Origin of the sequence: Shewanella japonica (genome assembly GCF_002075795.1) — a bacterium.
Lineage (GTDB): Bacteria > Pseudomonadota > Gammaproteobacteria > Enterobacterales > Shewanellaceae > Shewanella > Shewanella japonica.
Map to the genome: position 1 here is coordinate 4654558 of NZ_CP020472.1, position 57671 is coordinate 4712228.

52 protein-coding genes, 1 other RNA gene and 1 pseudogene (2 of these 54 only partly in view) are annotated in these 57671 nt (G+C 41.2%); 15 read left to right on the forward strand and 39 right to left on the reverse strand.

From position 1 onward, the window contains the following. A protein-coding gene (locus tag SJ2017_RS19770; protein ID WP_167692947.1) for an Lcl domain-containing protein crosses the window boundary here: on the forward strand, positions 1-1800 show its 3' portion. 1179 nt of this gene lie to the left of the window's left edge; the window shows 1800 of its 2979 coding nt (coding positions 1180-2979); its start codon lies off the left edge, out of view; the stop codon is at positions 1798-1800. 161 nt (positions 1801-1961) lie between these two features. Here SJ2017_RS19770 and SJ2017_RS19775 read toward each other — a convergent pair whose 3' ends face one another. The 5 genes from SJ2017_RS19775 to SJ2017_RS19795 all read right to left on the reverse strand — a co-directional run bounded on the left by SJ2017_RS19775 (position 1962) and on the right by SJ2017_RS19795 (position 7287). Beyond that, entirely contained in the window at positions 1962-3155 is a 1194-nt protein-coding gene (locus tag SJ2017_RS19775) for an OmpP1/FadL family transporter (protein WP_080917102.1), read from the reverse strand. Positions 3156-3226: 71 nt separating this feature from the next. After that, on the reverse strand, positions 3227-4216 hold the full coding sequence (locus tag SJ2017_RS19780) for an efflux RND transporter periplasmic adaptor subunit (protein WP_080917103.1): 990 nt from the start codon (positions 4214-4216) through the stop codon (positions 3227-3229). A 4-nt stretch (positions 4217-4220) separates the two neighbouring features. After that, positions 4221-4727, reverse strand: coding sequence for a magnesium transporter (locus SJ2017_RS19785; RefSeq protein WP_080917105.1), 507 nt, complete (start codon positions 4725-4727; stop codon positions 4221-4223). Between the two features lie 27 nt (positions 4728-4754). Beyond that, entirely contained in the window at positions 4755-5252 is a 498-nt protein-coding gene (locus SJ2017_RS19790; protein ID WP_080917107.1) for a hypothetical protein, read from the reverse strand. Between the two features lie 64 nt (positions 5253-5316). Beyond that, the gene (locus SJ2017_RS19795; RefSeq protein ID WP_080917108.1) at positions 5317-7287 is read right to left on the reverse strand and encodes an alkyl sulfatase dimerization domain-containing protein; all 1971 of its coding nucleotides are present in this window, start codon (positions 7285-7287) and stop codon (positions 5317-5319) included. A gap of 164 nt (positions 7288-7451) precedes the next feature. Here SJ2017_RS19795 and SJ2017_RS19800 point away from each other — a divergent pair, with 164 nt between their 5' ends. Further along, on the forward strand, positions 7452-8384 hold the full coding sequence (locus SJ2017_RS19800) for a LysR family transcriptional regulator (protein ID WP_055025574.1): 933 nt from the start codon (positions 7452-7454) through the stop codon (positions 8382-8384). A 148-nt stretch (positions 8385-8532) separates the two neighbouring features. Here SJ2017_RS19800 and SJ2017_RS19805 read toward each other — a convergent pair whose 3' ends face one another. The 12 genes from SJ2017_RS19805 to SJ2017_RS19860 all read right to left on the reverse strand — a co-directional run bounded on the left by SJ2017_RS19805 (position 8533) and on the right by SJ2017_RS19860 (position 20783). Then, the gene (locus SJ2017_RS19805) at positions 8533-10032 is read right to left on the reverse strand and encodes a hypothetical protein (RefSeq protein WP_080917109.1); all 1500 of its coding nucleotides are present in this window, start codon (positions 10030-10032) and stop codon (positions 8533-8535) included. Next, a complete protein-coding gene (locus SJ2017_RS19810) occupies positions 10029-10346 on the reverse strand; it encodes a hypothetical protein (RefSeq protein WP_167692948.1) in 318 nt (105 codons plus the stop codon). The genes SJ2017_RS19805 and SJ2017_RS19810 overlap by 4 nt, the downstream gene beginning before the upstream one ends. A gap of 247 nt (positions 10347-10593) precedes the next feature. After that, entirely contained in the window at positions 10594-12075 is a 1482-nt protein-coding gene (locus SJ2017_RS19815; RefSeq protein ID WP_080917112.1) for a hypothetical protein, read from the reverse strand. Then, on the reverse strand, positions 12072-12392 hold the full coding sequence (locus SJ2017_RS19820; protein WP_167692949.1) for a hypothetical protein: 321 nt from the start codon (positions 12390-12392) through the stop codon (positions 12072-12074). Before SJ2017_RS19820 ends, SJ2017_RS19815 begins: the two co-directional genes overlap by 4 nt. Positions 12393-12586: 194 nt before the next feature. Next, a complete protein-coding gene (locus SJ2017_RS19825) occupies positions 12587-13327 on the reverse strand; it encodes a GDYXXLXY domain-containing protein (protein WP_218919240.1) in 741 nt (246 codons plus the stop codon). Continuing rightward, positions 13320-14450, reverse strand: a complete 1131-nt coding sequence (locus tag SJ2017_RS19830; RefSeq protein WP_080917115.1) for a DUF4401 domain-containing protein — start codon at positions 14448-14450, stop codon at positions 13320-13322. Before SJ2017_RS19830 ends, SJ2017_RS19825 begins: the two co-directional genes overlap by 8 nt. Next, positions 14447-15532 carry a DUF2157 domain-containing protein gene (locus SJ2017_RS19835; protein ID WP_080917117.1) on the reverse strand — a complete coding sequence of 362 codons (1086 nt, stop codon included), beginning with the start codon at positions 15530-15532 and terminating at the stop codon, positions 14447-14449. The genes SJ2017_RS19830 and SJ2017_RS19835 overlap by 4 nt, the downstream gene beginning before the upstream one ends. Positions 15533-15570: 38 nt before the next feature. Continuing rightward, entirely contained in the window at positions 15571-16509 is a 939-nt protein-coding gene (locus SJ2017_RS19840) for a hypothetical protein (protein ID WP_080917118.1), read from the reverse strand. 164 nt (positions 16510-16673) lie between these two features. Further along, positions 16674-17591: a ribokinase gene (gene rbsK / locus SJ2017_RS19845; protein ID WP_080917120.1), complete on the reverse strand. Its 918-nt coding sequence runs from the start codon at positions 17589-17591 to the stop codon at positions 16674-16676. Between the two features lie 70 nt (positions 17592-17661). Then, positions 17662-18603, reverse strand: a complete 942-nt coding sequence (rihA, locus tag SJ2017_RS19850) for a pyrimidine-specific ribonucleoside hydrolase RihA (RefSeq protein ID WP_080917121.1) — start codon at positions 18601-18603, stop codon at positions 17662-17664. Positions 18604-18977: 374 nt separating this feature from the next. Continuing rightward, entirely contained in the window at positions 18978-20051 is a 1074-nt protein-coding gene (locus tag SJ2017_RS19855; RefSeq protein ID WP_080917123.1) for a hypothetical protein, read from the reverse strand. 165 nt (positions 20052-20216) lie between these two features. Then, positions 20217-20783, reverse strand: coding sequence for a recombinase family protein (locus tag SJ2017_RS19860; RefSeq protein WP_080917539.1), 567 nt, complete (start codon positions 20781-20783; stop codon positions 20217-20219). Positions 20784-21358: 575 nt separating this feature from the next. Between SJ2017_RS19860 and SJ2017_RS19865 the strand changes: the two genes are divergently transcribed. Both SJ2017_RS19865 and SJ2017_RS19870 read left to right on the forward strand, forming a co-directional pair. Continuing rightward, complete coding sequence (locus SJ2017_RS19865; RefSeq protein ID WP_080917124.1) at positions 21359-22522, forward strand: nucleoid-associated protein; 1164 nt, start codon at positions 21359-21361, stop codon at positions 22520-22522. 1 nt (position 22523) lies between these two features. Beyond that, on the forward strand, positions 22524-23879 hold the full coding sequence (locus SJ2017_RS19870) for a hypothetical protein (RefSeq protein ID WP_080917126.1): 1356 nt from the start codon (positions 22524-22526) through the stop codon (positions 23877-23879). Here the strand turns inward: SJ2017_RS19870 and SJ2017_RS19875 are convergent. From SJ2017_RS19875 to rsmI, 4 genes and pseudogenes are all read right to left on the reverse strand, one after another. After that, a complete protein-coding gene (locus tag SJ2017_RS19875; protein ID WP_167692950.1) occupies positions 23844-25178 on the reverse strand; it encodes a tyrosine-type recombinase/integrase in 1335 nt (444 codons plus the stop codon). The two genes, SJ2017_RS19870 and SJ2017_RS19875, sit on opposite strands and share 36 nt — an antisense overlap. Positions 25179-25214: 36 nt before the next feature. Then, positions 25215-25349, reverse strand: a pseudogene (locus SJ2017_RS21980) (DUF6538 domain-containing protein); the annotation flags it as partial. A 94-nt stretch (positions 25350-25443) separates the two neighbouring features. Next, positions 25444-25787, reverse strand: an RNA gene (gene rnpB, locus SJ2017_RS19880) — RNase P RNA component class A. 108 nt (positions 25788-25895) lie between these two features. Next, positions 25896-26738 carry a 16S rRNA (cytidine(1402)-2'-O)-methyltransferase gene (gene rsmI / locus SJ2017_RS19885; protein WP_055026213.1) on the reverse strand — a complete coding sequence of 281 codons (843 nt, stop codon included), beginning with the start codon at positions 26736-26738 and terminating at the stop codon, positions 25896-25898. 89 nt (positions 26739-26827) lie between these two features. On the opposite strand from rsmI, the gene SJ2017_RS19890 reads away from it, so the two are divergent. The 4 genes from SJ2017_RS19890 to SJ2017_RS19905 all read left to right on the forward strand — a co-directional run bounded on the left by SJ2017_RS19890 (position 26828) and on the right by SJ2017_RS19905 (position 30241). Beyond that, complete coding sequence (locus tag SJ2017_RS19890; protein ID WP_080917129.1) at positions 26828-28651, forward strand: penicillin-binding protein activator; 1824 nt, start codon at positions 26828-26830, stop codon at positions 28649-28651. A 25-nt stretch (positions 28652-28676) separates the two neighbouring features. Next, positions 28677-29003, forward strand: a complete 327-nt coding sequence (locus SJ2017_RS19895; RefSeq protein ID WP_144430229.1) for a YraN family protein — start codon at positions 28677-28679, stop codon at positions 29001-29003. Between the two features lie 78 nt (positions 29004-29081). Beyond that, positions 29082-29675: a phosphoheptose isomerase gene (locus tag SJ2017_RS19900; protein ID WP_055026216.1), complete on the forward strand. Its 594-nt coding sequence runs from the start codon at positions 29082-29084 to the stop codon at positions 29673-29675. Then, positions 29672-30241 carry a BON domain-containing protein gene (locus SJ2017_RS19905; protein ID WP_055026217.1) on the forward strand — a complete coding sequence of 190 codons (570 nt, stop codon included), beginning with the start codon at positions 29672-29674 and terminating at the stop codon, positions 30239-30241. Before SJ2017_RS19900 ends, SJ2017_RS19905 begins: the two co-directional genes overlap by 4 nt. Before the next feature lie 101 nt (positions 30242-30342). Here the strand turns inward: SJ2017_RS19905 and SJ2017_RS19910 are convergent, their stop codons facing one another. Beyond that, positions 30343-31221 (reverse strand): DMT family transporter, encoded by an 879-nt coding sequence (locus SJ2017_RS19910; RefSeq protein ID WP_080917130.1) that lies wholly within the window; start codon positions 31219-31221, stop codon positions 30343-30345. 120 nt (positions 31222-31341) lie between these two features. Here SJ2017_RS19910 and SJ2017_RS19915 point away from each other — a divergent pair, with 120 nt between their 5' ends. Continuing rightward, a complete protein-coding gene (locus SJ2017_RS19915) occupies positions 31342-32250 on the forward strand; it encodes a LysR substrate-binding domain-containing protein (RefSeq protein ID WP_080917132.1) in 909 nt (302 codons plus the stop codon). A 50-nt stretch (positions 32251-32300) separates the two neighbouring features. Here SJ2017_RS19915 and trpS read toward each other — a convergent pair whose 3' ends face one another. The 3 genes from trpS to rpe are packed head-to-tail and all read right to left on the reverse strand — an operon-like array spanning position 32301 to position 34700. Next, the gene (trpS, locus tag SJ2017_RS19920; protein WP_065110433.1) at positions 32301-33302 is read right to left on the reverse strand and encodes a tryptophan--tRNA ligase; all 1002 of its coding nucleotides are present in this window, start codon (positions 33300-33302) and stop codon (positions 32301-32303) included. Positions 33303-33307: 5 nt separating this feature from the next. Continuing rightward, entirely contained in the window at positions 33308-34024 is a 717-nt protein-coding gene (locus SJ2017_RS19925) for a phosphoglycolate phosphatase (protein ID WP_080917133.1), read from the reverse strand. Between the two features lies 1 nt (position 34025). Then, positions 34026-34700 carry a ribulose-phosphate 3-epimerase gene (rpe, locus tag SJ2017_RS19930; protein ID WP_055026222.1) on the reverse strand — a complete coding sequence of 225 codons (675 nt, stop codon included), beginning with the start codon at positions 34698-34700 and terminating at the stop codon, positions 34026-34028. Between the two features lie 319 nt (positions 34701-35019). Between rpe and SJ2017_RS19935 the strand changes: the two genes are divergently transcribed. Beyond that, a complete protein-coding gene (locus tag SJ2017_RS19935) occupies positions 35020-35388 on the forward strand; it encodes a hypothetical protein (protein ID WP_055026223.1) in 369 nt (122 codons plus the stop codon). Further along, positions 35388-35570: a DUF2970 domain-containing protein gene (locus SJ2017_RS19940; RefSeq protein WP_055026224.1), complete on the forward strand. Its 183-nt coding sequence runs from the start codon at positions 35388-35390 to the stop codon at positions 35568-35570. The genes SJ2017_RS19935 and SJ2017_RS19940 overlap by 1 nt, the downstream gene beginning before the upstream one ends. An 89-nt stretch (positions 35571-35659) precedes the next feature. On the opposite strand, the gene SJ2017_RS19945 is transcribed toward SJ2017_RS19940, so the two are convergent. From SJ2017_RS19945 to SJ2017_RS19985, 9 genes are all read right to left on the reverse strand, one after another. Further along, positions 35660-36499 carry a Dam family site-specific DNA-(adenine-N6)-methyltransferase gene (locus SJ2017_RS19945; protein ID WP_055026225.1) on the reverse strand — a complete coding sequence of 280 codons (840 nt, stop codon included), beginning with the start codon at positions 36497-36499 and terminating at the stop codon, positions 35660-35662. Between the two features lie 98 nt (positions 36500-36597). Further along, positions 36598-38118: an AAA family ATPase gene (locus tag SJ2017_RS19950; RefSeq protein WP_080917134.1), complete on the reverse strand. Its 1521-nt coding sequence runs from the start codon at positions 38116-38118 to the stop codon at positions 36598-36600. 27 nt (positions 38119-38145) lie between these two features. Further along, positions 38146-39222, reverse strand: coding sequence for a 3-dehydroquinate synthase (gene aroB / locus SJ2017_RS19955; RefSeq protein ID WP_080917136.1), 1077 nt, complete (start codon positions 39220-39222; stop codon positions 38146-38148). Positions 39223-39230: 8 nt separating this feature from the next. Next, positions 39231-39746, reverse strand: coding sequence for a shikimate kinase AroK (gene aroK / locus SJ2017_RS19960; protein WP_055026228.1), 516 nt, complete (start codon positions 39744-39746; stop codon positions 39231-39233). Positions 39747-40068: 322 nt separating this feature from the next. Next, positions 40069-42117, reverse strand: coding sequence for a type IV pilus secretin PilQ (locus tag SJ2017_RS19965; protein ID WP_080917137.1), 2049 nt, complete (start codon positions 42115-42117; stop codon positions 40069-40071). Positions 42118-42138: 21 nt separating this feature from the next. Beyond that, positions 42139-42654: a pilus assembly protein PilP gene (locus SJ2017_RS19970; protein WP_080917138.1), complete on the reverse strand. Its 516-nt coding sequence runs from the start codon at positions 42652-42654 to the stop codon at positions 42139-42141. Then, positions 42654-43268: a type IV pilus inner membrane component PilO gene (locus SJ2017_RS19975; RefSeq protein ID WP_055026231.1), complete on the reverse strand. Its 615-nt coding sequence runs from the start codon at positions 43266-43268 to the stop codon at positions 42654-42656. The genes SJ2017_RS19970 and SJ2017_RS19975 overlap by 1 nt, the downstream gene beginning before the upstream one ends. Next, complete coding sequence (locus tag SJ2017_RS19980) at positions 43268-43840, reverse strand: PilN domain-containing protein (RefSeq protein ID WP_055026232.1); 573 nt, start codon at positions 43838-43840, stop codon at positions 43268-43270. Before SJ2017_RS19980 ends, SJ2017_RS19975 begins: the two co-directional genes overlap by 1 nt. Continuing rightward, the gene (locus tag SJ2017_RS19985) at positions 43828-44907 is read right to left on the reverse strand and encodes a pilus assembly protein PilM (RefSeq protein WP_080917139.1); all 1080 of its coding nucleotides are present in this window, start codon (positions 44905-44907) and stop codon (positions 43828-43830) included. Before SJ2017_RS19985 ends, SJ2017_RS19980 begins: the two co-directional genes overlap by 13 nt. A gap of 188 nt (positions 44908-45095) precedes the next feature. Between SJ2017_RS19985 and SJ2017_RS19990 the strand changes: the two genes are divergently transcribed. Continuing rightward, entirely contained in the window at positions 45096-47705 is a 2610-nt protein-coding gene (locus SJ2017_RS19990; protein ID WP_080917141.1) for a penicillin-binding protein 1A, read from the forward strand. A 105-nt stretch (positions 47706-47810) separates the two neighbouring features. Here the strand turns inward: SJ2017_RS19990 and argH are convergent, their stop codons facing one another. The 5 genes from argH to argC all read right to left on the reverse strand — a co-directional run bounded on the left by argH (position 47811) and on the right by argC (position 53251). Beyond that, complete coding sequence (gene argH / locus SJ2017_RS19995; RefSeq protein WP_080917142.1) at positions 47811-49178, reverse strand: argininosuccinate lyase; 1368 nt, start codon at positions 49176-49178, stop codon at positions 47811-47813. Between the two features lie 82 nt (positions 49179-49260). Further along, positions 49261-50481, reverse strand: a complete 1221-nt coding sequence (locus SJ2017_RS20000; protein WP_080917144.1) for an argininosuccinate synthase — start codon at positions 50479-50481, stop codon at positions 49261-49263. 75 nt (positions 50482-50556) lie between these two features. Next, on the reverse strand, positions 50557-51462 hold the full coding sequence (locus SJ2017_RS20005; RefSeq protein WP_055026237.1) for an ornithine carbamoyltransferase: 906 nt from the start codon (positions 51460-51462) through the stop codon (positions 50557-50559). Between the two features lie 13 nt (positions 51463-51475). Next, positions 51476-52258 (reverse strand): acetylglutamate kinase, encoded by a 783-nt coding sequence (gene argB, locus SJ2017_RS20010; RefSeq protein WP_055026238.1) that lies wholly within the window; start codon positions 52256-52258, stop codon positions 51476-51478. 12 nt (positions 52259-52270) lie between these two features. After that, positions 52271-53251: an N-acetyl-gamma-glutamyl-phosphate reductase gene (gene argC, locus SJ2017_RS20015; RefSeq protein WP_080917146.1), complete on the reverse strand. Its 981-nt coding sequence runs from the start codon at positions 53249-53251 to the stop codon at positions 52271-52273. A gap of 257 nt (positions 53252-53508) precedes the next feature. On the opposite strand from argC, the gene argE reads away from it, so the two are divergent. The 3 genes from argE to SJ2017_RS20030 all read left to right on the forward strand — a co-directional run. Then, entirely contained in the window at positions 53509-54660 is a 1152-nt protein-coding gene (argE, locus tag SJ2017_RS20020) for an acetylornithine deacetylase (RefSeq protein WP_055026240.1), read from the forward strand. A gap of 151 nt (positions 54661-54811) precedes the next feature. Beyond that, on the forward strand, positions 54812-57460 hold the full coding sequence (gene ppc, locus SJ2017_RS20025) for a phosphoenolpyruvate carboxylase (protein ID WP_055026241.1): 2649 nt from the start codon (positions 54812-54814) through the stop codon (positions 57458-57460). Between the two features lie 32 nt (positions 57461-57492). Then, positions 57493-57671: the 5' end (the start) of a YceB family lipoprotein gene (locus SJ2017_RS20030; protein WP_244899739.1), read on the forward strand. 325 nt of this gene lie beyond the right edge of the window; the window shows 179 of its 504 coding nt (coding positions 1-179); the start codon lies at positions 57493-57495; its stop codon lies beyond the right edge, outside the window.

Sequence of the window (57671 nt, forward strand, 5' to 3'; positions counted from 1 at the left end):
GCCATTAACCTCACCATTTTCCCTTCAACCACCAATGATTACACCTGGAGCTCGTCGCCTATGATCGAGTTCTCACAAGACTCATGGTTTATCAATTTCAAAACAGGGTTAAATTGGTTTAAAGGGCGAAGTGATAACATGTTAGTCAGAGTAGTGCGGGCTGGTACGTCAGACTCGCAACTGGCAGCTATTGATATTCAAGATGGCGAGGCGATAACCTTTGATGACGGTTTAGGTACTATCGAAGGTGATGTTGCGCCAGTAGATGTGCATGCTCAAGTGCTTATTAATGAGCAAGGATTAACGGGTGATCCTACAACTGGTCGCAATTTACCTGATATTAATGATGCTAAAGCCCAGTTAGGTAAAGCGCTGTTTTATTCAAAACGATTAAGCGGTGAATACGATACCGCCTGCGCCTCTTGTCATCATCCAGCGCTCGGTGGTGGTGACAATTTATCATGGCCTGTGGGATACGATGCCGTTGATGTATTTCACGACTTTGCGCCTAACTTACTCGGTTCAGGTCGATACTTTAACGGCAGTGATAGTGATGAACTTGCGGGTTACCCTGTGATAGGTCGCAATGCGCCAACCGTGTTTAATCTAGGTCTGTTAGATCGAGGGCTGTTTTGGGATGGCCGTATCGAAAGCATCAACGGTACACCGAATGCCCGTGGTACTGATGCTGGCATCATCACCCCTGACTCCGCTAACTTCAGCAGCGCAGATAGTAATATCCCGTTAGGTGCATCATTGGCCAATGCACAATCTCGTTTCCCCACTATTACCCATAACGAAATGCGTGGCGACGAGCCCCTAGGTGACAGTCATCAAGCATATCGCTCAATGTTAGCAGCTCGCTTTGAAGGTCATGCAGAATGGGAAGCACTATTCCTAGCGGCCTATGGCAATAACACGGTGACATTTGATCGTATTGCTGAAGCTCTGGCCGCCTTTGAAGAGTCAATGGTCTTTGCAAACACCCCATGGAAAGAGTATGTCGCAGCGCTGCGTGGTGAAGCCAATAACAACATCGATAGTCTCAGCTTTAATCAAAAAGTTGGTGCGGTATTGTTCATGACAGCAGGTGACGAAGGTGGCGCAGCTTGTAGCCAATGCCATACTGGAGATGCGTTTACTGACGGTAAATTCCACGCCATCGGTCTAGGCCAAGTCGGCCCAGGTAATGGTGATAGCAATCAGTTTGTCATCGACAGCGATTTTGGACGCCAAAATATTACAGGCGATATAGGCGATGCTTATCATTTTCGCACCTCGCCATTACTGAACATTGCGGTCACTGGGCCGTATATGCATAACGGTGCTTTATCTACGCTATCGCAGGTAATGGATGTTTATGGTAACCCTGGTGGCGCCATGAATGACCTGTTAGGCATTAGCTCAATACTCAATGCCGACTCACAATTTAATGAGCTCAATAATGCCGATTATTGTCAACTGACCTCTGTCGTCGACTTAATGAACAAGTATGGTGAGAGCTGTGAGCAGGTTTACTACAATATGAACCCATACGCATTTGAAAATACACGCTTCTTATTCCGTCAAAGCTTTGATGAATCAACATCTCATTCGCCAGCACCAGAAATCGATATCAATATTGAGCAATCCGATAAAGTCGTTGAATTTATGGAGGCACTAACCGATCCCTGTGTGACCGATAGAGCCTGTTTACAACCATGGATTATCGATAGCAGTAATTGGCAGCAACACCCTGATTATGCTGACAACCCTAATTTGATATTAATCGGTGAGGACAGTCATGGCATAAAGCATTAATGCTTTGGCGCATTTAGCTTTTTAAGTACTTTAGTACATGAAGTCATACTTACACTTCAACAATATACGTTCAGCCCCTTAATGTGCAAAATGCTTGTAAACGGCATTTTCGGCCAAAAAGGGGTTGAACACATATTAATCATCTGGCGATTGACCCACTGCTAAAAACGATAGTTAGTCATCACTCCAAAGAAGTGAATATTGGCATTATATTCACCACGTAATGTTGAATCAGCTAACGCATATTCAATACTCGGTTGACCAACATCAAGGTACTCATAGTACACATTAAAGCGCCAATGATGATTCATCTCATACGTGGCACCTACGGCATACTTCCAAAGTTCGCCCGTTGGCACATCAGGATATTGCATGGTGGGATCATCTTGTGGTGACGTTTCGTAAGACACCCCGCCCTCAAGACGCCATTGCTCATTAAGCTGATAATAACCACCGATACTGGCGGTGACTGTATCTTCCCACTGACGTTGAATGTCAAATACGCCAGAATCTAACGTAATATTTGTCGTCTCAACACTGCTAAATTGCATCCAGCCTAAGCTCCATAACAAGCTCGCTTTATCAGTCAGCTGATGAAAACCGCTCATTGTGGCGTTAGCTGGCATGATGATACCGACGCTTGAATCAACCCCTTGGTTAGACAGAGTTAAGTCGCCGTCCATGTCGTGTTCAATTTCAGAACGATACGAAAACCCCACACGATGCTTGTCATTAAACTCGTATAAAGCACTTGCTGTGTAACCAAATTCAAGGCTGCTGCCTGTGGCTTCAATTTGAAATTTATCGGTTCCTGCAAATCGTTGTTCGAGCATGCCATATTCGGCGACGGCCCCAACACCCAAGGACAAATTATCATTCACTTTGTACGCGATACTTGGGTTTAATTGCGCTGTGATAAGCATGGCATCTTGCAACAAGATAGCGCCAGAAAAATCAGCGCCATAGTCAATCACCGACCCACCTGCTGACACTAACGCAATACCAGCACTCCACTTATCATTAAGTGGCGCAACATAGTAAACCGATCCCGCAGGCATGGCGCTTCCTGCTTGTGTACTTGATTCACCACCAGCAAATAATCCATCCGAACCTGTATCGGTAAATTGAATATCTGACACCATGCCTTGCACATTAAATGCAATGGTTGGCTCGCTCATTTTGGTCATTGCTGCCGAGTTTGCATAAGCAGTTTCAGCACCTTCTGCAACGGCCTGTGCACCCGCACCAGCGGTACTGATGTTTGCTCCCCCAAGTTCTGGGAACATGTATGCGCCTGCCAAGGCATTGTTTGCGACGAGCAAAGATATAAGCAGCAGGGATAATGTAGTTTTCATATAAAACCTTAATAATCATCTTAACAATTAACAAGAGCCGCCCCAGCTAACAGTGAGGCAACTTAATCACGTTAGATTGCGTTTAGGTAAGACTTGTAAGAGTGAAGACGAACCGTTGCGGCGCCAATCACATCGATGAAACCGAAAAATGGGTGTGGCTTATTGGCTGCAATCCAAGCTGAGCCTGTCGCACCAATCGGAATAACCTTGCCTTCTGGTTCAAATATTTCTAGCACGACAGTACGACCATGGCTGCTGGTATTTGAGCCAACATGTTGACGCACACTTTGCGGGCCTTGCATTGGTGAAATCGATGCCTCACCTGTGCCTGTGGTAATACTGTGAACACGTGCACGGAAGACTTCACCAGGGTAAGCATCCACATAAAACTCTGAAAACTGTCCTTTCTCAACATATCTAAATGTTTGATCAGGAATGCGCATTTCCAAGAATTTTCGGCTGGTATCGTAGATATGCATATTACCGATACGGCTACCATCAGCGACATTGACCACCGCAACTTGACCGTCAAACTGTGCTCGCACCGTTTTGCGGTTCTGTTCAAAATGGGTTTTATCTAAGTCTGCATGCAGTGAACTCAGTGCAGCTTCTGCAATACGACGTTGTGAGCGGTAATACTCAACATCACGCTTTTTAAAGATATCAGGTGACGCTTTCGCACGTGCTAAGTCGCGATCAATTTGCGCGATATCTTCTTCATTGGTGACAATCGATGCTTTGATTTTTTCGACATCCGCTTTTGACTTAGTATCAACCAAGGTATAAATCACCTCACCTTGTTTAACGGTTTGGTTGTGCCCGACATGAATTTGTTCAATCTCTTCACCTAGCAAAGGAGATAACACTGCATGTGGCGCTTTAATGGTCGAAGAATAAGTAAGATCGACCGGAGCCCAAAGTCGAGACAATATCCCTAGTACAACAAGAATAAATACCCCGCCAGACACAATCCAAAAACCGCTACGTAATGTCCACTTTATTGCCCCTGTCGATACTAAGATCCACATCAGCAAAATATAAGGAATCATGACTTCTTTCATTGTATTACTCCTCTACTTTTTGAATCGCATCATTGGGGGATTTCAACTCATCAATCTTGTTACGACTATTGCGTAACACACCACTCAGCGATTCGCCGATGTGAGCCCAATTTGCAAAGGCAATAATGATTGCTAATACCCACCACGCCTTGTGAATAAACAGGCCACATAAAGACAATGCAAACACCAATTGAACATGTGAGCTGCGCTTTTCTTCTGCACGATGAACGGCAAGTTCATGCACTGTCCAAAGTAGGTATAAAACAAAGACCACCAACGCGATGGTGACCGAGAACAAATAACCACTGAAATACTCTGAATTGAAAATGAGCATCATGGTTTCGTTTGGGGTATTGGTGAAAAGACTCATATCGATATCTTTAGAATTCACCTCGCCCATTGGAGCGAGTAAGTAGGCACCGAATAACATCAATGCCATAAAGGAGATGAACTTGATAAGCACTAATAAAATCGTGCCTATTTTGGATAAAACGGTTTTGAATACGTTCATAACATTCCTCAAAAATGTGCTTGGATATTAATTAACGCGATCTGATGGAAACAGGTCAGAGAACCATTTATCGAGCATGGCAATGTCTTGTGGCAGTCCATTGATGCGAACTAAACCCTGACTTTTTGCATCTGGCCAGCTCAGTTGTTTGCTAGCCAATGCATCGAGTACGTCTAACTCGGAAATGAGTAACAGGTCACTAGACGACGGCATTGACGCCCGCTCTTGCACAACAATCATTTCAGAAAATAGTATTTCGCTATAATGTCCTTTAACGGCTTCAAACAGGCTAAATGACATTTGTTGATCGCTTTTAGATAACGCCTTGGTGAACGAGTAGAGTTTGAAATGTTCAGGCTTATCCAGGTTACTGAACGTGCCATGCTGCCTTTCATGAATAATGCGTTCAAATATCGGTAGCGAGCCCGGTTCAGATACAAAGCTAAATCCTGCATCTTGATGTACTCCGCAAGCATTAACGTAAAGTGGCATCCCACATAGAAGCAAAAATAAAAGACGAGACATAATGATCACTCCAAACTCTGAGGGACTAAGCTTTTGTCACTTAGTCCCTTGTGGTGTTAACGAATTATCGAACGATTAATTGAAGCTCTTGAGGTGTCATTGGCTTATCAAAGTAGCTCATGAATAATCCAAAGGCTTGCACATCACCATTGGCAAAACTGAACTTACCTGAAGCTAAACTCTCACCAATCACCTGCTGTGATTTAGGGCCAGCAATCAAGATTTGATTTAACACAGCGCGTGTAGTGTTAATTTGAATATCCGCATCGACATATGGCTGCGTATGTAACTGAGCAATACCATTACGAATTTCAATGGTGATTGACTCTTTGGTGTCAGCAAAGTTGTATGTCATCGCCATTTCAACATCGAGCGTTTTTTCAGCGATAAGCGTGGCTGTCATCATGTCAAAGATCTGTTCACTTGGAAGTGCAGTAAGCACGTCAACTGATGCAAAGCTAATCATGTTAGAGAAGTCACGTGTGCCTTCTAATTCTGCAGCAGCATTCAGTCCCCAGTTACGCCAGTTAATGTTGACTTGATTAGCCGACCAGGTTTTATAGGCTTGCGCCTTTAACTCACGTGCTTCAGTATCTTGCTTATTCACTGTGATTGGGTATGACAGGATTTCAGCTGCAAAGGTGTAGTTTTCAGCTTTAATCGCCGCTTTCGCCGTGTTAATAATGTTGTCACGACCGCCCATTAGCTCAACAAATGCTTTAGCACGTTGCTCATATGCCATAGGCTCTAGTTGCCATGGATCTGCTTCAAAAAAGCCAACATATCCCACGTAAATCTGACGAACAGCATGAGCAACGGTGCCGTAGTGCTCACCTAACCAAGGGTGCTCAGATAAATGCTTAGGTAACTTAACCACCTCAACCAACTCATCAGGTGTCATACCTTTATTCATGTAGCGAATAGATTGGTCATGGGTGTACTGAATCGCATCACGATAAGCGGTTAATACATTTTCTACCGCGGCTTTACCTTCAGCAGGGCGACCGTGAGAGTTAATCATCACTTCGGTGTCAAACTTGCGCATCACATCGATGCCCTTGAACCACATTGCTGGATCGCGGAATTTGGTACCACGAATGGTGTGCAAGTTAGGGAAGTTCTCACCTTGTAATACTTCAGCTGCGTGAAGGATTTTTTGCTTAGGTAAGTAAACAACCACCTCATCTTTGGTTTCTGATGGCACATTGACAATTTGCAGTTCAACACCAGCAATAGTGATGTCTAAGCGATCTTTTAAGGTGAGGTTTGGCTCAATAAATGAAATATCGCCTTGCATAAAGCGAGGACCTAAACCATCGTTCACGGTACCGTGTTCACCTTCTTCAACGTGCTTAGCACCGGTGTAAGATGTTCTGTGCCCAAACAATGTACCTAGGTTTGAAGACCAGTTAGCCACAGCAGCCGTTAAGCCTTCCTGTGCAATAATGAGTATTTCACCAGAGTCGACTTGTTCGTCAGTCGCCCAAGCACGAACACCTGAGATATGGTCAATATGGTTGTGTGAGTAAATGATGGCTTTAACAGGCTTGTCAGTGATTTTTCTAAACTGCGCCTTAACTGATTCAGCCATTTGCACTGACTCACCGGGATCAACGATGATAATACCGTCATCACCTTCAATCATAACGGGAGTATCAAGACCAAAACCGTAACCAAGGTAGACGTTGTCATCGACTTGGATAATGGCTTGATCCATCTTGCGACTGTGCTTAGTTAGTGCATCATGAACATGCGAAGATGCTTCGACAAAAGCCAGAGTTTCGCCTGTGGTAGAAAGCACTTTGATGCGCTCGCCTTTACCCCAGAATAGATTAGATTCATGCTCAAATAACACGCCATTGTTGTAACGTTTATCAAAGTTAATATTTTGGTAATGAGCAGCAGAGCTAGTTTGTAATGCTTGGCCTGTTGTAGATGAAGCTTCAACGGTAGGGGTAGCAAAGGCGGCAGATACAGGAACTAAAGCTGCACTTATCGCTACAGGAAGTAAGAACTTTTTCAACTTAGAAGTCATACGATACCTCAATTTTTGTATTTAAATGAACTTTCCTTTTACTAAATATTAATTCAGGCATAATGATTGATATATAAGCTGTTACGATTTCATAATATCGTAATTACGATATATCATTGGTGATGTGTTAGTGGTGATGTGTTAAAAGAGAGAGCTTGAAAAACATGAATAATGATATTCCTAACTTCAATTTACTCGCCGTGTTTTCTAAAGTGATGGAACATGGCAGCTTGAGTAAAGCAGCAGAACACTTGAACACCAATCAATCAACGGTGAGCACCATGTTAGGCCGACTGAAAGAAGAAGTTGGGCAAGAATTATTTATCAGAAAGGGACGAGGGGTTATTCCCACGAGTTACTCCACTAACTTGTACCAGCAAATACAAGATCCGATACATCAGCTGAATGACGTATTTACCTCATTTGGAAAATTCGATCCTGCTACCTCTCAGCGCCGATACGTGATCACCGCGCCAGAGCATTTACAAGGGGTATTGTTAACGCAGTTTTCACTGCTCGAAAATAAAGAAATCTCGCTAGAAGTCTATGATCAAATGGATAATGACGAAGGCTTTTTCGAAGCATTACAGCAACAAAAATTCGACTTAATGATTGATATTTTGCCGTCTGAAAATCCGAGCTTTGAGAGCCTCAAATTATTTGATAGTGAATTTGTGGTGATATGCAGAGAGGGCCACCCGAGAATTAAGGGGAGTATTTCAGAGCAACAATACATGCAAGAGTCCCATGCAGTGTTGGAAAGAACTCGTAACCATCTGTATAGCCTGAGCCACTACACTAATTTAGACCTCACCAAACGCAAAGTCGCATATCACGGACGCTCACTGTTCAGCAACTTATTAATGGTCAGCCAAACCGAGTTTGTCAGCGCCGTACCACTGTCGTTAGCGTTACAGTTTAAAGAACAGCTAAAGCTACAGGTATTTCAACCACCATTTGAATATAAAAAAGTCTCCAATTATCTCATCTGGCTTAAAAAGCAAAACCAAGACCCCGCCCATACTTGGCTTCGTGATGAACTAGTGACGATATCCAATAAAATCGCCCATTATCTTCAAGATAATTTTCCGAAGTAAGCGGAGTGAATAAACAATCATAAGATCAACTAAACTGTTGAGGAGTAAAAGCATCCAAGCTCCTAACAATAATCCAATCTAGTAAAGAGTATGGTATTGAGCCATTAATCATGGATGGCCATGTTATTAGTAGCCATTTTATTGCTTGTTACTTCGTCAGCCATTCCCAAGTCACTTTAATTGACTCTTTACGATTACCAGCATCGATATCTGATTCTTTAGCCCAGAGGTGCACTCGCTCAACCAAAATATCTAGCATCTTTTGGCAAGTTTGCTTCATCACAGCCGAACCCGTAATCGTCAGCTGAATTTGCCCATTAAACTTTTTATTTTTCTCTTTGTTAGTCCAGCGTTGGTCACCAAAACGAGCGGCGATGCGCTTTACCTCTATTTCGGCATAACGTATTAAGTCATCGCGTGCGTTTCCTGCAGCTTCATCGACTGTCATCTTAAGCTGATAAGACTCTGTTTTCTTATCATGTACCTGATGAACTAGCGCACGCTCTGGCCCAGCTTCAAGTGTTATGCTTGTCTCAGGCGTTAATGACAACGGGTCGATAATGACTACGCCAAAGTCCACGAGATTAAACGCTTGGTCATCAGTGCTCACTGGTATATAGCTTTTACCGTTAAGATAAAAACACTGTTTTTTAGCTTCAAAGCGATAACCTTGAGGGATTTGATGCGGACCACTGAATAAGCAGCCATCCATGGTGTAAATATGCAGTTGATTGCCACTGCTACCCGTAAAATAAAGGTAATGCCCATCTGTCCATAAGCGACTTTCACTGCGGATTTGACCTTGGTAATCACCATCAATGTATACAGGTTTCATATCCATGATGTTATACGGACTGGCAAACTGCAGGGTCATGTCACCCGTTGCGGCATCTAATATAAAGCCATGTACATCAGTGCCTACCACGATTGAATTGTTGTGGTGCATGACGCTCATTACTGGGTTATCAAAAGTATAGGACCAAATGATGTTGCCAGTGTCCAAACACACAACATTGACTGTATCGCCTGGCCAAGGTTTTTTCGAGCTAGGCTCTTCACGAAAAGACACATAGATTAAATAACTGTCAGCAAAGAAACGGCTGCGCCGGAAACCTGTAGCTTGGGAGTTTTTACATTTCAACTGCCAACGTTGTACAAAGCTATTATCTAGAGCAATAACTTCAGCATAGTTTCTTACATATACTCTCTCATTAAAAATTACGGCTAATGAGTCATAGTTAAGTTCTTTCCGCTCTTTCGTTTTCTTATTTGTAATTTGCCAACTGATATCATAATCATCTATGCCAATAACGTTGATCGTATAATTTTCAACTTCAAAAAAGCTACAACTTTCTGAAGCTCGAGATAAATACTCAGGTGATTCAATCAATGATAATTGGGGATTAATAGTCCAACTAGAGCTAAACTCATAACTTTCTTTATAATTATACTCCTGCTCTCCATAATAAAATACTGGTACTCCACTAAATATTTTAAGTAAATACTCTCCGAGATCATATTTAAGAATTCGAAGTTTACCCTGTTCATCAAGAACACAACAAAGTGAATTTGAATAAAAACATGTTAGTGGGGAGCAATATTCAATATCAGATATAACATCCATACTAGGGATTAATGAAATAGTCATATAGCCTTTACCTCAATAATTTTACTAGTATCCTGTTTTAGTTCATCAACAAACTCTAACCAAGCTTCCCGACCTTTATTTCCCTCTAATCCCATTTCTTTCCTCAAAGCTTTCTCATTCTTTTTCGCTAAATCAACTATTCTATTACCAATCCCCTCGGCCCCTTTTACCCCTTGAAAGGCATATTCCATCGCCCTGGAGTCAAACGACCAACGGGTACAGCAAAATTCCTCGTTGTTTAGTTTGACGAGATCTTTAAATAACTGTCCGGGTAATTCATTAATTTCATCGCCTAAATTTACATTTTTCTTCATGCTGTTAGACAAGACCCCGCCCATACTTGGCTTCGTGATGAACTAGTGACGATATCCAATAAAATCGCCCATTATCTTCAAGATAACGTTCCGCAGTAAGCGGAGTGAATAAACAATCATAAGATCAACTAAACTGTTGAGGAGTAAAAGCATCCAAGCTCCTAACAATAACCCAATCTAGTAAAGAGTATGGTATTGAGCCATTAATCATGGATGGCCATGTTATTAGTAGCCATTTTATTGCTTGTTACTTCGTCAGCCATTCCCAAGTCACTTTAATTGACTCTTTACGATTACCAGCATCGATATCTGATTCTTTAGCCCAGAGGTGCACTCGCTCAACCAAAATATCTAGCATCTTTTGGCAAGTTTGCTTCATCACAGCCGAACCCGTAATCGTCAGCTGAATTTGCCCATTAAACTTTTTATTTTTCTCTTTGTTAGTCCAGCGTTGGTCACCAAAACGAGCGGCGATGCGCTTTACCTCTATTTCGGCATAACGTATTAAGTCATCGCGTGCGTTTCCTGCAGCTTCATCGACTGTCATCTTAAGCTGATAAGACTCTGTTTTCTTATCATGTACCTGATGAACTAGCGCACGCTCTGGCCCAGCTTCAAGTGTTATGCTTGTCTCAGGCGTTAATGACAACGGGTCGATAATGACTACGCCAAAGTCCACGAGATTAAACGCTTGGTCATCAGTGCTCACTGGTATATAGCTTTTACCGTTAAGATAAAAACACTGTTTTTTAGCTTCAAAGCGATAACCTTGAGGGATTTGATGCGGACCACTGAATAAGCAGCCATCCATGGTGTAAATATGCAGTTGATTGCCACTGCTACCCGTAAAATAAAGGTAATGCCCATCTGTCCATAAGCGACTTTCACTGCGGATTTGACCTTGGTAATCACCATCAATGTATACAGGTTTCATATCCATGATGTTATACGGACTGGCAAACTGCAGGGTCATGTCACCCGTTGCGGCATCTAATATAAAGCCATGTACATCAGTGCCTACCACGATTGAATTGTTGTGGTGCATGACGCTCATTACTGGGTTATCAAAAGTATAGGACCAAATGATGTTGCCAGTGTCCAAACACACAACATTGACTGTATCGCCTGGCCAAGGTTTTTTCGAGCTAGGCTCTTCACGAAAAGACACATAGATTAAATAACTGTCAGCAAAGAAACGGCTGCGCCGGAAACCTGTAGCTTGGGAGTTATCACACTCAACTCTCCAACGTACAGTTAGATCCTCTTCTAGTCCAATAACTGCATCATATTCCCTCACAAATACCCTACCGTTTTGATGGACTGCATAGCCGTCATAATTGAAGGTTATTTGTTCCCCTCCAGCTTTGTTTATTACCTCCCAATGGGTCTCATAGTCGTCATTTGTTAGTACATTAATGAAGTAGTTTTTGAAATTAAAAGAATCAATTCCTTCGGATACAAGCTGCACTAATTCTGGGACTTCAACCACCTTTTCATCGCATGTTAGTTGGTAACACGAATGATAATCATCGTATTCAGAACCGAAATATGTTGAAACTCCTCCATTAATATTCCGAACATAATAGACGCCTATATCATATTTAAATATTTTGTAATTTACTTTATCATTAATCACTGCAGCATGTTCTGCACCAGCTAGGTATACGAAGTCTCGGTCACAATATAACTTTCCTAAAAACTCTAAAGTAGGAACAAACATCATACTCATATAGATTTAACCTCAACTATTTTATTTTGGTTTTTCTTTAAATCTTTAATGAACTGTCCCCATTCTGCTCTACCTTCCTTAGTATTCAAAAATCCCATTTCTTTCCTCAAAGCGGTCTCATTCTTTTTCGCTAATTCAACGATCTTATTACCAATCCCCTCGGCCCCTTTTACCCCTTGAAAGGCATATTCCATCGCCCTGGAGTCAAACGACCAACGAGTACAACAAAATTTCTCGTTGTTTAGTTTGACGAGATCTTTAAATAACTGTCCGGGTAATTCATTAATTTCATCGCCTAAATTTACATTTTTCTTCATGCTGTTAGACAAGACCCCGCCCATACTTGGCTTCGTGATAAACTAGTGACGATATCCAATAAAATCGCCCATTATCTTCAAGATAATTTTCCGAAGTAAGCATCAGCAGATTACCAGCAAGGCAACGATTTCCTGCGCCTATCGGTAAACAACTAGATCACTAATAAGCTGAATCAACAAAGTTCAATCTATTATCAATTGTTACTTTCTTGCTCACCGCCTTCCTCTCGATACTCAAGCTTCTTCAAGTCGGCATCATACATGGCCGTTAATAGCGGCTCCCCATTGCTGTTAACTCGAAACTCACCGTAATCAGCGGCTTCATATACACTGGCATGACCTTCTTGAAAGAAGAAAGCGTTGGTGGCAAATTTGATTTGCCCTTGCCTCACTCGATACTGTATCCGTAGCGGATTTGAACTCAGAGTTTGCTCGATATCTTCAGCACTGCTTATACCGCTGCTTTTTGCATTACTCTTGCCGTCATCTGGAGCATCTGCAATAGCCTGAAAATGGGCGATATGATTTTCATCGATTTTGACAATGACATAACCATCACTATTGGGGAGTGATTGCCACTGTTCACCTGTTATCTCAATGTTTTGCTCTTCACTGCTAGCTACTGAATGACTTTGTGTATCTGAAACGCCTTGATTGGATTTCGCAGCTTCAATTGATTGCGCTTGAGCACGCTTTAATGCTGCACGAATATCATCTGCGATTTTAAACCGCAGCGCCATGTAGTCCCCCTGCATAAGTGAGCGAGGATCAACAGGAGCTAACTCAAGATAGACTTTGGTGCCATGAGCAAGATGTTGCTCTTTTTGATAAATTTGCCAATTCACTAACCCTAATATGATGACTAAGGTGCCAAATAACAGGGTTTTGTGTAAGCGTGGTTGATGATGACTCAACAATTGGATTAACTTATTCACTCACCGACTCCTTGACAACATTATTGATACTCGCCTCAGCACCGTTTAGCCAACTGGATTTAAGTAAAAACCAACGTATACCTAGCAGGACTAATCCCATCACGATGAGGGTTATCGACTTTTCAAAAAGGGTGTAGTGTAAAAAGTAATAGTAAGCAGATATAAAGCTCAGTAGAGCGGTAATCCCTACTCCCATTAATAAGTAATTACTGGCTGAAAAACCTAAAATGAGCAACAAGATACCGACGTTAATTCCTGGTGCTTCAAACGATAGCACCGAAATAATAACGATAACGGCGAATATCCAGTAACGCAGTTTTTGGGATAATTCAGGATGACGACTCAGTATCGTTTGCGCCACATACAGTGACACGAATGCCAATAGTACATTCCCCATCCAAGGAGCGGTGTAAAACCCTTGACTGACCGAAGCGCCGATATCCTTGTACCAATGGTATTGAAATGCCATTAAGCTAGACTGCAAAACTTGTGATAATAACAAGCCATATGCAATGGGACGTTTATGACGTGATAACCCGGCAAACATTGGTTTTTTTGATAGATTGAACTCATTTAATAATAACCAGCACGCAACCATCAGCACCACACCGCCACCAATAAACGGCAGGTGAAACAAGGCTAACGTCACCATCAAACAGCACCCTGCAATAAATGCTGAGCAAAAACGATGAATATCATTCGGCATCATGAACAGTAAACTAAGCTGTAACACTGTGGCCATTAACCAACTAACATCATCGTTAGTATGTTGAATAAAGCCATATACCAATAATATTTGCCCGCAAAAACTCAACGCTAATGCAAGATGCTCTAAAAACTCATTTCGAATTTTTAAAAGTAATACATAGGCCACCAGCACCAACACAGCTCCCATGATGTAAGGGCCTGAATCTTCATCGAAGATAAACTCTAACCCCAATGCGACAAACCCTAAAAAGAATGATGCTGCAAACCAGCCCGCTATTGCGAGTAATAACTTCACAAACCAAGGTGATGTAATTTCAGTTTTTTCTGGCGCTTCCCCCATAACCAATTGATGCTGTATGAGTAATTGCCAAAGCCCATGGATTGGCTTATTGGTATTAGAGAGTGACTGCTTCATGATTGCCACTCCTTATTGATATTTCGCAGCCACATTGCCGACCCCGCCGCCATTCCAATCGTGGTGAACGACATCAACAAAAAGCCCAACTCATGAACATCATTTAGTAGGTGCGTCGTTAAAAAGCTGATAATAATGATGTTGGCCGATAACAAGGTGCCAGCTAGCATAAATAAATCCTGCCGAAAGCGTCGATAGACGATGTACATTAAGCCAACCCATATTGGCCACACAATCACAGGAACGAGATTTTCACCACTCAAGTCATAGCGACTTACACCTATATAATTGGCATCTACGATAACCAATAATGTTAGCCAAGTAATACTGTAACCACTGACTGACGCTAATAATCTTGGTGCCCAGCGAACAGTTAACCAAGTATATCGGCGGCTCATAAGCTCCCAACACAATAATGCTATGGCATTGATACTAAAGACGCTCCAAAGCGCATTTAAGTCTTGATGCCCAAAAAGTCCTACCCCGCCAAACTCAAGAAAATAAAGTAGTACTGCTAAATTGAGTAAGCCTACCCATACCATCCACAATGCACTTAAGCGACCTATGATGACCCAAGGAATAATCAGCAATGCCCAATTAAAAAATAACTGCCAAGGATCGGCACCTGTTTGATATGTCTGCCCAAACAACGCCAGTAATACCCCGAAGAAAATCGACGCCATTAACAAAGGGATTTTGGCAACAGTATCGCTGACTTTAAATTGGCTTACGATTGAAGAAGGTGTCTTGGAGGGTTCTGATAAAGCGGAGCCTTCAGTTTGCTGAGTTTTTCGCGCTTTTTTATCTAACCAGTAATAACCAATAACAGATAAAACAATCAGCACTTCAACAAGCATGAACTTGGCAAATCTACCCATTTCATGCCAGTTATAGGCAATAAAAAACAGCACAGAAAACATCAATGCTAACCCGCCAAACCAAGCGAGTAATTGATTCACGAATTGAAACCAGCGTTGAGTGTTAGGCGTTACACCACTTAGCTGCAACGCCTGATTGAGATGATGTTCAGCTACTTTGTCTTGCTCGATTAGCTCAATCATTTGAGTACGATTTGAGGTCATATTGAGTCCATTCTTATTTCTAATAGCGGCAAATTTGACTAATCAGCCCACACTTCAGGAATGAGGGTCATTCTTCTGATGCTAGGATTATGATTACAAATATGTTGCGTTGGGTTTTCAAGAAAAGCCTTTACAGCATTTGTCTCACATCGCCATTGTATACCTTGTCCAAACTGACTTGGTTTGTGATGAATAACAGTGCCTGACTCAAATTGCGAATCTAGCACTAATACAATTCCTTTCTGGCTAGAAATAAAAGCATCTCTGACACCAATTTCAGACTTTAATCTATTTAACATTGAACTGGCTTCTTTATTACTTTCTGGAAAACGATGATTTTGATAATAAAATCTATCAACATCTCTTCTAGCGCTTAACACTTGACGATTTAGGCTTTGAAATAATGACTTCAGTGCCGCTTGTTCAGAATTCAGTTTGATTGTTTTGGTTTGGGCGGCAATTTGCTTTTGCATGTTTTCAAGAATGCTAGCTTTATGCTTTTCCTGCTCGCTCATTCTTTGCTGAATCTCGATTTCCAGCTTTTTATTCACCTGCTTTGCTTTCAAACCGTTCGTCAAAATATGCACAGTGACGGCAAAAAGTATCAATAAGCTAGAAATAATAAGCAATTTGTAAATAGAAAAGCCTTTAGTGAAGTCTTTTAAGAAAACAGAAAATGATCGGTGCTCTTGATGTTGCCAAATATCTTTCTGTCTTGCTTGAAGCTGTTGTTGTGGTGAGAGCGGAGGGGTAGGCCCTCTTTTATGTGTCGCGATCACTTCTTTGGCAATATGCTCAATTTCTAGTCTATCGAGCTTGGTAACACCATCTAATACTTCAAGGTAATCAATTCCAAGAGGTGGAATATTTCGCCTTTTTATACCATAGAGCTCAAAGTCTCGAGCCAAGACTTTAGCCTTGATCTCATTAATAATGACATCACTTGAGTTACTCCAATAGTTTCCATACCCACTCATATACTTTCATCCTTGACACACAACTTAATCAACCCAATTAAGCTGAAATGCTGTTACAACACCATTTTGTATTCAATCACATTCAAATCCTTAAATGTAATTGAATACAATAGCATTTATTCTTTATATGCACATTAGTTTAGCGATTTAAGATTATCAATTAGCTACAGTTCAGCTCGATAAGGAATACCACGTTGAGCGCCATGCCTAGTCACCGCAATCGCCGATGCTTGATTGGCAAAACTCACCGCTTCAATCATGCTAAGCCCTTCATCTAATGCCACCATTAAGGCGCCATTAAAAGTGTCACCTGCAGCGACGGTATCAATTGCAGTGACAGGAAAAGCGGCTATTAGTTGATTGTATCGCTCAGAATCAGTTTGCACACTGACATAAGCGCCCTGACTCCCTAGAGTGGTAATGACCGTGCCAATGCCATACTGATGCAACTTGTTCGCCGCAAGAGCGGCAGAATGTGTATCAGTAACCGTAATACCCGTAAGCGCTTGTGCTTCAGTTTCATTAGGCGTAATGATGTCTACCAAACTGAGTAATTCTGATGGTAAAGCCGCTGCAGGCGCAGGATTGAGTATGGTGGTGCAATCGTGCTGTTTAGCAAGCCTTAACGCTGTCGCCACAGTATCTATTGGAGTTTCTAGCTGAATGAGTAAATAACTGGCTAGGTCAAACAGTCTTTGTTGCTGCACAATATGCGCAGGCGTTAAGCAAGCATTTGCTCCAGCAACCACACCAATACTATTTTCACCTTTCTCACTGACAAAAATCATTGCTGTACCAGTATCTTGTCCAGCAATATCATAACAGCCAGATAATATAACGCCGTCACTTTGCCAAGCATCCCGCATCAACCTAGCATTACCGTCATCACCCAGCGCACAAATAAATTCGACCTGCTGCTTTGGTGTTTTTAATCTAGCTGCAGCAACAGCTTGATTAGCCCCTTTACCGCCAAGTTCTAATCGATATTGCTGGCTCATCAAAGTCTCGCCAGGTTTGGGTAGCGTACTAAACGCTAATACATGATCGGCATTAGCACTGCCCACAATTAATAATGTGTTCATCAAAAGGTTTCCTCAGTGATTGACATGGCAAGTCACTGATTATTTATAAAAAATAGTGACAATACCTTGCCTATTTTTGAAAATATTTACTTAGGCAATCGATAATAAAATCTACAAATGCAAGTCGGTCAATATCAAACATCACTTTCGCGTTGTGTGGATTACTGGTTAAGTGGTAGCGATCAACCACAGTCATGCCTTGGGTGTACTCGCCTTTAGTTTCAATGCCGACCCAACAGTCAGTCGCTGTAAATAATTCAGGTTGTAACATCCAAGCAATGGTACAAGGGTCATGAAGTGGCGCCCCAGTAAACCCCCATTTAGGATCACGGTGGTAAATCATAAAGAAATCTAATAATTCTGCCACGCATTGAGATATCGGGTTTCCAATGTCACGAATACGTTCAATATCTTCATCCATGATTTGTGCTTTATGAGTCACATCTAACCCACACATCACGACAGGAATGCCAGCTTTAAATACAATATCAGCCGCTTCAGGATCAACAAAAATATTGAACTCGGCAGCAGGCGTCCAATTGCCTTCGCTAGCAGCCCCGCCCATTAATACAATCTCTTTTATGTTTGTGTGCAGCTCTGGGTACGCCGTTAAAAAAATGGCAATATTGGTCAGAGGACCTGTTGGTACTAAAGTCACTGGCGTTGCTGATTGACGGACTTTTTCAGCCATCAATTCAATGGCGGTTTGCTCAACGGGTGCAAAACTAGGATCGGGTAATACAGGCCCATCTAGCCCTGACTCACCATGAACATTGTCAGCAATAATGAGATTACGCGCCAATGGCTTAGGTGAACCTGAGGCAACAGGAATATCTTGGCGTCCTAACAAGGTTAAAATGCGTAAGGTATTATTGAGCGTTTTGGCTTGAGTTTGATTACCAGCACTGGTTGTCACTGCGAGCACATCTAATTGGTCAGAACTTAATGCAAGGATCAGCGAGATGGCATCATCATGACCAGGATCGCAATCGAGAATGACGGGACGTTTCATGGGGGGACTCCTCTTTAAGATGTGCTCAAAATTAGCATGAAATAAAAAGAGGATAGGTGACGACTCTCTAAAAACGATAAAGATACTGATGCTAATGAGCCGAGCTAATCTGCACCCTAAAAAACAAAAGGCCTCACATTGCTGTGAGGCCTTTAATTAAATTAGGTTGAGTTGGCCGATAAGCTAACTGGCAAACTCTAACTTTTTGAATTCATTGATACACATTTATGTATGTGTTTTTTAGTGTACCACTTTGTGTACCACACTTTAACAGCAAAGACCTCAATCTATAAAAAGCTTACCAGCCCTCTCCCCCTCTCTTTATTTTCATCCAGCTCAAATACAAGAAATAGCTGTAAATAACAATAAATAAACTACCAGTTATCTTCCACAACCTCTTCAATCTTAATCTGCTGTATTGGGGCATTACACTTTCCAGTAAAAGCCCTAACCACCTCTTCATAGGCTAAGTCAGAAACTTCTTTATTTAGAAAGGTACAGCTGAATCTATTATGCAAATCATTCTTGATGTACGAATCATACAGCCTGCCTACAGAGAAGTTCCTGTTTTGAATGGTTACTTCTCCATCTCTTAAGTGTAATTTCAAGTTCACAAAAGTTGTCAATTCCACATCAGACAACTCTCTAACCCAAGGCTCTGTAGCCCAAAGGCGCTGCTCTTTCAGCTCATCTTTATCTAAACAGATAGCCTGCCCCTTACTAGGCCTGAGACTCTGAGCCCCTTGTAACGCAATCATGAACTGAACTTCAGCAGACCCAACTTTAGGCACGTTTAAGCTCAATCGAGTGAACTCATTCTCAGCAACATCCATAAGACTGAATTTCCCCTTAGCCTCAATAACCCCCTCAACCAGCCCTTTCTTAGAGGGCTTGAGCTTATGGGTTGATTGAAAAGCTATGACTGCCCCTCTAAAACTTTTATTTTTCTTTATAGACTGCCTGACAGCCGCGACACCCTTAACTCTTTTTGATGGTGGCGGTAAGCCCACTTTATGCCCAACTTCAAAAACCTTATTTCCTAAGTGCCTATTAATTTTGCTTGGGGCAATAATCAAGTTTCTAGGCGATAACTCACCAGTAAACTCAGCTCCTGACTTTACGGGGTATAGATGACATAAATCCAACTCAAGGGCAGATGACCACCCCTTATTGTATGAATACTGGCAATACTTTTTGCGTAATTTATACAGAGCATAAAGCTCAGATAAGCCATTAGATGTAAAATCTACAGCCTTAAAGGTTTGATGCTCTGCTATTCGATTTACTAACCACAGCCCAAAATTCGAATTGAGGAATTTACTCACCCAATCTGTTTTTTTCTCTGTTTTTCTGCATGAGCTACAATTGATGAACTTTTTAGACGTGGTTACAAAGACCTCTTCACACTGTCGACAGAGCTTTTTACTTTGAATAGGTTTTATTGACATGGTTCCCCCTCTTTCGTTTAGTTAAATAGTTAAAACAGGGGGTAAGTATTCTATAAAATGTAACTAACCAATCTCCATAAATAACTGTTATATCAGGTTAATCTGTTACTAATCATTAAGTGAAAAATGGGTATCTAAAGTAATAACTATCTGAAGGAGGCTGAATTATTGGCTCTTGATATACCGATAAAGAGTCGCAACCCCAACGCCTACAGCCCTAGCTGACTCCTCCTTACTCAACCCATTGCCTACTAAATCAAGTGCACGCTGACACTTCTTAACTGTTTCAGGAGATTGCTGTCTGCCCTTGTATTTTCCTTCTTCTTTCGCCTTGGCAATCCCAATAACCTGCTTCTCTAGAATCTGCTCTCTTTGCATCGTGGCAACAGCGGCTAAAGTAGTAATTACCATCTTCCCTGTTGCGCTAGTAACATCGATACGCCCCAAATCATCAACTATTAGTGACACATCTCTGTTAGTCATATCGTCAATGAAATTTAGTACCTCAGTCGTATTACGCCCCAACCGTGATAAATCTTGAACAATAATAGTGTCAGAGGATTTAACCGTTTCACAAAGGGATACAAAGGCTGGCCTATCAAGCGACTTACCACTAAAGTTTTCTGCGAATAGGTTATCTACTGGCACATCGTACTTGCCACACAAGTAATCAACCTGAGGCCTAAGTTTTTGCCCATCAGTACTAACTCTTGCGTAAATATAAGTAGTCATAATTACCACCCTCTCATTAAGATACCCTAATGATAAACCTATCATATAAATGGTGTCAACCCTAAATGATAGAAGCTCCTAAACCTGTCTTATGGGTATAGTTAATTGATAGGTCTCAGGCGATAACTTGAATTACTGTTGAGCGTATAAGAAAGGCGTCAGGGTATTTTAATATTGCTACACATTCTTCAAAGAAAGCCTTGAAGGCACTAAAGACTTCAGCACCTTATCTTGATTTATAGCTACCTACCAACAGTATGCTTTTGAATCTAGATGCCAGCTTAGTCTCTCGATTTTGATAAAATTAACTCTATTGCATACGCAGCAAGCATAAGTATCAGTGTATGTTTTGAGGTATACCCAAAAGCATGGAGTTAAAGCTGGAACAAATGTAGGTATCCCCTTCCCCTTAAAAGAATGTAGCATAGGTCAATTACTCACCATAAAAATTAGACCGCACTAGATTAACCATATAATATGCTTAGATAATCAAGGAAGATGTTTAAAATTCACACGGTAATTCGCTAAATATCTCCCTCCCTTTTTATATCTATAGCTTAATGCGGAAGATTAATATGTTTGAATGCACTGACTGCGGTGAGACCTTTGATGAGTCTCTTGAAAATTGCCCCGACTGTGAAGCTTTAGCACCTATCGAACGCCCAAAATTTATTTCCGTTGCAGCTGTCACTGCGGAGTTCATCACCCAGACAGGTAGCTCCAGCCTTTCTTCAAAGGTTGGTAGTGAATGGCCTGAAGATGATGATATTTGCTACAGATTAATTGTAGAAGTCGAAAATAAATTCAAACGAAGAAATAAATATCACAGTTATTACGATGAGGACGTATCCCCGAACTCTACCCCTGTTAGGTTAAAGTCTTATATCAACAACACTCTGTCTTTTACGGAGTTAGTAACCTTACTCATGGCGTCCTTAGTTGATGCAGCGAAAGATGCAGGTGCCTACAAAGTTGCTGGGGGTAATATAGTGTTTATGCATTATAAAGGTCATGAAGAAGATGATACTGGTCGGCTGATGGCGATGATGGTGGACAAGAAAGACGGATTTAATTTTGATGAGCACCTTGTGCCGACCGACTCGGAACATATTAACCTAGAGGCTATGAGGCAAGCAGCATTATTTGACCTTGCGCTTTTCGACTCAACTTATCCAGAAATCCCACAAGAAGAAACCTATCTAAAATTTATAAAAGGTGCTTCAAAAGGTTTATTTTTTAGAGAGGCATTTGGCTGCGTGATTAGAGCGGAAAATGCTCATTCTGTTACTCAACTTTATGATGCGCTATCAGCATTTCAATTACAAAATGATTTACCTGAATCGTTTTACAATAATGCATTCACCTCGCTTGATGCTATCCTATCTAAAGCGGCAAAGGATAAAAAGAGCGTCCCTGCAACCGTCTTGTATGAAGCAATAGAAGGTGCGCTTGAGCTGGACTCACCATTGCGTGGCACTTTCCAAACTTTCGTGAATACAAATGGCTTTGAAATAAACCACCATATTGAACCTACGACAAATTCAGTAGATGCCGAAAGGTGGATTGATATACAAGCAGTTGATGAGAGCTTTATGGCAAAAGTGTTCAAAAAAAGTATTGGTCAAGCGGGTACTGGTGAAGTGGTGCAGTATGACCCTGAAAACCATAAGCTCATACTTCAAATATCAGATGAAAAAACCCAGAAATCACTACTTAAGTTGATGACAGAAGATAGTTGATATGACCGACACCTCAGACTTATTTAATCTGCTTAAAGAGCTTACTCCACTAGATGAGTCAACAGACACTCTGCTAGTTTTTGACGGAGTAACCAGCTCAAATTCTTCTGGCTTGAAAAAGAGCTTAACCTCTCTTGGCTTCAAGTTTGATAACGTGCGCAGCATCCGTGGCTCAAAATTATTCGTGCAACTAACAGCCCCGAATTGGGATAAAAAATGCCCTATTTATTTAAACTGGGAAAGCCTCTTCAAAAAGGTCAGTGATACACTCTGCATACCAGACGTTTTTTTAGTTGCCTCAGATTTAAGCTTGGCCGATGTCGATAGCAGTATAAATACTCAAAGGCTTGAAATCTTATGTGGCACACATCGCATCCTCTCCAAACTGTGTGACCACTGCGAGCCACCAGAAGGAGTAGCAAAGGGGTCTGAAAGATTACTGTTCTTAATTGAATCAGAACAAGAAGCCCCGTCACGTCGATACGACTTTAAACCAGAGACAACGTGGGATACTTTGGTAGGGCTGACTCAACTAGATGAATCAATACGCTCAATTTCAAAACTTGAAGAAACACTAGCTATAGATGATAAGCAGGCTGATGAGCGCAAATCTGTAATGCGTTCTTCTTTTGGTGAATTTATTAATAAATGCGAATCCTCATCAGCCATATTCAATTACATGCTTCATTCTTTGGTGGAATTCCAAAAGAAGTATGATGAACACCACGAAATGTTCATTCAACGCTTCAGTGTGAATAAGGTACTGAGCGAAATAAGTAAACAAGACCTTGAATACACATCAAAAATTAATGACATAGTGTCAAGCGGTCAAGCGAGAGCTTTAGCTATTCCTGCTTCTTTAGCGGTTATTGGGGCTATTATGAAAATAGAAGCTGCAGTTGATGCGGCCGCTGTTGCCATGGGCTTATTTATTACAACGCTCATGATAGTTAAATCCTTAAATGTGCACGCTAAAACTTTCAGTCACATAAAAAAACGAATCAAAGCTGAATTCCAAAGATATGACAGCCTAGCCGAACAAGCTGAGGTCAGGAAGCAGGCATTAAAAATTCAAAAAGAGCTTACTCTTTTAGTATCCGAAGCAAGTGAAAACTTAATATTTGTAAGACGCATTGTTATTTTTACTTTGATTGCAGGGCTAGCTTACATCGCCTACTCAGCCAATGAGTCCTTAAACAAACCCACTGAAACTGAAGCCAAAGCTGAGGGCTCAATGGTGAATGTTCACACTTCTGGGGATTTTAAAATTATACACTTTATTCATCCCCCTATAATATCAGAGCTAAACACCTCCCCACCTTTACCAATCAGTAATGGCATCGACAACACAAAATAGTGACTTAACCTTGAAGTCATGAGTATATCTATTAGATATTCCTAGCTCGGATTTTTCATGCCCAACTACGGTCTGAAATAAAGAAGTGGAAACACCGCACTCTTGAACTTTGGTAATGAAGGTGTGACGGAAGCTATGGAGAGAATACCGTTGCCCTCTTTCGTTCTCAGAAGGTATCTGCAGAGAGTCCATTAAGGCTCTAGCATGATATGTTAATCGGTTGTGATGCTTGGCTATCTCTGGAAATAACTCTCCTTCGATACCCTCAATAAACTCAATAAGACCAAGGTCTATTAACTCTTGGTGTATAGGGATAGGTCTAGTAGCCGCATCTGTCTTACCTGAATCAATCCATAGATAATAACGTTCTGTATCTTCGTCAATTTTAAGACTATTACGAGTTAGCCCAACAATATCCCCCCTTCGTGCTCCTGTATAAATAGCTAAAAGAATAGTCCATTGCTTCCAGCCACCTAACGATATAGCTTTTTCTTTAAGCTTCTTAATCTGAGTATCAGAGAAGCTAGCATAAGAAACAGACTTCACCTCATACTTAACGTTCGCTGTCGGAGAAATTTGAAAGATACCCTTCTCTATTGTTAAATATGCACTAAAAAAGCTCTGACATAACTTTAAGAGTTCTTTTACTGTCTTTGGAGCTACCTTTGACTTGTTAGCTATCTCTTCCTCATCAATAGCCATAACTTCTTGTACCGACATGGAGTGATAAGGCTTAATATTCCTTTTAGGAAAGTCTTGGTAACGTGACAGCACCCCTTTAATCATTTGCCTGTCAACCTGCAGAATATCTATGTCACCCCAGAACTCCAGCATCACCTGATAAAGCCGATGATTAGCATCCGCAACCTTTGATTTCCAATCAGATTTAAATACCCTAAAGTCAGCCCAAGCTTCACTTAACAAATATGGCTTAGCGACCGCTGTATCGAGCTCTGACTGCTCTTTAGCTTTATAATACAGGCTATCAAAGGTCTCAGACCCTCCATTCCATATACGCTCAATCATAGCCTCTGACAGGGTTAAGGCGAGCTGTTCAAAATCACGTCTGGGTTCTATTTCTGCTGGTGGAAGAGTTTTTAAGCCGTAATCAGAGGGGTCATACTTACCACCGCCATTTTTAAGGCTGTCTCTGATGTCATCACCCATAACTTCAAACATGGTCGTAGCATTATTTTCATTTCTGAGGTCTCTTTCATGCTCTTGAAGTCCATCAGCCCAAGAGTAATCGGTTAACTCTGCAAACAACTGTTTAAGTGAAATATGTGGTGACTTCATCATTTTGATACGTCTGATAATTGCTAGCTTTGTAGCTATTCTATCAACAGCAGTACCATAAGAGTCAGTAAATAATGAATATTTTATTTCAGAGTACGTGGTGTATTGCTTAAACCTAGAGGGGACTTTATAGCGGAAATAATATATGTGATTTCTTTGGAAAATATAACGCATTGTGTACCAACTTTTGTCTCAAGTTGTGTACCAATTGAAAAACTAGAAGTAAGAGAATTGGGCAACCGCCTGTAAACAGACGGCTACCACAAATTCAATGAGCAAGCCGATAAGCCGGGTCCTGTCGTGGACAGTTATTCATCTAGGCCTGCAATCGCTCACAGGCTCAAGCGACCTACCCGGTCCCAACGCGAGCAGCGCCATACGGGACCCTATTTGGCCTTGCTTCGGATAGAGTTTACCTTGCAACCAACTGTTACCAGTGGCCCGGTGCGCTCTTACCGCACCCTTTCACCCTTACCAACCGAAGTTGGCGGTCTTCTCTCTGCTGCACTTGTCGTCGGTTTACACCGCCCAGGCGTTACCTGGTATCCTGCTCTTTGAAGCCCGGACTTTCCTCCCCGTTCTTGCGAACGCAGCAACTGTCTGGCCAACTCGGCGCGGATTATAGCCTAAGCATAAACAACACACCAACTAAAAATGGCTGTGTTAACCCATTTGATTAACAGCAGCCATTTTTAAGCAAGTTTTATAAAGTAGCTTTCGTTATAAACCGATTTCTAAACCATGCTTATAAAGAGCGTTTTTCTTAATGTCATAAATTTGCCCTGTTAATGCCGCCGCTTTTTTTAAGGGCAATTCTTGGCAAAGAATTTTAAGGGTATTTATGACAGTGGTTGAAAACTCTGACTCGGCTTCTGTGCGATGGCCATGACACATTAATACAATTTCACCGCGCTGCTGATTAGGATCATCTTTGACGTTCTGCAACACATCGGCTGCTGGGCCGGATAAAAATGTTTCGAATGTTTTAGTGACTTCACGTGCCATCACAATTTCACGCTCGCCGCCCAATGCTGTCACGATTGATTCCAAGCTGTGCACAATACGATGCGGTGATTCGTAAAAAATTAATGTACGCGGATCTTCTTTGAGCGCTGCCAGTTTATCTAATCGCCCCTTTTCTTTTGATGGTAAAAAACCTTCAAATGAAAATCGATCTGACGGAAGTCCTGATGCACTTAATGCAGTTATCGCAGCACAAGGACCTGGAAGTGGGATCACATTAAAACCTGCCTCTCGCACTTGTTTAACTAAGTGGTAACCAGGATCGGATATGAGCGGTGTGCCAGCGTCAGAAATTAATGCAACGGCCTCGCCGTTACCTAATTTTTGAATAATCCACTGAGCTCGGTCACGTTCGTTATGGTCATGCAAGGCTGTTTTACGTGTTTCTATGCCAAAGTGACTTAATAGTTTTCCGCTGTGGCGTGTGTCTTCACAGGCGATTAATGAGACATGATTTAATACCTCAATCGCGCGGTTGCTAATATCCCCTAAGTTACCAATAGGAGTGGGAACGATATAAAGTGCGACCGATAGGTCCATAACTACCTCTGTATTGAATCTCATCTGGACTTTCGCCAAGTGAAAGAGCAGGTTAAACTAGAGACAGCATCTTACCAGAGTGAAGCCCTGTGTTAAAAAGACTGATTACAACAAAATTCGTTTTCGCAGCTATTTTATCAAGTGTATTATTTGGCTGTGCGACTCAAACTACTGAAAATAAACAAGCTATTGATAGTTCGTTAGCAACAGTAACGCAAACGGCTAATACCTATTTATCTGAGGCAAGTAATAGTCAGCAGCCTCAAGAGCGAGATAGGTATTTGCTTTTAGCAGCTCACGCTTACATTAATGACTCTAATGTAAGTGCTGCTGATAAGCTTTTGACTTCAATGAAGCCCAATTTACAACCTGAGCCAACACTTCAGGCTGAGTGGCTTTACTTGTCTGCAAGAGTGGCTGAGCTGAATCGCTCAGATGCTGATGCACTAGCAATATTGAACTACCCTGAACAATGGCAATTACCGAACTGGCAACGTGTTACTTATCATCAATATAAAGCACGCTTATTTAATCAAACTAAACAACCGATTGATGAATTACGCCAGCTTAGCTCTCTGAGCCTTTATCTTCCGAAACAGCAAGCCTTTGAAGTTAATGACACCATTTGGCGTACGTTGCAGCCTTTGCATGAAGAAACCATTAAAAGCTTTATGCGAGATGGTAAAAATCCAACCTTCTCGGGTTGGTTACAACTTGCCTATATCGCTAAACATTATGCGATCGATCCATCCCAGTTAGTGCGTTATTTAGGCCAATGGCAGCAATCTAACCCAAATCACCCTGGGGCGGCAAAATTACCTTCAGATTTAGAAAAAGCGTTGAATGCTCAACCTTATAAACCGCAAAATATTGCAGTGTTACTGCCATTAACTGGGCGCCGCGCGGCAGTTGCCGAACCAATCAGGCAAGGCATACTTGCAAGTTACATGGCCGCTTATGACGATCAAATCACGCTACACTTTTTTGATACTAACTTAGGGGTTGAACAAGCTTATCAAGAGGCCGTTGCCGCCGGTGCAGAATTTGTGATTGGGCCACTGCTACCCAATGCTGTTGAAGAAATGCAGGCATTAAACGAGCAAGGTTTGATGACGATTCCACAACTGTATTTGAATCAAACAGAAACCTTTACACCGAATAACGACCAATTTTATTTTGCGTTGTCGCCAGCTCAAGAAGCCAGTGATGCCGCACAACGCCTATTTGATGACGGAGTTAGCTTACCTTTATTACTGGTAAGCAACGATTCAACGGGTAAGCGAATGGCTGCAAGCTTCAATGAAAAGTGGTTAGCGCTAACGGAAGAGAACGCCGAAATCCATTACTATGATGGCGGCGATCAAATGAAAGTCACCGTGCAAGAAGCTTTAGGCGTTAAAGATAGCCAAGCTCGTATAGCAAGAATGAAAGAGCTCATTGGTAATACCCTAGAAGCGGATTTTCGTTCGCGTCGTGATATTGATGCCATTTATATGATTTCGGCAGCTAAAGACTTAGTGCTACTTAAGCCCTTCTTAGATGTTAACTTCAGCGTCTTTGCTGATCCTGTTGCCTTGTATACCACCAGCCGAAGTCGGCTCAGTGGTAACTCGACTCAATCAGCACAAGAACTCAATAATTTAATGATCAGCGATATTCCTTGGTTAATGAGCTCAAATGCTGAAACCACTATGGTTAACACATTATGGAGCCAGTGGAATAATGGTCAAAAGCGTTTATATATCATGGGCTATGACTCATTGGATTTGGTTAATCGTTTAGCCCAAATGCGCGCTTTTCCTGGTTATCAGTTTAATGGTCGAAGTGGCGCATTATCTGTCGACAAAGACGGCGTCATAGAACGTAAATTAAGCTGGGGCAAATACCAGCGAGGAAAACTACGTCCGCTATGATATCGATGAAAAAACAATGACATTCATCAATCCAGGTCAGCATGCAGAAACACAAGCGCGAACTTACCTTGAGCAACAAGGTCTACAGTTTGTGACTCAAAATCAGCGCTATCGTTTTGGCGAAATTGATTTAATTATGCGTGATAACCAATATTGGGTGTTTATTGAAGTGAAATACCGTTCATCCACTCAGTTTGGAGGTGCTTTAAATGCTGTATCTACAGCTCAAATATCACGCATTAGAAAAGCTGCTGAACAATATTTACAAACACATAAAATCAATGCGCCATGCCGCTTTGATGTGATTGCCATCAATGGAGCCGATATCCAATGGCTCCAAGGGTGTTTTTAACTTATTAAATTTAGCTATAATGCTGCCAGAATCGAGATTATATGTAAGCAGCATCACATTACCGAGTAAGGATTTATCATGTTAGAGCGTATTAAAGACAGTTTCACCGAATCAATTCAAACTAAAATTGATGCAGCTGAAGCCTTACCAGAGTCGATTGAGAAAGCGGCTGAAATGATGGTTCAATGCTTATTAAGCGGTAATAAAATTTTAGCATGTGGTAACGGTGGTAGTGCTGGCGATGCACAACATTTTTCTGCGGAACTATTAAACCGCTACGAAATTGAACGTCCTCCTTTACCGGCAATTGCACTAAGTTGTGACACTTCAACCATCACAGCAATCGCTAATGATTATAGCTATGATGAAATTTACTCAAAGCAGATTATGGCATTAGGCCAACCTGGTGATATTTTATTAGCCATTTCAACAAGTGGTAACTCAGGTAACGTCATTAAAGCCATGGAAGCTGCACTTAGCCGTGATATGACGATTGTTGCACTAACAGGTAAAGATGGTGGTGCAATGGCCGGCTTAATGAGTGCTGGTGATGTAGAAGTACGTGTACCATCTAACGTTACTGCTCGTATTCAAGAAGTGCATTTATTAGTCATTCACTGCCTATGTGACAATATCGACCGCACTCTGTTCCCGCAGGACGAGCAAGCATGATAAAAGCAGTTCTTATCATAGCAACATTATTCCTGCTTCAAGGTTGTGCTGGTGTTGTTATGGTTGGTGCTGTCGGTGGAGCCAAGATGGCCAATGATGAGCGTAGTATGTCTACGCAAATCAGTGATACCAATGCCGACTTTGAAATCACGAGTGCATTAGCTAAGCATCAAGATATTCATAAACAAACCAATATTACTGGCGTAGTATTGAACAGTAATGTATTGATGATTGGCCAGTCACCTAACTCTATGTTGCGTGATAAAGCGGTTAAAGTCGTTCAAGAGCTTGAAATTGGCGGTAAGTTACATAATCAAATTCGGATTGGTAACCCAACCTCATTCACAACTCGCAGCAATGACACTTGGATCACCACCAAGGTAAAAACTCGCATGTTAAATGAAAAAACATTAGACATGACGAGAGTAAAAGTGGTCACAGAAAATGGGGAGGTATTTCTATTGGGCATCATTCCCCGAGATCAAGCTGATCTTGCAGTGGAAATCACCCGCAATACTTCTGGTGTAAGGAAAGTGATTAAGGTTTTCGAATATATCGACCCTTAAATATGAATTGACTCCTACAACGACAGACCACAATAAAAATCACCGCAAATACATTGCGGTGTTTTTTTATCTATAGGGTAAACCCATTCGATTAATATAGGTTAATTTAATACAGATACCGACTTACGTTGCAGCCTACGAACACAGGCAAGTATTAAAGGTAATAGTACTGTCGGTAGTACAATTAAACTGGCCCCCAGCCAACTCATCCCATCAAGCCATTCATCAAACCATAACCAGCCAAATAGCACGCAAAATAGTAACCCTGAGTATTCAGCTACGGCAATATCACTCGCTTTCGCACTACGGTAAGCAACAATACAGCAAAAGTGATACGCCAATAAAAAGCTGTTACTAATCAGCGATAAGCCAATTAATGCCATCGTCACGTCCCCAAAGCCGATACAGGCTCCCGCCACACACAATACTGGAATACTCAATAAATTATAAAGCAGTAATGTCACTAATGGTGATTCTTGCTTTGGTAGCTTTCTTAATGCAATTTGATTCATTGAAAACGTCACTGCAGCAACGAGAACTAGCAGGCCTGCCCATTCGATATTTGATGGCCGTAACAAAATCAGCACGCCAATAAATCCCAGTAAAGTAATCCACCATTGGGTCAAACTGATCTGCTCTTTAAGCCAAACATAGCCTAGTACAGTAATCATAATCGGCGCTGAAAAAAATAATGAACTGACGGTAGCTAATGGCAATGAAACTAAGCCAACCACTAAGGTAATTGACGTTATAACCCCTAAGTGAGAACGCACTAACTGTAATTTAAAGTGGCCTGTAACAGGCTTTCTCGCCATGAACCATATTGGCAATAACATCAATACGCTGCCGCATTGTCGTAATAATAAAAAGGTAATGATATCTGCATTATCTGGTAACCACTTGATGGATACGTCATATAACGCGCTAAAGATATTGCCAAGCACCAGTATGATTAGTGCAAAAATGACTGGAGACTTCATCGTCACCTCACCGCTTCTCAAAATGGCATAATAACTAGACCTTTACATGATTAAAAATGATGAATACTAAACAATAATGAATTAAGGTAATAAATAAGATTCAATTTTCTAGCTAAGTAAATGAGAAAACTACCACCATTACGTTCATTGCAAGTGTTTGAATCTGCTGCTCGATTACAACACTTTTCCCGTGCAGCAGAAGAGCTTTGCATCAGTCAAAGTGCGGTATCTCATCAAATTAAACAGTTAGAATCTTATTATGGTGAGCAATTATTCTTACGCAGTACAAGGCAATTACAGCTAACAGACAAAGGAGCCCAATTATCACTACAATTGGAAAGCACCTTTAATGCTCTTGAAGAGGTCAGCTTACAAATTACAGGTGACGGTAACCAGCAGTTACGATTAGCCGTTTACAGCTCGTTTGCCATTAAGTGGCTTATTCCTAGGCTGAGTGAGTTCCGTCAGCAGCACCCGCATATTCAAATCCGTTTGGATATGATCACCAGCGACCCACAACTCAGTGATAATGTCGCTGATATGTTTATTACTGGGCAATCAAATCAAAATGGCTATATGCACCTTACCTTGCATAAAGAGCGATTAATTGCTGTAGCCAGTCCTGATTACCTGCAACAATGGCTAAATAAACCCAATGCATCACCTCAAGAGTTAATCGCCGCTTTACCTTCGGCAACCTTACTCACCGTCGATGAAGGAGAATTAGGCATTGATTGGCAGCGCTGGCATACCGTCAATAAAGTCGACGACAGCGACAAAAAACAACAACATATTTTTAGCCACGTTTTGATGGCCATTGAAGCTGCGATTGCTCATCAAGGAATCGCACTTGCCTCTGACTTTATGGTTAAAGGAGATATTGCAGCAGGAAGGCTTGTTGCATTGGATTTACCAGACATTTTAACGGGTTTTAATTTTAACTTTAGCTGTAAACAACGCAGACAACACGAACCAGCTTTAGCAAGCTTTATTCAATGGCTAAAAAGGCAATCTCACTCTGGTGACTAACCAATAAAAAAGCCAGCATTAAGCTGGCTTTTTTATTAATCGATTGCACGTTACACAATCATTCCGATTTTTTCGTAAACTTTTTTGATTGTTTCTTCAGCTCGAGCCTGCGCTTTTTCAGCTCCCGCTTTAAAGACTGCATTTAGGTAGTCTTCATCCGCTCTGATTTCACGAAAACGTGCTTGAATAGGTTCTAGCATAGCAACAACAGCTTCACCTGTTGCAACTTTCAAGTGTCCATACATTTTGTCTTCAAAGTCTTTTTCAATTGACTCGATTGACTGACCGTTACAACCTGACATCAAGCTCAATAAGTTTGATACACCTGGCTTTTCTTCAACGTCAAAACGAACAACAGGCGGCTCTTCACTATCTGTCATCGCTTTTTTCACTTTCTTCATAATCGCTTTAGGATCATCAAGTAAACCAATCACGTTATTACGGTTTTCGTCTGACTTAGACATTTTTTTCGTTGGCTCTTGCAGCGACATGACACGAGCGCCGGTTTCAGGAATAAATGGCTCAGGCACAACAAATGTGTCGCCATAAGCATTATTGAAACGCGTTGCAATATCACGTGTTAGCTCTAAATGTTGCTTTTGGTCTTGGCCTACAGGCACTTCATTTGCTTGATAAAGCAAGATATCTGCAGCCATTAATACTGGGTAGTCAAACAAACCAACATTAATGTTATTAGCATGCTTTTGCGATTTATCTTTAAACTGTGTCATGCGGTTAAGCTCACCCATTTGGGTGTAACAGTTTAATGCCCAGCTCAACTGCGTATGTTGTGGTACTTGAGATTGTAAAAAGACGGTACTTTTTTCAGGGTCGATACCACAAGCGAGATAAATGGCTAGTGTGTCTAAGCATGCCGCTCGTAACTTTTCAGGATCTTGGCGAACGGTAATCGCATGTAAATCAACAACACAATAAATACAATCGTGGCTGTCTTGCATACCAACCCATTGACGTAGCGCGCCCATGTAATTACCAATACTTAGCTCGCCTGATGGTTGAGCGCCACTAAACACGATAGGTTTTGCAGTCATTTGTTTTATTGCTCCATTGATTTAGCTGTGAATTCTGCCGAATTAGTTAATAAGGCTAAAATTTCATTGAATTGTTCGCATACCGCAGTGGGTCCGCTCAGACCAATATCTTCACCGTAGTTGTACCCATAGGTCAAGCCTATTGAGGTTACGCCTACGGCTTTCGCTGCTAATATGTCATTTTTTGAATCCCCTACCATCAACAGCTGTTGAGGTTCGAGCTGCCATTTGTCCAAAATATGCGTTAAAGGCAAAGGATCGGGTTTCATTTTATCCAGCGAGTCGCCACCTAACACCAGACCAAATAAGTCGGCTATACCAAATGCTTCTAACAACGGGATAGTAAACCGATAAGGTTTATTTGTCACAATCGCCAGTGGGTAGCCTGCAGCATTAAGTTTGCTGAGCACGGTTAACACTCCAGCATATAACTTACTGTGTTTTTGTAGGTGTAATTCGTAATGCTTCATAAAAATAGGCATGACATTTTCAAGTTGTACACCTATGTCACACCCTTTTTGTTGCTCAGCATTGAGTAACGCACGCTGCATTAATACTTGAGCACCATTGCCAACCCAGTTTCTCACTTGCTGCTCGGTGCAACTTGGTAATGCTAACTCAGCAAGTGTCGCTTGGGTCGCGGCGGCTAAATCGGGCACACTATCAATTAGCGTGCCGTCTAAGTCAAACGCAATGGCTTTTATGCTAGAAAAATCAGCCATACTACGCGTCTACTTTTGCAAGCTCGGTACGCATTTCATCAACCACGGTTTTATAATCAGGCTGATTAAAAATAGCAGAACCTGCGACAAACATATCTGCGCCTGCCGCTGCAATTTCGGCAATATTATCCACTTTTACGCCACCGTCCACTTCAAGACGAATATCAAATCCACTGGCATCAATTTTTTCGCGAACTTGTTTAAGTTTATCTAACGTAGATGGGATAAATGATTGACCGCCAAAGCCAGGATTGACTGACATAAGCAGAATCACATCTAATTTATCCATTACATGGTCAAGATAATGTAATGGCGTTCCAGGGTTAAATACTAAGCCAGCCTTACAGCCTGATTCTTTAATTAATTGCAAACTACGATCAAGATGTTCCGTCGCTTCTGGATGAAAAGTAATAATTGAAGCACCTGCTTTAGCAAAATCTGGAATGATACGATCTACAGGCTTAACCATTAAGTGCACATCAATATCAGCGGTAATGCCATAATCACGAAGCGCCTGACAAACCATAGGACCGATTGTTAAATTTGGTACATAGTGGTTATCCATTACATCAAAATGAACAACGTCAGCACCGGCATCTAAAACGGCTTTAACATCATCACCTAAACGGGCGAAATCGGCAGATAAAATAGATGGGGCAATCAAAAATGGACGCATAGTCTTCTCGAAGCAATTAAAAGTGACCGTATTTTACCCCCTGAAGCTTATTCGCTCTAGTCGCAAAGCGTAATAAAAGGTTGTTATTGTCAATAAACGTAAATTTTCATAATCTGTAAGTATTAAATTGATCCAGATCACATGAGAGTGATGTTCATTAACTATACAAATTTGCTATAATGCGACCTACGTCACTGTGTTTTTCGCGATGTTATAGTTATAAAGCGACTACCGAGTCAGTTGCTAAGTCTCTATTAGAACGTCACTAAACATTTTTTTATTGTGTTAATTCTGAAAGTATAAGACAAGGATAGCCCTTATGATGTGCAGTCAGTCAAAAATGAGCACCCACCAAACAGGTAAGGTGACGCTAAAACCTGTAGTAAGCTTATTTTCAACCAGCGCATTAATGTTAGTCGCCTATTTTGTCATGTCGGATAATAGCAATCCATTGTTGGCTGACAACTGTGCTTGTACAGAAAACGTTACCTACAATTCCAGCCTACCTAGCAGCCACCCTAATAATCGTTGTGCTGTCGAGTCTGACAATGTGAGTTGGGGAGATTGGGTTACGGGTAAGAGTCGCTCAAGCCAGTTTCATTTTTTAGATTTACTCGAGTTACTACACAACAGCGACAAGAGTAAACCGATTAGCGACATGCCCACTAATAATCCGAATAGCATTTAATGTCTTTTTGGCGGGTATTTTCGAGTACTGTTGCAGCTTTCTTTGGAGTGCAGACAGAAGATAATCGCCAGCGAGACTTTCAACAAAGTAATTCACCATTACCTTTTATTTTTATGGGAATTGCTCTGGCGATCATTATGATTCTATCTTTGATTTTTATCGTGAACCAAGTATTAGCGTAATCCTGTTCCAATTACCCTTCATGTCCTTTCTATAGCAATACCATTCCCATGCTATTCATGAATCAATAGCAGAACAATTAATACAATACTTAATCAATCACTTCTTGGTAGTGGTGATCGTACAAGGCCATAATTTCATCCACTTTCTTTCTGCCATTGCCCTTTTGGCTTATATTACGCTGCACTGCAATAGAGGCCAGTTTGGCACCGCGGTATAATTCGCGTGTTAGCGGAATATCATGGTTACTGATTAAAACAGGAATGTCTCTTTCAAGTGCGGTATGACGCGACTCTCTTGCAAGTAAGGCTTGATCATCTAAGCTGAAACCTGGCCCTGCATATGTAGTAAAGCTTGCCGTTGTTGATAATGGCGCATAGGGAGGGTCACAATAAATCACGTCCCCAACAGTCGACATCTCAAAAGCTTTTTCATAACTTACACAATGAAAACTCGCTTTTTGCGCCTTCATTGAAAAATGCCTAAGTTCATCTTCAGGAAAGTATGGTTTTTTATATGAACCAAAAGGTACATTAAAGCCGCCTTTGCGGTTGTAACGACATAAGCCATTAAAACCATGGCGATTCATATACAAAAAATATACTGAACGCTTGAAGGGATCGTTAGTTTGATTGAATTCAGTGCGAATACGGTAATATTGCTCTTTTACATTCATCTCTGGCACAAACATCGCTTTAGCTGCTGCGATATAAGTATCAGGATCATTTTTGACAATATTGTATAAATTAATCAAGTCTTGGTTTATGTCGCAGAGTAAATACTCATCATAATCAGTATTAAGAAATACTGATCCAGCACCGACGAAAGGTTCGACTAATCTATTACCTTGAGGTAAGTGTTTTGCAAGCTCGTCAACGAGTTTAAATTTTCCACCCGCCCACTTAAGAAAGGCTCTATGCTTTTTAGTCATGAATACCGTTTGCTAGCAAAATTAAAGCAGATGATTGTACTCTTTTTATTGGTAATAATCATCGTTTGAATTATCGAATCTAATGGCTTTTTAAGCGGTTAATCTATTTTGAGTTCATATCCAGTCAAATCACTCCATTTGCGCACCCAGGGCGCGGATAAACCTAGTGACTGTTGTAATTCATCAGCTTGCTGCTGTGCCTGACTTACTGTGTCATATTGCCCAAATAACACAATATGGCGCTGTTTATAACGAGCTTGTTGGGCATAAGCTGAGTCTGTTTGAATCCGTTCTAGTTTAGATAATATTTGAGTGAGTGACTTAGCCTCTCGGACACTGGCAATTTGCAATGTATAACCAGGTTTATCTAACAGTGATAAACTCGCCGTATTATCATTGTTAGATAAACCTTCAGCGACTAATTTGTCGCTCTCGGCAATCGGCTTGCCTTCTGACACTTCAGATAGCTGGACATCTTGATTTATGTCTTGAGAGCGTGCTTCGGGTGATTGATGAGTCATTGGGTCAGCGGCTAATTCATCTTCACTTATTTCAACGTTTTGCTCATCTTCTGTCTGTGAGATGTTGCTGTTTACATTGTGCTCATCAGTCATCTTACTGTTATTACCTGCACTGTTTCGCAGCATAATATCCACAAAATTGAATTCGGTAAGAGTAGGCTTGAGCGCATCTAGCCTTAGACCAGCCTCAGCCTGATTCAAGCCAGCCGTGTCGTTAATGACTGGTTGCAGTAATAATTCAGCATAATTATAAATAGCCCACTGCGCTGGCGTTTCTGGTGGCAAATAAATGTTATTAAACTTTACGTTATCTGCTGGCACTTCTGCAGTTTCTTTAAACATAAACCAGCTTGCTATAACAAGAGTTAATAACAACACAACAGACCCCATGACCCAAGGCAAAAATTTAGGCCACTTTTTGACGTCTTCAGGTTGGTCCTCTAATGCTTTATTCAATAAATTGATCACTTCGGTAGGTGTGCCAGATTGTTTTTCAATTTGAGCTTGAATAATTTCACGCGGAATAAACGGGGTTTTATTACTTCTCACCAAAAGTGTGCGATATAAGCCTTCTCGCTCAGCCAAGGATAAAGGCTCTAACTCAACATGTAGCAGCAAAGCTTGCATTGAGTCTGCGAGCTCGTGAGTCAGTTCGGCAAGTGAATCAGTTTCGATGGTAAACGTCATCGAAATGGGCTTACCCGCACATTGCAACTGAGTCAAAATCAAGCATTCAGCCCAAAGCTCTTTTGGCATGTATTGCGCATCATCAATAATGATGTGTAAAGGCTTAGTTAAGCTAGATTGTATTCGAAGTAACGTATCAGCTAATGGAAGCGCATCATCAAAGATAGGAGATGAAATGAGTTGAACAAGGATTTTACGTCGAATTTCTGCGCTATCTGCATGCATTGGGCAGATTACGAGTGCAGAATTATAACTATCCAGTTCACTTGCAAGGGCTGTAACTAAGGTTGTTTTACCTGCTCCTTTAGCACCGGACAAGAGCACCAATTGCTCGCTGTAGCTAGCAATATGCTGTAATCGCTGTACTAGAGATTCTTGAGAAGGTAACAATAGCGTTTGTTGAATGTCCACAAGCCCACCATTAGACTCACACGTTACTTAGACTTGGCTAATCACTTCTGCCAATAATGAAGTTTCAACATCTGAAAAAACGTCAGCGGAGCCAATTGACGTGGGTAACACTAACCTAATTTGACCAGCAAGGACTTTTTTATCTCGCTGCATATGCGCAATGAATTGATCAAATGTCATTGAATCTGGTGATGCAACTGGCAAATCAAACGCTTGCAGTAAAGCAACGACCCTATTGAAATCTTGTTGTGAGATTAAATTGAGTTTTAATGACGTGAGTGCCGCCATGACTGTACCAGCAGATACCGCTTCACCATGAAGCCATACGCCATAACCCATTTCAGCTTCAATGGCATGTCCGAAGGTGTGGCCTAAATTAAGCAAAGCTCGTACGCCACGCTCTGTTTCATCTTGTGCAACCACATCAGCCTTAATTTGGCAGCATCGAGCTATAGCATAAGTTAATGCATCATTATCAAGCCCTTTAAGTGACTCTACATTTTGCTCTAACCAACTAAAAAACTCAGCGTCCCAGATAATGCCATACTTAATCACTTCAGCCATACCAGCAGCAAACTCTTTAGCCGGTAAAGTTGATAAGCAATCGGTATCGATGATCACGGCTTGAGGCTGATAAAATGCCCCGATCATGTTTTTCCCTAGCGGATGATTGACTGCTGTTTTGCCACCTACAGAAGAGTCAACTTGCGAAAGCAGTGTGGTTGGAATTTGTATAAACTCAACACCTCGCTGGTAGCAAGATGCAGCAAAGCCAGCCATGTCACCAATGACACCGCCACCTAATGCAACTATGACACAATCGCGGGCATAGTTATTTTCAAGCAAAGCTGAAAATATCAAATCCAGATGTGTGAGATCTTTATATTTCTCACCATCAGGAAGCACAACAACACCCACGTCAGCACAACTCGCCATCGCTTGTTGTGCCGTTGTCAGGTACAAGGGAGCGATAGTGTCATTGGTGACTATGAGTGCTTTTTTACCGGAAAGGTAATCGGAAAGGTAAGCATTTTGCTGCAATAAATTCTGGCCAATAAAAATGGGATAACTTCTTATACCTAATTCAACCTGAACTTGTTGCATAAACCTACCTAGAATCCGAGTTGCTCAATAATTTGATTTGCGACTATTTTAGCGCTTTGCTCATCTGTCTTAACAATCACGTCAGCAATCTCTTCGTATAAAGGATTACGAACATCAGCAAGATTCTCTAGCACTTCGCGCGGGTCATCAACCTGCAAAAGAGGTCGACGCTTATCGCGTTGAGTACGAGCGACTTGCTTATCGATTGTCGTCTCAAGGTATACAACGATACCGCGAGCTGACAAATGATTACGTATGTCTTTACTTTGTACAGATCCGCCGCCAGTAGCAAGGACAATACCTTGCTTTTCCGAAAGGTCAGCGATGACCTGAGCTTCGCGACGACGGAAACCTTCTTCGCCTTCAACGTCAAACACCCAGGCAATATCTGCACCTGTGCGTTGCTCAATCTCATGATCTGAATCGTGGAAATCTAAATGCAGCATTTGGGCCAAATGGCGACCAATTGTGCTTTTGCCTGCGCCCATTGGGCCTACCAGAAAAATATTGCGTTTTTCAGCCATTTTATATACGTCTGAATCTTATATGAAAAGTATGCCTTATCGACTTAAACTCAAGCCGACCTATAATTTAACCTTGCTCTAATGAGACTTGACGGAGGATTATCTCAGTTATGCACCAGTTGTTGCAAGTCATGTTGACGAATTAACCTGAGTTTCTTAAAAATAAATTCTACTTCTCCTTATTAATCAGAATAACGTTTCCTGAACTCTAGTGCAGAAGCTTTATTTTTATAGCATGAAATTAATAACTTAATTGAAGTTAACCTAAAGAACAGGCAAAAAAATACCAGCGAGAACGCTGGTATTTTTGATTCGCAATTTTTTACAACTGCTCAGTCACAATCTTAGGTGTAACGAAAATCAGTAACTCTTGACGCTCATTACTATCAGATGTGTTTCTGAACAAGAAGCCAACTAACGGAATATCACCTAAAACCGGCACCTTACTCACACGGCTAATTAAGTTTTGCTGATAAATACCACCTAACACAATGGTTTCACCATTATCCACAAGTACTTGAGTGCCGATACGCTGAGTATCAATAGACACTGCTTCACCTGTACCAGTTTGAACTGTTTCACCACGGGTATCTTGAGTTATTTCTAAATCAAGAATCACACGATCATCCGGCGTAATTTGCGGTGTAACCTTTAAAGAAAGAACCGCTTTCTTAAATGAAACAGTTGTTGCACCACTTGATGCAGACTCAACATAAGGAATTTCTACACCTTGCTCAATATAAGCAGACTTTTGATTAGAGGTGGTAATGCGCGGGCTGGCAATAATCTCACCTTTATTCTCTTGCTCAAGTGCACTTAACTCTAAATCAAGCACGGTACCATCGGCCATTTTAGCGACACTAAATGCAATACTCGCAGCGTTAGTTGCCGAAGAAGGCAAATTAACATTTAAGCGATCACTTAATGCAGGTACAACACCAGCAACGATATCATTTGCGCCTTCAAGCGAACCAGAGGTTCCTTTATCGCCTTGCTGATCTGTTATGCCCCAGCGAATACCTAAATCTTCAGATACGTTGTCCTTGACTGTCACCATTCGCGCTTCAATCAACACTTGTTTAATTGGAATATCGAGTATTTCAACTAAGCGATGAATTGTTTCTAACGACTCTGCAGTATCTTTTACAAGCAGTGTATTCGTCCGTTCATCAACAGCAACACTACCTCGAGTTGATAACAAACTAGAATCTGCACTTTTCATTAACTCAGCAATATCTGCAGCTTTAGCATAATTAATTTGAATGTACTCAGAATATAGCGGAGCTAACTCCTTCACTTCTTTTTGATTCTCTAAATCTTGCCTTTCACGTGTAGCCAACTCTTCACTAGGCGCCACCATTAAGATATTACCTTCAATACGCTTATCAAGCCCTTTAGTTTGCAAAATAAGATCAAGTGCTTGATCCCAAGGTACATCATCTAAACGTAACGTGATATTGCCTTCAACAGTATCACTCGTTACAAGGTTGAAATCATTGTAATCGGCAATAATTTGCAGCACAGTTCTGACTGAAATATTTTGGAAGTTCAATGAAAGTGAGCGTCCATTGTATTTCTTTTCTTCAGCAGCAACGGCAACACGCTCAACTTTATTAATACTAACCTTAAAAACGTTACCTTCTTGCTTATAGTTATAATCGTAGTTGCCATCAACATCGACCATAATGCGTGAAGTTAAATCATCCTTAAAAGTTTCAAAGCTTGTCACTGGTGTATTAAAATCCTGCACATCCATGACATATAATAAATCGTTTTTGATATCAGTGTTATACAGTTTAACTTCTAGTTTAGAGCCAACTTGAGCCACATTTGCCGCAACAGAGCGGTTATTCAAATGAATCAGTAAATCACCACCACCAGTTTTATTGCGTCTAAAGTCAATTGTATCAATACCATTAACAAACGGGTTACTGGCATTATCAGGCCCAGACATTGTGTCATTCACAGTTAAGCGATAGGTATTCCCCACAACTTTACCTTGATAAGGCTTAACCTCTGCAAGATCGACAACAATATTTAAAGCGCCATCAACCTGCGTGGTTTTAAGCCCTTCAACACCTACACGATCAATCGTAATATTTTCTTTTTCAAGGTTTGAAATACTGTCTTCAAAACTTAAAATTATTTGAGCAGGAGAACCTGACAAATCGACTTCAGGCTTATCTAGCGCGGATTCGAATACCAGTTCCAGTTCTAATTGATGATCGACAACAGAATGGTATTTAACATCCATTAACTTATTGGCGGCGAAAGCACTTGGAAGTGCGCCCAACATTAAAACAACACCCAATACCGTTTTAATTAGTGAGACTTTTTTTGTCGATGTTTGCATCGCGGCAGAAGATTTCATTATTCCCTCATCCTTCGCACATTAGTTACCAGATAGTTCTAAGTTGCTTGCTCTTTCAGCCCAGCAACCAGAACCATCTGGAATTAATTCTATTATTTCAATATATTGCGGTGTCACTTTACCTATTTTCCCATGGTAAAGACCGAGATACTCACCGACCCCTAAACGATATACATTGGCATCAGAAGACTCGACCAAAGCCCAAATAGTGTCATCTTCTGTTAATGTACCGCGCATTCTTAAATTGTCTAAAGCATATGTTTCTAAACGACCTTTACGACGCTTTAAGTCAGGCTGTAGACAATTTCTACTTGTATCAACCACTTCTTCTGTAAGCTCGCGTGAAGGTGGTACAAAAGGACTGCGCATTAATTCTGCTTGATAAGCAAAATGTTCAAACTTAGGAGTTTCTTTTAACGGAGGAATACGAGCAATGTGCTGCGCTTTAGTTGTCGTTACAAACAACTCTAAATCACTGCGATCACCAATACAGCCAGTTAACATTAACACCATCATTAATATAGGGAGGAATCTCATTACTTATTCCCCTTATTCTCAGCAGGCAGCTGTGCACCTTCTTTAAATCGATAGGTTTTCGCTAAAATGTCCATCGACAAACTACCGCTATCATCTCGTGTAATAACAAAATCATGTAAGCTAACAATACGAGGTAATTTTGCTACACCACTGACCATATTACCAAGTTGATGATAATCACCCACTACAGCAATTTTAATTGGGAATTCTAAATAGAAGTCACGCTCAATCTCAGTATCCCAATCTAAGCTATTTATTCTTAAACCTGCGTCAGTTGCTACAAATGTAGTGTCGTCCAATAAGCCCGGCATTTCATTTTCAGAAGGCAACATTTTAAGTAACTCAGCAAATTGCGCTTCCATAACAACCAGCTGTTCACGATATAGTTTTAAGTTTGCGGCTAAACGATATTTAGATTGAAAATCTTCTCGTAAAGTTATTTCTTTTCTTTCTTCGTTATTTAAAACGTCAATTGCATCGGAGACAAATAAATAATAACTTGCCCCCATAACACAGATTGACAGAAATACTGCGAAAACAACCTTAACTAAAGCAGGCCAACTACCGATATTTTCAAAATCAATATCATTAAACTGATCTAAGTCTAAATTCATTATTGACCTCCTTCAGTTGCTTCAACTGATTCAACATCAGAAATCGTCACTTTTAATCTAAACTTTTGCAGCTGTCGTAAGTTCTCATTTTGGCTAATAATGGACTGCATACTTGGATCATTTAAGTATTGTGATGTTTTCACCTTACGCATCATATTAGCCACGTTATTATTCGATTCACTGCGGCCTTCAATCCAGAGTAAGCTACCTTTTTTCTCAATACTTGAAAGGTATATTCCTGGCGGAACAATTCGCACTAATTCATCTAAAACATGTGTCGGCAAGTTTCGAGATTGCTGAAGGTTTAATATAATCTTAGTACGTCTTTCAATATCTTTCTTTCGAGCTGTGATTTTTCTTATTTCGGCAATTTGTGCATCTAACAGTGATATTTCATTTTGAAGATAAGCATTTCGTTGGCGTTGATCATCAGTAACAACCTCAATAAAGCTGAGTGTTAAAAATACAGCTAAACAGGTCACTAAAAAAACCAATGCTAATATGCCAATATAATCTCGTTTTTGTTTTTCTCTGGCCTCTTCACGCCAAGGAAGTAAATTTATGTTCGCCATTGAGCGTAACTCCTAAGCGCTAAACCACATGCCACCATATATTTACTAATACTTGGCTTAAGCTGGTTTTTAATATCGTCCTCAGCATGCAAACAACCTTGGAACGGGTCTGCGACAATAGAATGTACACCCAATTCATTAGTTAATAATGCAGTCATGCCTTCAAGTTTTGCGGTACCACCACAGAGCACAATATAATCAACTTTATCTTTACCACTGGCAGCACAATAAATTTGAAGTGTACGTTTAATCTGCTGTAATAATTGTGTTTGAAACGGTGATAACACCTCAAACATATAATTACGCGGTAACTCGCCTGTTATTTTGGCGTTCTCAGCTTCGTCATATGGCATGCCATAAAACGATAAAATAGATTGAGTAAATAACTCGCCACCAAACGCTTGCTCACGAATAAAGGTTGTTTCTCCATGCTCAACTACGGCAAATGTCGTCATATTGGCACCGATATCAACCAATACTACAGATTTCTCATTTGCACCTTCGGGTAATTGTGCAAGGATTAATTCTGATGACCGCCCTAGTGCATAAGCTTCAACATCCACCACTTTGGTATCGAGCTCAATCGCATCTAAAGAATCCATACGAGTATCAATATTATCTGTGCGACAAGCACTTAACAGCACATCAACTTTTGTCGGGTCAGTTGTGTTTGCCTGAAGAGTTTCAAAATCGATACTCACTTCATCTAGTGAATAAGGGATAAGGTTATCTGCTTCAATCTCAATTTGTGCTTCCATTTCTTCTTCATTTAATGAAGCGTCCATGTAAATGACTTTTGTCATGACAGCAGAGCCAGAAACCGCGACAGCTGCAGACTTAATACTCTTAGGCAGTCCTCGCTTAATATGTCTTAAAGATTCAATAACAGCTTCTGAATCGCGGATTTCGTGATCGACAACCGCACCTTTACGTAGAGGTGCAGATATATAGTTTTGAATTTTATATCCATCAGCGGTCTTACTTAGCAAAATGGCCTTAATCTCATGAGAACCAATATCGATCCCGACCATTTGCGGAGCTTGACGCTTCCAAAATTTAGAAAGCATATTCCATCATCGCATTTATTTTTTTATATTTTAAAATAGATTAGCACAAAATCAACTCGTTATAAGTATTTGTATTAAATGTTTCTAAATTTTACAACTTGTTTTTTTCTGTTTTCATGTTTTTACTTCACCAAAAACCTTCCCCCTTATATACTAGCGAGCATATTTTTGATTTTTGGAATATTTCGGTGAAGTGGTTTAAACGAATACTTATTGCTATATTTAGCTTAACTTTATTAGGAATCGGCACTATTGTCGCAGCCTATTATTATGTTTTGCCAGATTTACCGGATGTAAATTCCTTAAAAACGGTAAAATTACAAACCCCATTGCGAATATACAGCGATGACGGTTTATTGATTTCTCAATTTGGTGAAAAAAGACGAGTACCCATTGAATACCAAGATGTACCCGAACAATTAATTAATGCAGTTTTAGATACAGAGGATGCTCGTTTCTTTGAACATAAAGGCATTGATCCTATCGGTATTGTTCGTGCTGCTATTATTTTGGTTACCACTGGTAAAAAAAGCCAAGGTGCAAGTACCATCACTCAACAAGTCGCTCGCGGCTTTTTCCTTTCACGTGAAAAAACCTATATTCGTAAAACAAAAGAAATCTTTTTAGCACTCAAAATCGAAAAAGCACTTTCAAAAGAAGAAATTTTAACTCTTTATCTAAACCGTTCTTTCTTGGGGAATCGTGCCTATGGCGTAGGTGCTGCAGCACAAGTTTATTATGGTAAAGATTTAGAACAACTGAGCCTGCCTGAAATGGCAATGATTGCTGGTTTGCCGCAAGCTCCATCCGCAGCAAATCCGATAAGAAACCCAGAACGTGCCAAAACCCGCCGTAACTGGGTATTAAGCCGGATGCTAGAAAAACGCAATATCACAGAAGCACAATACCAAGAAGCCATTAATGCCCCGATTACAGCAAGATATCATGGAGCAGAAATTGATCTATATGCACCATATATTTCTGAAATGGCGCGTGAATACATGGTCAATAAATACGGCGAAGAAGAAGCCTATACTAATGGCTATAACGTCTACACCACGATTTCATCTGACTTACAGTTAAAGGCACAAAGCGCCTTACGCGATAATGTTTTTGCTTACGACCAACGTCATGGTTACCGCGGGCCAATTGCCGAATTATGGACAGATGCCCCCATGTCCACCAGCGATATTATCACTAACTTAAAAAGCACTTCTTCGGTACAAGGTATTATGCCAGCAGCTGTACTTGCCATTGAAGAGCAACAAGCTACGGTGATGAATGCTAGAGGGGAAGAAATCACCTTAGAATGGAACGGGCTAAAATGGGCTCGTAAATTTATCACCGATCGCCATCAAGGCACACCGCCAAAGAAAGCTGAAGATATTTTAGCTGTTGGCCAGAAAGTGTGGATAAGAAACAACGGCGAATATTGGCAACTTTCTCAAATTCCGCAAGTATCAAGTGCCACAGTATCACTTGAGCCAAGTGATGGCGCTATTCGTACGCTCGTTGGTGGTTTTAGCTTTACCCAAAGCCAATACAACCGTGTGACCCAGGCAAAGCGTCAGCTAGGGTCAAATATCAAACCATTTATATATTCAGCAGCGCTTGAAAAAGACTATACATTGGCAACACTAATTAATAACGCGCCAATTAATAAGCCAGATACTCGACAAGGCACCGCTTGGAGACCTAAAAACTCTCCAGATATCTACGGAGGACCGACGCGTCTTCGTATGGGCTTAGCGCAATCTGTGAACGTCATGTCTGTTCGCGCGATGAGGCACATTGGGTTAGATAACACTATCGATAAACTTGTGGAGTTCGGGTTTGATCCTAATGATCTACCTCGAAATGAATCAGTGGCACTCGGCTCTCCTTCTGTAACACCTTTGCAAGTTGTTACTGCGTTTAATGTGTTCACCAACGGTGGTTACTTAGTGGAGCCTTACTTTATCAAGCAAGTCACCGACTCTTATGACAATGTAATTGAAGAAGCCAACCCTCTTTTAGCGTGTACGCCATCAGAAAATGATAATAATGGAACTGATGACAATCTAAGTGATACAGAATTAACGTCTAATTCAGACGCAAATGACCCATTTGCAGCAATGGCAGCTGAATTTGCTAGCTCACAACAAGCTGAAGTTAACCAAGCAAATGACACGACTGCTCAATCAAGTGCTATTAGTCAATGTGGCGATGAGAATAGTCGTTATGCACCAAGAATTATTACTGAGCAAACCGCTTTCCTTATCTCTGAGGCATTAAAAAGTGTTATTTGGGGTGGCGGTAATTGGAGTAAAGGCACTGGTTGGAACGGGACGGCATGGCGAGCTTCTCGCCTAATCAAGCGTCATGATATTGCTGGTAAAACAGGAACAACCAATGAATCTCGTGATACCTGGTTTAGTGGGTTCAATCCAACATTAACGTCAACATTCTGGGTCGGCTTTGATGATCACAGCCGCCGTTTAGGTCGTACAAGCTGGGTAGCTGATGGACCTGAAAATCAGATATCAGGGGCAGAAGCAGGCGCCAAGACAGCTGGGCCTGGTTGGAATGATTTTATGAATCAAGCGCTCAAAGGCACTGAGGAAAAGACCACCATTCCGCCTAAAGGCATTATCTCTGCTCGTATTGATTTAGCAACGGGTTTATTAACGCGTAAAACTGATCACACAACTTCTTTTGAGTACTTTGTCGAAGGAACTGAACCGACTGAATATGCGACAGAAGAAACCATTGATGACGATATATTTATTGAAAATCCAACAGATGATTTATTTCAATAAACCCTAAAATGCATCTATAAAATGTGAATGCTAAAAAGCCCTGAGTTAACTTAAACTCAGGGCTTTTTGTTATTACAGTCAAGGCTCAAACAATAAAGTAAGTGGCTACTTACCTTGCTTTGCAGCTAATGCTTGTTTAACTTGCGCTAATGATGTGCCACCTAACGCTTCACGCTTTTCTAAGCATGACTCAATAGTCAAACACTCATAAACATCATCACTGATAATTGGACTAAATTGCTGTAACTCTGAAATAACCAAGTCTTCTAATGGTGTTTGTTTAGCAATCGCGGCGACGACAACTTCACCGACGACATGATGGGCTTCTCTAAATGGCATACCTTTAGCCACTAGATAATCAGCTAGCTCTGTAGAATTAGCATAACCTTGCTGGGCAGCAGCGAGTGTTCTTTCACGGTTTACTTGTAAACCGCTAAGAACTAATGCGGCCATTTCAAGACAAATTGACCAGCTATCCATCACATCAAATAAGCCTTCTTTGTCTTCCTGCATATCTTTGTTGTACGCCAAAGGTAGTGCTTTCATTGTGGTTAAAATGCCCACCAAGCTGCCATAAACGCGGCCAGTTTTACCACGGATCAGTTCCAATGCATCTGGGTTCTTCTTTTGTGGCATTAATGATGAACCCGAAGTCACTTCATCATCTAAGTCAATAAAGCCAGCCTCACCACTATTGAAGAAAATCAAATCTTCCGCCATACGGCTTAAATGCATCATACTAATCGATGCATCACTACAAAGTTCAATCACATGATCACGATCAGATACAGTATCTAGACTGTTTAACGTTGGAGCAGAAAAGCCTAGAGACTCGGCAATTGCATGCCTATCCATTGGATAAGCGGTTCCCGCTAATGCACCACAACCCAACGGACAAGTATCTGCACGTTTCAATGCATCTTCAAGGCGACTAATATCACGCTCAAACATTTCAACATAAGCCAAACACCAATGACCAAACAACACGGGTTGTGCTCTTTGTAAATGAGTATAACCAGGCATCACAGCATCAATTTCACGTTCAGCTAAATCGATGAGGGCGTTCTTTAACTTGCGCAGTAATGTAAGTGATTGCTCACCCTCTTTTTTACACCATAACTTGAGGTCTGTTGCGACTTGATCGTTACGTGAACGACCAGTGTGTAATTTCTTACCTAAATCACCGACTTTGGCAATTAGTGACTGCTCAACAAAGCTATGAATATCTTCTGCTCCTGACGCAATGATAGCCTCAGGTTTATCGGCGACTTCAGCCAACAATTCATTTAACGCAGCATGCAACTGTTCACATTCTTGTTGCGTTAAAATACCGACAGAAGTAATAGCGCTAGCCCATGCAATTGAACCCACAATGTCTTCTTCAATTAAGCGATAATCTACTGGTAATGAATCATTAAATAATTTGAATAATGCACTGCTTTCTTGACTGAATCTTCCGCCCCATAACGCCATGTCGATACCCTCTTTTCAATTCTTATCTGTTTACAAAAACGGGGCTTGCTGCCCCGTTTATTTTTCATATTAATTAACAGGTCTACTTACTATTAAGTGCTCTGATGCGACTTGATAAAGAATAAAGACGGATAAAGCCTTCTGCATCTTTTTGATCATAAACATCATCATCACCAAATGTGGCAAATTCTTCAGAATATAGGCTGTTTGGAGAACGCTTTTTCATGACACTCGCTTGACCTTTGTATAACTTAACGACCACTTCACCATTCACTAATTCCGCTAAAGATTCAGATGCAGCTAAAAGTGAATTACATAAAGGGGTAAACCAACGGCCGTCATACACAAGGTGGGCCATTTGAGCGCCAACTTGCTCTCTCCATTCACGACTAGTTTTATCTAATACCAGCTCTTCTATCGCACGAAGACCAGCAAACATCACTGTTCCACCTGGCGTTTCATAACAACCACGAGATTTCATGCCCACTAAACGGTTTTCAGTTATATCAATACGACCCACACCGTGTGCCGCCGCTACCTCGTTTAATTGCATTAATGCTGCATATGGCGATAACGCAACACCGTCAACATGAGTCACACGACCATTCTCTATACTTAGTGCAACGTATTCTGGCGTATTAGGCGCATCTTCTGGCGCAACAGTCATAGTCCATACTTCTTTACTTGGCTCGTTCCAAGGATCTTCTAACTCACCACCTTCATGTGAAATGTGCCAAGCATTAGCATCACGGCTATAAATTTTAGTTGCAGAAGCTGTTGTCTCAATATTTCTTTCAGCTAAGTAATCAAGCAAGTCTTCACGACTTACCATTGACCATTCACGCCACGGTGCTATCACTTTTAAATCTGGTGCCAGCGCAGCAAAGCATCCTTCAAAACGGACTTGGTCATTACCTTTACCTGTACATCCATGACATACCGCATCAGCACCCACTTTACGTGCAACTTCAACTTGCGCCTTGGCAATAATAGGACGTGCCATTGACGTACCTAATAGGTAAGTACCTTCATAAATCGCCCCTGTTGCAATGGTAGGGTAGATATAGTCGGCCACCAGCTCTTCTTTTAAATCAACGATGTAACATTCAGAAGCGCCTGACGCTATGGCTTTTTCATGTAAGCCTTCAAGCTCCGCATCGCCTTGACCAACGTCGGCACAAAAGGCAACAATTTCACAATTATCATAGGTTTCTTTTAACCAAGGGATAATGGCCGAAGTGTCCAATCCACCTGAATACGCTAATACGACTTTTTTAATGCTTGGTTGTTGTTCAATAGACATCTTTAATATTTCCTAACATAAACTGGGTAAAGCCGATTCACTTACTGTATTAAAGCCAATCGACGAAGTATTTTTTTAACCTAATAGCGTTACCAGTACTGCATTTTGTGCATGCATTCTGTTTTCTGCTTGTTGCAAAATAAGTGAACCTTCACCGTCAACGATTTCTGCAGTCGCTTCCACTTCTCTATATGCAGGTAAACAATGCATGAAGTAATTAGCACCAACTTGGGTCATTAATGCTGTATTGACTTGGTAAGGTTTAAATTTGGCTTCAATCTCTTCCATTGAAGTGTTATCTCCCATAGAGATCCAAGTGTCGGTGTAAACCGCATCTTGCGGGCCCATTTCATTAATATCTGAGGTTAAAATAAGCTTGCCGCCATGCTTTGCAGCTAACGCTTGTGCTTCACACACCACTTGTCCATCAGGGAAATGACCCGGCGGGCAAACCACAGTCATAGTGGCACCTAAAATTGCAGCGCCATACATTAATGAATGAGTCACATTATTACCATCACCTAAGTAAGCTAATTTCACGTTACTGATATCATCAAACTTTTCAGATAATGTCAGAAAATCAGCTAAGCCTTGGCATGGGTGGTATAAGTTACATAATGCATTAATCACTGGCACTGAAGCATGCTTAGCTAACCCTGCGATAGTCGTATGAGAAAATGTTCTGGCAACAATCGCATCAGCCCAACAAGAAATATTAGTAGCAAAATCAGAAACCGGCTCACGTTTACCTAAGGCCCCATTTTGCTGATCTAAATAAACTGAATGGCCACCTAATTTATTAATGCCGATATCAAAACTCACTCTGGTACGTAAAGAAGGTTTCTCAAACAACATCACCACGCTTTTACCTGCCAAGGCTTGGTTATAATCAGCTGGATTTGCTTTAATCTTCTTAGCAAGCGCTAATAAATCAAGTAACTCTGTTTGCGATAAATCTTTTATAGATAATAAATGTTCCATTAGTGTGTTACTCCTATGGCTGAATTTGGGTGCCAACGGATTGTCCGTTTGATAAGGCAATTAATTGTTGAGGCTGTTTCCAAGATGCAACTTGCACCGGCTTCCCCATCCACTGAGCAACTTCTAATGCCGCTTCGACTTTGACTTTCATTCCTTTTTCTATCACGCCTTGCTGAACTAAATCTGAAATTTGTTGTTGATTTAATTGATCAATTAACTCGCCATTACCATCTAATACACCCGGTACATCAGATAGAAGTACTAACTGACCTGCCACTAACTTTGCTAAGGCCGTTGCTGCTTGATCTGCATTAACGTTAAGCATGTCACCTTGTGCTGAAACAGCAATTGAACTACAAATTGGCAACCAGCCTTGTGATAATAAATAAGTTAAGTAACTCGCATCTTTCGGTGTCACTTCACCCACTAGGCCTAAGTTTTCATTTTTAACTACTGCATCAACGGTATTACCATCGGCTAAACTCATACCAACGGCCACAATACCCGCCTTAATTGCAGCGGCCTGTAATAACTTGTTTGACGTTCCCGCCAATGCACCTACGACAATCGGAATTTGGTCACTGGGAGTCACTCTTAAACCATCCAGTTTAATGGTTTCTTTACCATTGGCAGTTAATTGCTCATCGACTAAACATCCACCGCCGTGAACAAAAATAACTTTCTGGCCGTCAGACATCATGTTTGCAACAACGCCCATGAGTTCAGCCATTCCTGATTCTGATTGTAATAATGCACCGCCAACTTTTAGTACAATAACTGGGTTACTCTGTGACATGATGATTCCCCGTTATAGGCCAAAGTGAATTTTAATGCACTGCAGGCCTTGGCTTGCAGCACCTTTCATTAAGTTATCAATCGCACTCGCAACCACCAAGTAATTGCTTTGAGAATCATACTTCCAACCGACAATGCAGTTAGGTGTATTCACAACATCGTCCACCTTAGGGAATTGATTTTGTAAAACGCTAACTAACGGACTGTCATTGTAAACTTGATAAGCTTTAGCAATATCAGCTTCTGTAGTACCTTTCGCTAACTGAACCGTAATCGTGGCTAAAATACCCCGTTTAAAGTTACCTAGGTGTGGAGTAAAGATAACTTCTTGCCCTAAATGAGTGGCAATTTCAGGCTGGTGACGATGACCTAATACGCCATATGGCGTTAAGCTGACTTCACAAAAGCTAGTATGAAGCTGGGCTTTTCTGCCCGCTCCAGTAACGCCACTAACAGCATTAATGACAGGGTAAGCATCAGTTAGGTATGGCGTTAAAGGTTTTAGTGCAGTTAATGACGCTGTTGGATAACAGCCCGGAACAGCAATCATTTTACTGCCAGCGATTTGTTGATGATTCCACTCTGCTAAGCCATAAACGGCTTCAGCAAGAACATCTTGCTGGGTATGCTCAAACCCATACCATTTAGGGTACTGCTCGATATCAGCAAAACGGTAAGCACCACTTAAATCAAAAACTGCTAAACCTTGCTTATAAAAATAAGCAGCTAATTCTAAACTTACTGCATGATCAGTCGCGAGCACGACGCCATCAGCTTCCTCTACAATTGATTGTTTAGCATCTGCCGTTAGCGGAGATAACGACAACTTGATTTGCTGGTATGCAGGGTATAGCTCAGCAAGTGCCTTTCCTTTATCAAGACTGTTTTCTGATACATAAAGGCCTTGAATAGAAAGCGATGTATCGTTATCAATTAAAGCGGTGATTTGTGCACCGGTATAGCCACTAGCGCCAATTATTGCGATGTTTTTCATTATATTGTCGTCTTTAGGTCAGTAAACTAGAGAAATAATTCGGTATATGAGCAGGGTGCTCGAGATTAAAACTATCGTCGAAGATAGTTTACCTTGGGATCTGTTACAGTGAATTGAATCGCAATTAAATACATATTTATAATCTTTAATCTAATCAAGTTATGGTGAATGCCTTAGCTGTTTGCTAGACTAACACAATAAATTAATTATGCAATAATAATGAATACATATTTATTGCAAGCACTATAAAGGTTGCTATGAATTCATTACCAGATTTAAAAAATGCATTTAAACAGCTAATTGCACTCCCTTCGATCAGTGCATTAGAAGCTGAGCAAGATATGAGTAATCATGCAGTTATTGAGTTACTTCAATCTTGGTTTTCAGATATGGGTTTTAACTGCACTGTTCATACCGTGGCTGACAGCCGAGGCAAACAGAACTTAATCGCAACTATTGGCTCAGGCAGTGGCGGCCTGTTATTGGCTGGACACACTGACACCGTTCCTTTTGATGAAGGACGTTGGAGTCAGAGCCCTTTTGAGTTAACAGAAAAAGATAACCGTTGGTATGGGTTAGGTACCTGCGATATGAAGGGCTTCTTTGCTTTAGTTATGGAAGCGCTGAAGTCGTTACCGCTTGATGAAATAAAACGTCCATTACATATTTTTGCTAGCGCTGATGAAGAAACCACAATGAATGGTGCTAAAGCGTTTGCAGATTCAAAAAGTATCGCCCCTGACTATGCAATCATCGGTGAACCCACCAGCTTAAAACCGGTATATATGCATAAAGGCCATTTAGCACAAGGTATCAGAGTGATTGGTAGAAGTGGTCATTCTTCTGACCCCGCTCGTGGCTTAAATGCGATTGAAATTATGCATCAAGTCATCGGTCAACTGATGAAACTCAAGCAGCATTTAAGTGAAAACTACCGTGAAGATGCATTTAGTGTTCCCTACCCCACGATGAACTTTGGCCATGTTCATGGCGGCGATGCAGCAAACCGTATTTGTGGCTGTTGTGATTTACATCTTGATATTCGCCCGTTACCTGGCATTGAGCTTGCTGATTTAGAGTTGATGGTGATTAATTATCTTGCAGACATCAACAAACAATACCCAGGCAGTATTGAGATATCCACGCTTTACCCAGGATCAGAGTCATTTGCAGGTAAACTTGATGATTATTGGACAAAAATGGTTGCAGATATCGCTAATACCGAGCCTGAGGTTGTTAATTACGCAACTGAAGCCCCTTATATAAAACAATTGGGCTGCCAAACCTTAGTAATGGGCCCTGGTAGTATCAATCAAGCTCATCAACCAGATGAATACATAGGGTTAGAATATTTAACCCCCACTGTTGAGTTAATGAAAAAGCTTATTTATCAGGCTTGTATTAAATAGTTGTAATAAGTTTCACTATCAGTAACGATTAATCATGGTGCATGATTAATTATTAAAATAACCCATTGACCAACCCCCTCACAGCTAGCTATTGTGCTAGCTGTAGCCCATTAATGGTAGCGGCTAATTAAGTTAAACTTATGGAGTAATTATGGCAGAGCAAACCGCCGACATGTACGCTTCTTTACGTTCTAATGTGAGTAGCTTAGGGCAAATTTTAGGTGATACGATGCGCGATCACCTTGGTGATGCATTTCTTGAAAAAGTAGAGCAAATTCGTATTCTGGCCAAAGAGTCTCGCCAAGGCGATGCCGAATCAAGACAACAAATGCTAGCTCTGCTCAATTCATTACCTGACAATGAACTGGTGCCATTTGCTAAAGCGTTTAATCAATTTTTAAACTTGGCCAATATTGCAGAGCAATTTCATACCATAAGTCGCAACTGTGATGAACTTGTCTGTGTACCAGATCCTGTCGAGCAGTTACTGGGACGAATGCTAAACAGTAATGCCAATGAACAAGAAGTCATCGACTGCTTAAAAACCCTCGATATTGATTTAGTCCTTACTGCTCATCCTACAGAAATATCTCGTCGTACTCTCATTCAAAAATACTCTGCTGTTGTCGACTGTTTAACAGAGCAAGAAAACCAGCAACTCACTGATCGAGAAAAAGGCCAAACACACCTTAGGTTACGTCAACTTATTGCACAGATTTGGCACACCAACGAGATCAGAAATGAACGCCCAACTCCCGTAGATGAAGCACGTTGGGGACTAAGCACCATTGAAGCCTCATTATGGCAAGCCGTTCCAGACTTTTTAAGACAACTCAATGACCATGTTGAGTCAAAAACAGGTCAACAAATTCCCGCAGATATTTGTCCTGTTAGATTTTCTAGTTGGATGGGCGGGGATCGAGACGGTAACCCATTTGTGACATCAAAAGTCACCGAGGAAGTATTACTCCGTAATCGCCATGCAGCAGCCAGATTATATTTAAAAGATATCGTTTCTTTGGTGAATGAATTATCCATGGAAGAAGCTAATGCTGAACTTAAAGCGCAGCTGCCAGACAGTAAAGAACCCTATAGAGACATACTAAGACAACTTCGTCATAAACTACGCAATACAATTGATTACCTAAATGCCCGCCTAGAAGGTCAGCAAATTGACCTGAACTATGACGATGTTGTATGGCAATTAGATGATTTAAAACAACCTCTTGAATTATTATACCGAAGCTTATCAGAATCTGGCATGCGCTTAATTGCTAATGGACTGCTGCTCGATATCTTACGTCGTTTAGCATGCTTTGGCATTCATATGCTACGTCTCGACATTCGCCAAGATGCTGAACGACATAGCGATGTGATTGCCGAATTAACTCGTTACCTCGGTATGGGCGATTATGATCATTGGGATGAAAGCGAAAAACAAGCTTTCCTATTAAGAGAGCTTACCAGTCGTCGGCCGCTTATCCCTGCTGATTGGCAACCGTCAGCCGACGTGGAAGAAGTCATCAATACCTGTAAATTAGTCGCCTCTCAACCTGCTACTGCACTAGGTTCTTACGTTATCTCAATGGCCAGTAAGCCATCGGATGTACTTGCAGTGTTACTATTGCTCAAAGAAACTGGCTGCCAACACCCAATGCGTGTTGTGCCACTATTTGAGACTTTGAGTGATTTAAATACCGCTGCTGACTGTATGACACAACTGCTCAATATCGACTGGTACCGTGGATATACAAAAGGTATGCAGGAAGTCATGATTGGCTATTCAGATTCTGCTAAAGATGCTGGCGTAATGGCTGCCGCATGGGCGCAATATCACGCCCAAGAGCAACTCGTTGCCGTTTGTAAGAATGCAGACGTCAAATTAATGCTTTTCCACGGTCGTGGTGGCTCAATTGGCCGTGGCGGCGGGCCAGCTCATAAGGCTATTTTATCGCAGCCACCAGGCTCAGTAGATGGTCGGATTCGAGTCACTGAACAAGGTGAGATGATTCGATTTAAGTTTGGCCTTCCAAAAGTAGCGGTTCAGAGTTTAGCTCTATATACTTCTGCAGTTATGGAAGCGACTTTATTGCCACCTCCAGAGCCTAAACAAGCTTGGCGAGATTGCATGCAACGTATCGCTGATGATTCAGTAAAAGCGTATCGTGGTATCGTGCGTGAAGAACCAGACTTCGTCGCGTACTTTAGAGCAGCAACTCCAGAGGTGGAGTTAGGCAAACTTCCACTGGGCAGCCGTCCAGCTAAAAGACGTGTCGATGGTGGCATCGAAAGTCTCCGTGCCATTCCGTGGATTTTTGCATGGTCACAAAACCGTTTAATGCTACCAGCTTGGCTTGGCTCAGGAGAGGCACTTAAAGCTGCCAATGAACGTGGGGAGTCAGCACTGCTGAAGGAAATGGAACAAGAATGGCCATTCTTTGAAACCCGTATCTCTATGCTTGAAATGGTATACATGAAAGCCGAACCTAATCTTGCTCGATACTATGAAAGCACCTTAGTGCCAGAAAACTTGCATCATTTAGGTAAAAAGCTGCGTGAAAGTCTACAATTAGGCACAGAAGCGGTATTGTCGCTTACTGAATCAGAAGAGCTAATGTCCCACACTCCGTGGAATAGAGAGTCAGTCAAGCTACGTAATCCGTATATTGACCCTCTGAACTTTCTACAAGCGGAACTTCTGAGTCGTACACGTAATGAGGAGCAGGCATCGAAACAAGTTGAGCTTGCACTAATGCTGACAATTGCGGGTGTTGCCGCAGGGATGAGAAACACAGGATAATGCCATTATTTAAAATATGTTTAGCTTGCTTAATGCTGCTTCTGACTGGCTGTGCTAGTCAGTACAGCATCTCTGAATCTGAAGTTGAAGATTACCTCAATAATGAAATGCATTATGAGGTTTCACAAGGGAATCAAGTTTTTGGATTGCAGTTAAAGCTCAACGATATGGAAGTTGAGTTAGGTCATAAGCCTAACACTATTTCCGTAAC

Excerpts from the sequence above, each read along its gene's own strand:
- SJ2017_RS19775 (WP_080917102.1), bottom strand. The coding sequence starts at position 3,155 with ATGAAAACTACATTATCCCTGCTGCTTATATCTTTGCTCGTCGCAAAC.
- SJ2017_RS19780 (WP_080917103.1), bottom strand. The coding sequence starts at position 4,216 with ATGAAAGAAGTCATGATTCCTTATATTTTGCTGATGTGGATCTTAGTA.
- SJ2017_RS19785 (WP_080917105.1), bottom strand. The coding sequence starts at position 4,727 with ATGAACGTATTCAAAACCGTTTTATCCAAAATAGGCACGATTTTATTA.
- SJ2017_RS19790 (WP_080917107.1), bottom strand. The coding sequence starts at position 5,252 with ATGTCTCGTCTTTTATTTTTGCTTCTATGTGGGATGCCACTTTACGTT.
- SJ2017_RS19795 (WP_080917108.1), bottom strand. The coding sequence starts at position 7,287 with ATGACTTCTAAGTTGAAAAAGTTCTTACTTCCTGTAGCGATAAGTGCA.
- SJ2017_RS19800 (WP_055025574.1), top strand. The coding sequence starts at position 7,452 with ATGAATAATGATATTCCTAACTTCAATTTACTCGCCGTGTTTTCTAAA.
- SJ2017_RS19805 (WP_080917109.1), bottom strand. The coding sequence starts at position 10,032 with ATGACTATTTCATTAATCCCTAGTATGGATGTTATATCTGATATTGAA.
- SJ2017_RS19810 (WP_167692948.1), bottom strand. The coding sequence starts at position 10,346 with ATGAAGAAAAATGTAAATTTAGGCGATGAAATTAATGAATTACCCGGA.
- SJ2017_RS19815 (WP_080917112.1), bottom strand. The coding sequence starts at position 12,075 with ATGAGTATGATGTTTGTTCCTACTTTAGAGTTTTTAGGAAAGTTATAT.
- SJ2017_RS19820 (WP_167692949.1), bottom strand. The coding sequence starts at position 12,392 with ATGAAGAAAAATGTAAATTTAGGCGATGAAATTAATGAATTACCCGGA.
- SJ2017_RS19830 (WP_080917115.1), bottom strand. The coding sequence starts at position 14,450 with ATGAAGCAGTCACTCTCTAATACCAATAAGCCAATCCATGGGCTTTGG.
- SJ2017_RS19835 (WP_080917117.1), bottom strand. The coding sequence starts at position 15,532 with ATGACCTCAAATCGTACTCAAATGATTGAGCTAATCGAGCAAGACAAA.
- SJ2017_RS19840 (WP_080917118.1), bottom strand. The coding sequence starts at position 16,509 with ATGAGTGGGTATGGAAACTATTGGAGTAACTCAAGTGATGTCATTATT.
- rbsK (WP_080917120.1), bottom strand. The coding sequence starts at position 17,591 with ATGAACACATTATTAATTGTGGGCAGTGCTAATGCCGATCATGTATTA.
- rihA (WP_080917121.1), bottom strand. The coding sequence starts at position 18,603 with ATGAAACGTCCCGTCATTCTCGATTGCGATCCTGGTCATGATGATGCC.
- SJ2017_RS19855 (WP_080917123.1), bottom strand. The coding sequence starts at position 20,051 with ATGTCAATAAAACCTATTCAAAGTAAAAAGCTCTGTCGACAGTGTGAA.
- SJ2017_RS19860 (WP_080917539.1), bottom strand. The coding sequence starts at position 20,783 with ATGACTACTTATATTTACGCAAGAGTTAGTACTGATGGGCAAAAACTT.
- SJ2017_RS19865 (WP_080917124.1), top strand. The coding sequence starts at position 21,359 with ATGTTTGAATGCACTGACTGCGGTGAGACCTTTGATGAGTCTCTTGAA.
- SJ2017_RS19870 (WP_080917126.1), top strand. The coding sequence starts at position 22,524 with ATGACCGACACCTCAGACTTATTTAATCTGCTTAAAGAGCTTACTCCA.
- SJ2017_RS19875 (WP_167692950.1), bottom strand. The coding sequence starts at position 25,178 with ATGATGAAGTCACCACATATTTCACTTAAACAGTTGTTTGCAGAGTTA.
- rsmI (WP_055026213.1), bottom strand. The coding sequence starts at position 26,738 with ATGGACCTATCGGTCGCACTTTATATCGTTCCCACTCCTATTGGTAAC.
- SJ2017_RS19900 (WP_055026216.1), top strand. The coding sequence starts at position 29,082 with ATGTTAGAGCGTATTAAAGACAGTTTCACCGAATCAATTCAAACTAAA.
- SJ2017_RS19905 (WP_055026217.1), top strand. The coding sequence starts at position 29,672 with ATGATAAAAGCAGTTCTTATCATAGCAACATTATTCCTGCTTCAAGGT.
- SJ2017_RS19910 (WP_080917130.1), bottom strand. The coding sequence starts at position 31,221 with ATGAAGTCTCCAGTCATTTTTGCACTAATCATACTGGTGCTTGGCAAT.
- SJ2017_RS19915 (WP_080917132.1), top strand. The coding sequence starts at position 31,342 with ATGAGAAAACTACCACCATTACGTTCATTGCAAGTGTTTGAATCTGCT.
- trpS (WP_065110433.1), bottom strand. The coding sequence starts at position 33,302 with ATGACTGCAAAACCTATCGTGTTTAGTGGCGCTCAACCATCAGGCGAG.
- SJ2017_RS19925 (WP_080917133.1), bottom strand. The coding sequence starts at position 34,024 with ATGGCTGATTTTTCTAGCATAAAAGCCATTGCGTTTGACTTAGACGGC.
- rpe (WP_055026222.1), bottom strand. The coding sequence starts at position 34,700 with ATGCGTCCATTTTTGATTGCCCCATCTATTTTATCTGCCGATTTCGCC.
- SJ2017_RS19935 (WP_055026223.1), top strand. The coding sequence starts at position 35,020 with ATGATGTGCAGTCAGTCAAAAATGAGCACCCACCAAACAGGTAAGGTG.
- SJ2017_RS19940 (WP_055026224.1), top strand. The coding sequence starts at position 35,388 with ATGTCTTTTTGGCGGGTATTTTCGAGTACTGTTGCAGCTTTCTTTGGA.
- SJ2017_RS19945 (WP_055026225.1), bottom strand. The coding sequence starts at position 36,499 with ATGACTAAAAAGCATAGAGCCTTTCTTAAGTGGGCGGGTGGAAAATTT.
- aroB (WP_080917136.1), bottom strand. The coding sequence starts at position 39,222 with ATGCAACAAGTTCAGGTTGAATTAGGTATAAGAAGTTATCCCATTTTT.
- aroK (WP_055026228.1), bottom strand. The coding sequence starts at position 39,746 with ATGGCTGAAAAACGCAATATTTTTCTGGTAGGCCCAATGGGCGCAGGC.
- SJ2017_RS19965 (WP_080917137.1), bottom strand. The coding sequence starts at position 42,117 with ATGAAATCTTCTGCCGCGATGCAAACATCGACAAAAAAAGTCTCACTA.
- SJ2017_RS19970 (WP_080917138.1), bottom strand. The coding sequence starts at position 42,654 with ATGAGATTCCTCCCTATATTAATGATGGTGTTAATGTTAACTGGCTGT.
- SJ2017_RS19975 (WP_055026231.1), bottom strand. The coding sequence starts at position 43,268 with ATGAATTTAGACTTAGATCAGTTTAATGATATTGATTTTGAAAATATC.
- SJ2017_RS19980 (WP_055026232.1), bottom strand. The coding sequence starts at position 43,840 with ATGGCGAACATAAATTTACTTCCTTGGCGTGAAGAGGCCAGAGAAAAA.
- SJ2017_RS19985 (WP_080917139.1), bottom strand. The coding sequence starts at position 44,907 with ATGCTTTCTAAATTTTGGAAGCGTCAAGCTCCGCAAATGGTCGGGATC.
- argH (WP_080917142.1), bottom strand. The coding sequence starts at position 49,178 with ATGGCGTTATGGGGCGGAAGATTCAGTCAAGAAAGCAGTGCATTATTC.
- SJ2017_RS20000 (WP_080917144.1), bottom strand. The coding sequence starts at position 50,481 with ATGTCTATTGAACAACAACCAAGCATTAAAAAAGTCGTATTAGCGTAT.
- SJ2017_RS20005 (WP_055026237.1), bottom strand. The coding sequence starts at position 51,462 with ATGGAACATTTATTATCTATAAAAGATTTATCGCAAACAGAGTTACTT.
- argB (WP_055026238.1), bottom strand. The coding sequence starts at position 52,258 with ATGTCACAGAGTAACCCAGTTATTGTACTAAAAGTTGGCGGTGCATTA.
- argC (WP_080917146.1), bottom strand. The coding sequence starts at position 53,251 with ATGAAAAACATCGCAATAATTGGCGCTAGTGGCTATACCGGTGCACAA.
- argE (WP_055026240.1), top strand. The coding sequence starts at position 53,509 with ATGAATTCATTACCAGATTTAAAAAATGCATTTAAACAGCTAATTGCA.
- ppc (WP_055026241.1), top strand. The coding sequence starts at position 54,812 with ATGGCAGAGCAAACCGCCGACATGTACGCTTCTTTACGTTCTAATGTG.